This is a genomic window from Romboutsia sp., assembly GCF_051659545.1.
Classification (GTDB): domain Bacteria; phylum Bacillota; class Clostridia; order Peptostreptococcales; family Peptostreptococcaceae; genus JBOFOR01.
This window is the reverse complement of the sequence record NZ_JBOFOR010000025.1, coordinates 1-52,165: the sequence shown is the minus strand read 5'-3', so window position 1 is coordinate 52,165 and position 52,165 is coordinate 1. Positions and strand designations below refer to the sequence as shown.

The window sequence follows — 52,165 nt, the reverse complement described above, 5'->3', positions numbered from 1 at the left end:
TTCCATAAAATAATCATTTAAACCATCAAAAGCTATATCAAAATTAGTATGCATCGAGTAAAGAGCCATATCATTTTTAATTAATTTATGTATTAATTTCCCTTTAAAATCTCCTGTATTTATCTTATTCATCTTTTTAAATATGAATGGATGATGAGTTATTATTAAATTTATATTATTTTCTATAGCCTCATCTATTACTTTGTCATTAGCTTCTAAGGCAACTAATACTTTTTTTACATCCATGTCAAAGTCTCCAACTAATAAGCCCACATTATCCCAATCATAAGCTAAATCTAATGGGTACTTGCTTTCTATTTTCTTTATAAGACTTTTTAGTTTCATTTTTTCATCCCCTTTATCATTCTATTACTATTTTAATTTTTCAAGCTTATTTATTAGTCTTTTATTTTCTTTCCTTTTTTCTTCTATAGCTTCACCATTTTTACCTTCAAGTTTTTTAATAATAGAATTATACATAAATATTTTTTTATCTATAAATTCTCCTAATAAAGAATCCTTATTTTCAATTAACCTTGATCCTACCTCAAAATAAATTTCATCTTCTACAACTGTATTTTCTCCAGTGTATTTAGTCTCTATTATTTCATATATTCTAAAGTCTTCTTTAACTAATACTTCATTAAGTATTTCATACCCATTGTTTAATAAGTACTTTCTAAGTTCTTTTTGAGCTTGCATAGGCTGAAGAATTAGTTTATCTACAGAGTGAGCCACTTCAGTTTTGGCTTCTAATAATTCACTTATTAGTATTCCTCCCATACCCGCTATAATAACTTCATCAACTTCACCTTTTTCAAGTACTTCTATACCTGATCCTAATCTTAAATCAACTTTGTCTAAAAGTTTATTATGCCTCACTTCTTTCTTTGCATTTTCTAATGGTCCTTTATTTACATCTGCCAATATAGCAAAGGAAACCTTTCCTTTATTCAATAAATACACTGGTATGTATCCATGATCTGTACCTATATCTGCTACTTTTTTACCTTCACTTACTAATGATGCTATTTTTAGTAATCTATTTGTTAATTTCAATTTTTGCTCATCCTTTCTAAATATATATAATTGTCATTATGAGTAATTAATCTTTCAAATTTATAAGTAACGCTAATAAAAGCACTATATATATAAAAATTCGCCTTAAATAAGGCGAATTTTTTATATTTTAGTCTAAGTAATCTCTAAGTTTCTTAGATCTACTTGGATGTCTTAATTTTCTTAAAGCCTTAGCTTCTATTTGTCTTATTCTTTCTCTAGTTACATCAAATTCTTTTCCTACTTCTTCAAGAGTTCTAGCTCTACCATCTTCAAGACCAAATCTTAATTTTAATACTTTTTGTTCTCTTTCATTTAATGATCCTAATACCTCTTCTATTTGTTCTTTAAGTAATGAGTATGCTGCAGCTTCTGCTGGTGCTGGTGCATCTTCATCAGGTATAAAATCTCCTAAATGACTATCTTCTTCTTCACCTATTGGAGTTTCAAGAGATACTGGATCTTGAGCTATTTTCATTATTTCTCTAACTTTTTCTTCAGTCATTTCCATTTCTTTAGCTATTTCTTCAGGCTTAGGATCTCTTCCTAGTTCTTGAAGTAATTGTCTTGATACTCTGATTAACTTATTTATAGTTTCAACCATATGAACTGGTATTCTTATCGTTCTAGCTTGATCTGCTATAGCACGAGTTATAGCTTGTCTTATCCACCATGTAGCATAAGTACTAAACTTAAAACCTTTTACATAATCAAACTTTTCAACTGCTTTTATTAGCCCTAGGTTCCCTTCTTGTATTAAATCTAAGAAAAGCATACCTCTTCCTACATATCTCTTAGCAATACTTACAACTAATCTTAAGTTAGCTTCCACTAATCTTTGTTTAGCCATTTCATCGCCTTCAAGCATTCTTCTAGCTAACTCCACTTCTTCATGTGGCTTAAGTAATGGAATTTTTCCTATTTCCTTTAAATACATCCTTACGGGGTCATCTATGCTTATACCTTTTGGTAATGATAAATCTATTGCTTCTAATTCTAAAGGCATTTCCTCTTTTGTTGTTTCTTCGTCTACACCCTCATCTAAGTTATCTATATCTAACTCATCATCAATAGAAAAATCTATTTCTGCTTTTTCTGTTTTATTTTCTACTACTTCTATACCCAAGTTACCTAATGTTTCATAAAGATTTTCTACTTGATCTTTATCTAATTCAGTTTCTGAAAAAGCTTCCATTATTTCAGCAAGAGTAAGAGATCCTTGTTTTTTACCTTTTTCTATTAGGCTTTTTGCCGTTATCCTTTTTAATTCTTTTTTATTTTGCACATTCAGACCTCCTTTCCTTATAATCTTTGTAATTGTCTTCTTAGTTCAACTATTTTTAAAGCTATTTCCATAATCTTACCATCTACCTCTTTCGCGTCCTTAGTATTTTTGTTGGCTTCAATTTCTTTTTGTTGTTCTAACAATCTATTGATTTTTTCATTAAGAGTATTTTTCTTAACATTTTTTATTATTTCATCTATATTTTTGACATCACCTAAGTTCATGCTATCTAAAGATATACTTTCCAAATCTTTTATATATTCTTCGGATATATTTAAACTTTTCATTTTGTCAATAGTTATTTTGTCCAATTCTTTATTTTTGATTATGTAATTTAAAATTAATTTGCTATCATTTGATAAAAAATCTGATTCATCTATTTTTAATAGTATTATATCTCTCAATTTTTTATCTTCTAGGATTATTTTTATAAGATTTTCTTCTACAATTTTTTCTCCATTAATAATGGTTTTTGGTTTTTCTATTGACTTTCCTTCTTTTTTATTAAAATAATTATTATTTTCTTTTTTATTCAAGTATTTATTATAATTTTTTCCATATATTTCTCTTTTTATGGATTCTACGCTTATATCAATTTGGTTACTTAAATATTTAGTATAATAATCAATTTCTACGGGACTTTTTATTTCTTTAATAACTTTAATTGCTTCTTTTGCAAATTTCATTTTTTCTTCATCATTATTTATATTGAAGTTCTCCTTAATTATATCAATTTTATACTTTATATAATGTGAAGAACTGTCAATTGCTTTTTTATATTCTGATAAACCGTATTTTCTGATAAATTCATCTGGATCTTTAGATTTATTTAAGTTTAAAACTTTTACATTTATGTCTAATTTTGCTAGTATCTCTATAGCTCTTAAAGTTGCTTTAATTCCCGCTTCATCTGAATCATATGATATAATCGCCGTATCTGCATATCTTTTAATTAAGTTCCCCTGTTGATCTGTCAAGGCTGTTCCTAAGGTTGCTACGACATTTTTTATTCCATACTGATAAAGTGATATTAAATCCATGTAACCTTCAACTAGCACTATAGTTCTATCTTTTATTTCTTTTCTTGCAAAATTTAATCCATATAGGTTTTGTCTTTTATTAAATATTAAAGTATCTGGAGAGTTTAAATATTTTGGTAATGAATCATCTAGTACCCTTCCTCCAAATCCTATAACATTTCCTCTATAATCAAATATAGGGAATATTACCCTATTTCTAAATTTATCATAAATTTTATCAGTCTCTTTTTTATAACCAAATAATCCACACTCTATTAAGTCTTTCTTTATGTATCCCCTAGATAATAAATAATCTACAAGTGCATTCCAGGAATTTAAAGAATATCCTAATCCAAATTTCTTTATTATTTTATCATCTAGTCCTCTTTTTCTTAGATATTCATAGCCTGGATTTCTTTCTTTTACTAGATTTGAAAAATAAAATCTAGCAGCTTCTACATGTATGTCTTGATATTTTTTTGATTTTTCTATCTTTTCCTTAGTTTTTTCATCTACGTTAGTATTTATTTCTACCCCACATTTACTGGCTAATAACTTAACTGCATCTATAAAGTCTAAGTTTTCCATTTTCATTACAAAATTTATAACATCTCCACCTTCTCCACATCCAAAACATTTATAAATTTGTTTTGATGTGTTTATGTAAAAAGATGGCGTTTTTTCTCCGTGAAAAGGGCATAATGCCTTGTAGTTACCTCCTGATGGTTTTACACCTATGTACTGAGATATTGTACTAACTATATCACATCTAATTTTTACTTCTTCAATTATATCTTTTATATCATTCATATTATCACCTTCTGGTGTAATTTTTGTATTAACATATTTATTTTACATTATATTATAAATTTGTCAAACATTCATTATACATAATTCGACTTTTTTTCTTAATATCCTTCTTAAAATTCATTTTTTTTCTTTTTGTTTTTTATTTATATTATACATTTGAGTATTTACATATTTTTTAATATTTAATACCTTTTTTGTTTTTGTATTAATTTTAATTAATTATATCTTTATAATTTCAGTTTAAACTCATTTCTCTTATTAATTTAATCTTTCCTTTTTTATTATAATTACTCTTAATTTTTAATTTTTAATCTTTAATTTCTTTTTATTTTTTACAAATATAAAAAGCCTTCTATAAATTATGAAGACTCTTCAGAGATGATTACTTAAAGGTTTAATGCGAATTTTATTATATATATGAATATAATGCTATATACTGATAATTATAGCTATATTCCATAATTTATCAACATTTTTTTTATTTTCAAGCATAAAAAAACATAAAAAAGAGGCATTTTGCCTCTTTTTTAATCATTTTATAGAATTCATTAAATCTTCAAATTCATCAAAGTGTAGTGATTGCATTCCGTCAGACAGTGCATTTACTGGATCTGGATGAACCTCTACCATTATTCCATCCGCTCCTACTGCAAGCGAAGCTATAGACATTGGTTTCACTAAATATCTTACACCTGTAGCATGAGATGGATCTACTACAACAGGAAGTCCTGTTTCCTTTTGTATAATTGGTACCGCTGCTAAATCTAATGTATTTCTAGTATAATCATTGTAAGTTCTTATACCTCTTTCACACATTATAATTTTATCATTTCCTTCTACCGCTATATACTCTGCCGCACCTATCCATTCACTTATACTTGCACATAAACCTCTTTTTAACATTACAGGTTTATCTTGTTTCCCTACCTCTGTTAATAAAGTAAAGTTTTGCATATTTCTAGAACCTATTTGAATTACATCTGCTACTTCATATAGCTTATCTAATTCTCTTGCATCCATTAGCTCTGTTATAACAGAAAGTCCTGTTTCTTTTTTTACAGCTTTTAAAATTTCAAGACCTTCTTCTTTTAGTCCTTGAAATGTGTTTGGAGATGTTCTAGGTTTATATGCTCCACCTCTTAACATGTTTGCACCTTTACTTTTTACAAACTTTGCAGTTTGTAGTAATTGTTCATAACTTTCTATAGCACAAGGTCCTGCCATAATAATTTTATCTTGTTTTACTATTATTTTTTCATCATTATTAGCTAGTATCTCAAACTTTAAGTTTTTATTAAATAGGTTATTTTTCATCACCTATATACTCCTTTACTTGTCCTCTTTCTTCTAATGTTAGTGAATTTAAATATACATCTATAGTTTTACCCTTAATAACAAGATTTGTATTTAAGTCTATAAGAGGTATTAGTACAAATGCTCTTTCACTTATTCTAGGATGAGGGATTGATAGTTTTTCATCGTCTAATATTATATCATTAAAAAATAATATATCAACATCTATAGTTCTAGGGCCCCATCTTATGATTCTTTCTCTATTTAATCTTTGTTCTACTTTTTCACATATTTCTAGTAGACCATATTCATTTAACTCTGTTTCTACTTCTAAACACATATTTAAAAAGTCAGGTTGATCAGTATATCCCCAAGCTTTTGTTTCATATATTTTAGATTTTTTAGTTATATTTACATCTGTACTTTCTGATAATATACTACAAGCAGCGCTTAGATATTCTACTCTATCTCCCATATTAGTACCAAGGCCTAAGTAAGCTTTATTCATCTCTACTTCTCCTTATCTCAACTCCAAAATAGTCATAGATTCCATTAACTGGAGCTTCCGGTTTTTTTATTCTTATCATTATACCCTTTACTAAATCAAATATTGCAAATACTTCTATTGCAATATTTTCAGCTAGAGCTTCTAATAAATTAAATCTTCCATTTATCACAATATCTTTTACAACTTCATAAACATCTGCATAGCTAACAGATTTAGTCATATCATCACTTAATCCTGCTTCCTTTGTGTTTACATCTAATTCTATATCTAAAAAGAATTTTTGACCTAATACACTTTCTTCTTTTAAAAGTCCATGATAAGCATAAAATCCAAGATTTTGCATTAATATTTTATCCATACGTATACCTCTATCTTCTATATATTGCATCCGTCATTTTAGCTGCTCTTATATTTTCTTTTACGTCATGTACTCTTACTATATCTATTCCATCTCTAATTCCTAGAACTGTTGTAGCTATTGTTCCTTCTACTCTTTCCTTAGGTTCTACGTCTAGTACATGACCTATTACTGATTTTCTTGACGTGCCAAGAAGTATTGGATATCCTAGCTCTTTTAGTTCATGAAGTCTATTTAAAACTTCTATATTCTGTTCAAAAGTTTTTCCAAATCCAATTCCTGGGTCAACTACTATTTTATTTTTGTCTATGCCACACTTTATTCCTATGTCTATACTTTCTTGTAAAAATTCTTTCATAGATTCCATTATATCTTTATCATAATCAGTTCCATCTTGATTATGCATTATACATACATGAGCATCATATTTAGCTATTACTTTAGCCATATTTTCATCTTTTCTAAGTCCCCATACATCATTTATCATTTCAACACCTAAATCTAATGCTGCCTTTGCAACATCAGCTTTATAAGTATCAACTGATATAGGTACATTAATTTCTTCTTTTAATTTTTTTATCACAGGAATAATTCTCTTTAATTCTTCATTTGCATCTACATATTTATGACCTGGTCTTGTTGATTCTCCACCTAAGTCAATTATATCTGCACCTTCTTTTATCATTTCTTTTGCATGATTTACAGCTATATCTATATTACTAAAATCTCCTCCATCGGAAAAACTATCTGGAGTAAGATTTAATATCCCCATTATATAAGTTTTTTTCCCATAATCAAACATATTGCTATTCTCCTAGATTATTATTTCATAGTAATTAAACTCATTGCCTCAGCTCTTGCTGCTATATCTCTTTCAAATATACCTCTAACTGCTGATGTTGTAGTTTTTGAACCTGCCTTTTTAACGCCTCTCATAGTCATACACATATGTTCAGCTTCTACTACAACTATAACTCCATATGGTTGTAATTCTTCCATTATTATATCTGCAACACCTTTAGTTATTCTTTCTTGTAACTGTGGTCTTTTGGCAAATGTTTCTACAACTCTAGCTAGTTTTGATAAACCAGTTAATTTTCCATCTTTAGGTATATATGCTATATGCGCTTTTCCAAAGAAAGGAACTATATGGTGTTCACAACAAGAGTAGAAAGGTATATCTCTAACTAAAACTAGCTCTTCATGGCTTTCATCTTGAAAAATTACCTTTAAATGCTTTTTTGGATCTTCATGAAGCCCTGAAAATATTTCTTCATACATTCTTGCTACTCTATCTGGAGTATCTAATAATCCTTCTCTGTCAGGATTTTCTCCAATAGCCTCTAATATGTCTCTGACTGCTCTTTTTATTTTTTCTTTATCTACATTACTCATTTTATTACTCATTTTCCTAACCCCCTTGATTAGTGTTTTATTTTAAAAATATACTTGTACACATTTAGTAATTCTTCATGTTGATAATATCCATCAATTCTTTTTATTAGTTCAAACAGATATTTATCTTCATTTTCTAATGTTTTCAAAAGTTTTTTATCTTTTGGAATCCATTTATTATTTACTCTAAAATATACTATTATAATGTCTTTTAAGCATATATTCGTTAAAAATGTAAATTCAAACTGACTATATTTTACCTTATATTGTAAGCTTTCTATTTTAGAGAAAATTTCTAGTTTAAGGCCCTCTTTTTCTTCGCTTGAAAGTTTCTTTGGTCCTTCAATATATTTTTTTTTACATAAGTCTATTATATTTTGTGCTTTATTATTTTTGTCATATATAATTTTAGGATCTTTCATTTCTTTTAAAAAGAAATATTCTTTATTTTTTATAAAGCTATCTACACCATTAGTCGAGAAATAATTTATGTCAAAATCTATTTTATTGACAGTTTTTATAATTCTCTCTTGCTTTTCACCATAAGCTCTAAATACAAATATATCAATATCATTTATATCTAATTTATTATGAGTTAATTCTTTATTTTTCGAAGAACCTACTAAAAACACTTCAGTAACCTTATTATCTTTTATAATATTATTTATCTCTTTTGTGTAGATTTCAAAAATACTATTTGTCATAAGTTTCTCCACTAAATAGTTTTACTTATTTAAAGCCTCTACTATTTTCTCAAAAATTTGATTTTTATTATCATAATCTATTTCACCTATTTTTACAACCTTCATAACTTCCATTAGACTATTGCTTACAAAAGCAAAATCAAACCTTTCAATTTCATTTATATTAATTTCATCTTCTATCAATATTATGTTTAATTCTTCACAAACCTCCAAAATCCTCTTTTTTTTCGTACCATTTAATATAGGTAATTTACTACTTGGGGTAAATACTATATTCTCTTTTATAAAAAATATATTACTCATAGAACATTCTAATACTATACCCTCTGTATTTAAAAATAGCCCATCATTAAATCCCTTAGAATTTGCGTAATTTTTTGTGTATATATTTTCAAAGTAATTTGTTGTCTTGTGTCTATAAAGTATACTTTCACCTCTTCTAATAGGTGAAATATCTATTTTAAAGCCTTCTACATAGTCTTTGTCATTATATGGAATATATCTACTAGATATATTATACCCTTCATCAAATACGGTTACTCTTAAGGCTTTATTGTAGCATTCATTGATTTTTATGTATTCTAAAATCTCCTGCTCTAAAATTGACTTTTCTAAATTTATCTCCAACTCTAATGATTTTATAGAGTTAAATAATCTATCCATATGAAATTCTAAGTTAACAGGACAATCTTTTACTTTTATAGTTTCAAATAATCCTATTCCAAATTTGCTAAGAGTACTATTGAAAGATATATTATTCCTCATAGTAACCCCTTAGAGTCCTCATAATAGACTTTGCTTTATCTAAGGTTTCTTGGTATTCATCTTCTGGCTTAGAGTCCCATGTCATACCTCCACCAACTTGGAAGTATATATTTTCATTTTGTTTTACTATAGTTCTTATCGCTATATTTAAATCCATATCACCATTAAACCCTATATAACCTATAGAACCAGTATATACGTTTCTTTGTGTTGGCTCTAGTTCATCTATTATTTCCATAGATCTTATCTTAGGAGCACCTGTTATAGATCCACCTGGGAATGTAGCCTTAATTACATCTACACAATCCTTATCTTCTTGAAGTTTACCTTCTACCGCAGCTACTAGGTGGTTTACATTTGCATATGGCTCTATTACAAATAGTTCAGGTACCTTTACAGTTCCGATTTGGGATACTCTACCAATATCATTTCTTTCTAAGTCTACTATCATAAGTAGCTCTGCTCTATCTTTTTCACTATTTCTTAATTCTTCTTGAAGTTTTAAATCTTCTTCTTTATTTTTACCTCTAGGTCTAGTTCCTTTTATTGGTCTTGTTTCTACTCTTTTATCTATACATTTTATAAATCTTTCAGGTGAATTTGATAATATTTCACTATGCTCAAAGTTTAGCAATGCACCAAATGGAGCTGGGCTAAATCTTCTTAAGTCTCTATACAATTCATAAGTTGATAAATTAGTCTTACCACTAAATCTTTGAGTTAAATTCGCTTGATAGATATCTCCTTGTCTGATATAATCTTGAACCTTTCTTACAGCATCCTCAAAGCTTTTTTTAGTAAAGTTAGAGCTTAATTTCATAGGTTCAACATCTTTTTCTTCATAGCAAACAGAATCGATACCATTCTTTTCTGCTTGCTTTATTTTTTCTTCTATTTGAGCAATTACTTTTTCTTCTTCTTCAATATTTAAGTTTGGTGTAGTTATATATGTTTTTTCTTCTAAATGATCTATTACTATTGCATGGTTATATAAACCAAAGTATAAATCATATACATTTGTATCATCTTTAGCACACCTAGGTAATTCTTCTATGTAGTTGCCTAAATCATATGATAAATACCCTACAGCTCCACCTACAAATGGTAAGTGAGTATTATTTTCTACTTTATACTTATTTAATTCTTCTTTTAAATCATCTAGAGGGTTTTCTTTTGTATTTTTATATTTTAATACTTTGAAAGGATTACTTCCTATAAAAGAATATCTTCCTAATTTTTCAGGATTCATAGCACTATCTAATATAAAGCTATTATTTTCATCTTTAAATATTGTAAAAATTTCAAACGAATTTAGCTTAGTACTTATTTCTTTTATCATTAATTTTGTCCCCCTTGTCTAGCTTCATTTATAAAGTTTCTAAGTATCTCATGCCCTTGTTCTGATAATATTGCTTCTGGATGAAATTGAACCCCTTCAATATGATATTTTTTATGTCTTATTCCCATTATTTCATTCTCATTAGTTAAGGCTGTTATTTCTAATTCCTCTGGTAGATTTTGTGTATCAACCACTAAAGAATGATACCTAGTTACATTTAAAGGGTTATTTAAATCTTTAAATACACCTTTATTATCATGTTTTATACTATGTACTTTTCCATGTACTGGTCTTATCGCTTTTATTACACTCCCGCCAAATACGTGTCCTATAGTTTGGTGTCCTAGACATATACCAAGAATAGACTTTTTATTTTTAAAGTGCTCTACCACGTCTATGCATATACCAGCCTCTTTAGGTGAACATGGCCCTGGTGATAATACTATCATCTCTGGATTTAAATCTTCAATATCTTTTATTGTTATTTCATCATTTCTTTTTACAACTATTTCTTCTCCTAGTTCACCTATATATTGCACTAAATTATAAACAAATGAATCATAGTTGTCTATCATAAGAATCATTACTATTCCCCCTCCTTAGAATGTTTTATAAAATTTAGCTTTATTTTTAGTATCCATCTTAATTATATGTTTTTGTAGAAATATATGTCAACCTAGTCATTTTATATTATTTTTGAAATAGTATTTTATAGTACATTTATTTTTTTGTACAAAAAGTATATAAAAATATATTTTATTATTTAGAGGGTTTTATGAATAAATACTAAAAAATTCACTTCGCTTGAGCGACCTGTCGGCGAAACACTTCATATCGCCAACGGCTCTGCGCGTTGCTAAAAATCTTTTTTACTTTCACTAAGTATGTGACGTTGCTCAAATATAGCAACTTATACACAGTTTTTGAGATAATATAATATCCTTAAGCGTAAAGAAAGGAGCTATAAGCTCCTTTTTGCTACTTTATATCCAGAATTATAATACTTTCCTTTTTTACCTTTGTGCTCTCTAGATTCTAACAGCTCATTTATTTTACTTATATATACATCATCTTCACTTAATCTTATTAAGCTTGTTAGATAATATCCATGGGTGCTTTTGGGAATTTTTTTATTTAACACTAAATCTATAGCTGTTTTCGCTGCTTCGAAATGCTTCAGATGTGTATGACCTTCTTGAAAACTTTTTTTGGTGTTATACACTACATAACCTTCTTTTACTTGGAATATCATAAATTCTTTTTTTTCATATATTTTATTATACATTTAATCAATCCTTTTCAAGATAGTCTTATTATATAATATATTAATTTTTTCAAAAAATGTTTTTCATTTTTTCCATTTTTTTGTGTTTTTTTGAAAATTAAGTGTAAATATTTTCCCCCTCCCTTTTAAGATAAATATAGCATAATTTTTTTTAATATAAAAAGCTTTTATAAAGATAATTCCATATAAAAGCTTTTTATTCCTATTAATTTATTAATTCTGAAACAGTTACAAACTGAAATCCTTTTTCAATCATAGCAGGAATTAAAATATCTAACGCTTGAACTGTATTATTAGTAGCATAATCATGGAGTAATACAATATCTCCATTTTTCGCTTTATCTATAATTGTATTAGCTATTTTATGAGCCTGCGGATTTTGCCAATCTCTAGTGTCTATTGTAGTCCACAATACTATTTTATAGTTATATTTTTGTGCTATATTAACTAATTCTTCTTTTCTATAACTACCATAAGGTGGTCTAAATAAAGTTGTTTTTTTGCCAGTAAGTTTTAGTAATATTTCTTCACATTTTAGTATTTCTGATTCAATTTGACTGCTACTTAAATTACTTATATCAGGATGATTAAATGTATGATTTCCTATTTCATGGCCCTCTTTACTTGTTCTAATTAAAGGCTCTGGATACCAATTTGCATGTTTTCCAGCTATAAAAAATGTAGCTTTTACGTCGTATTTTTTAAGTACATCTAATACTTCATTAGTTTCCTTTGGATGAGGTCCATCATCAAAGGTAAGAGCTATAACCTTTTTATCTCTCGATCCATTTTTTATGAAAACTTCTTCATCTTCTAATGCAAATACTCCTTTTGATAATGTTACAATAATTATTAGAATCATTATAGTAAATATCCAACCTACATTTTTATTGAATTTCATCCTTATGACTTCCTTTCACTGTCTAAATATGGTTATATATAAAAGTTTTGAGTGTAGTATATATTGTAATGACCTCCAAATTCAACTCCTACTCCTATATACATATAATCTCCTAAAATATTTTTTCTATGTCCTTTTGAATTCATCCACGCTTCATGAGCATATATAGCACTAGTTTGACCGGCTGCAATATTTTCTCCTGCACCTCTATAAACTATATTTTCATCTTTCATTCTATCGAAAGGAGTTTTATTATTTTTATCTTTATGGTCAAAATAATTTTTCTGTTCCATATCTATACTATGTTTTTGTGCACTTATAGTAGCTTTGTCACTATATTGTAATCTTTTCAAACCCTTTTTCTCTCTAACACTATTAGTAAGGTCTATAACTTCTAATTCAAAGCTTCTTTTTAAATCTTCACTTTCTTTTGAATAGATTCCATCTAAATTAGCTTCTATATTTTCGTTGATTATTTGATAAGAGCATACTTTATTATCGTTATAAATATCATAAAATATTGTTATATATTTTTTATTAACTTTTATTACATCATATTGGCCATCAGAATTTATTATATACCTTGTATTGCCTTTTTTCTTAAACTCTAGTGGCTCATAATCGATTCTTATCTCCTCTCTGTTATGATTTAATAATATATTTTCCATTTCGCAAGAATTTATAGAATTACTATAAAGCGCTACTACAACGTCATCTTCAATCCCTACCATAGCAAAGTTTGATTTGTATTGATTGTAAACATACCATTTAAAGCCATATTCGCTTTCATCAATTCTAGAAGGTTTTCCAATTTGACTTAATAATTCTTCTTTGCTGATTCCTAATTTTATACTTTTGAAATTATTTATAGATGTGTTATTCGTTTTTGAGTCTTGATTTTCACTTGAGGCTTTAACTTCTTTTTGTAGTTCTTCATTTGATAGAATTAATTTAATTTTGGGATTGTAAAACCATATTAATACACCGCATAATAGTACCACTATTATTTTTTTCAATTTATCACACTCCAATATTTTTACTATTTGTGATATTGTATATTAGTAATATATTAATGTTTACACTGCTTGTATATATCAATTGTCCATATTTGTCTCGATAATATAGTGTAAAAAAGCTTCATCCATATAAATAGATAAAGCTAAAGATTTAATGAGAATATTTCATCTAAACTTTTATTAAATATAGATGGTTTATCAAATTTCCATGTTCCTTCATATAACAATTCATCATTCATATAGAAAGTTCCTTGTCCATGTTTTTTCCCTTTTAGAAATTCTCCTACATACTTTTTACCTTTTTCCCATATATAAATTCCATTTCCATGCACTAAGTCATTTTTCCATTCACCATCGTATATCATACATCCGCTTGAGTCATAGCAGACACCCTTGCCTTCCTTTTTATTATTGTTAAACTCTCCTATATATATAGTGCCTTCACTCCATGTGTATATTCCCATTCCATGCTTCTTCCCACTTTTCCAATTTCCTATATATTCATCACTGTTGTTATAAGTCATTTTCCCTACACCACTTATAATGTCTTCTTCAAACTTTCCTATATACACACTTCCATTTTTTAATGTTATAGCTCCATGTCCCCATTTCATATCTTCTTTAAATTCCCCTATATACTCTATACCTTCCGAAAATGTATATATTCCTCTTTCATTCATTCTACCATTTATAATTTTCCCTATATACAAGTCTCCATTAGAAAATTTATATATTTTATTGCTAGTTTTTCTTTCTTGAGAAGATTCTTCTTTTATTTCAACACCCTCTTCTAACAATTTAATTTCTTCTTCTGATGCTACTTTATTTTTCTTTAATGTAGCTTTTTGCATTCTATTAATTGATCTTATTTCTTTTTCTACATCACTTATAGCTCTTAAATATTCTTTATATATATCAACGTATTCCTTTGGTAAATTCATATTTAACTTCTCCTATTGAAAATGATTAGATTATTATTTAAATTTATTATATATTAGATTATACATGTTTTTCTATAGATAAATATAAATATATTTACGTGAAAATTCGCTTCGCTCATATCGCCAACGGCTCTGCCCGTTGTTAAAAATCTTTTTTACTTTCACTAAGTATGTTTACGTTGCTTAAATATAGCAATTTACCCACAATTTTCGAGGTAATATAATTTACTTAAGCGTAAAAAATAGAGTACCTCATCTTAGTTGAAATACTCCATTTTTGTCATACAACATTATCCGATTCACTTAAATAGTTCAAGCATACGTTCTTGTAAATTTAATTGATGGTCTGCCCTTATTCCTAAATAATTATGTAATTTAGGAAAGTCCGATACATTATAGTTTTACTCTAGAGCTTAAAGAGGGTATAAAATTATTCCCCCCTATTATTTATTTTATGGCGAATTTATAGATTTTATACATCAACTTGATATTATTCTATAAATATTTTTCTTTAAATCCTCTTCCTTTTACTTCTGTTACATCATTAACAGATATAAAAGATTTTTTATCATATTTTAATGATATTTCTTTTATTTTCGGTATTTCATTTGATGAAACTATACAATATATAATTTTCTTTCTTTCATGAGTATAAGCTCCTTCAGCATCTAAGAATGTAACACCTCTATGCAATTGTGTCATTATCTCTTTAGCAATTGAGTCACTTTCTCTAGATATAACCATCACAGATTTTTGATAATTCATAGCATCTTTTACAAATGTCATTGCTGATGCACTTAAAAACATACCTATAAGAGTATATAGTGCTAAATCCATACCAAATATTGCTCCACCTAGTGAAACTATTAAAATATTTATAGATAAAGTAGTGTCTTTCATTGGTATATTTTTTTTGAACTTTAATATAGCTGCTATTATATCTGTTCCACCTTGAGATGATTTAGTTCTAAATACTAGACCTGTTCCTATACCTGATAATAAACCTCCATATACACTTTGAAGTAAAAGATCATTTATTGGAACAAATTGACCAATTTCTTGAGTTACTCCTAGTAATATAGAAAATATTACCATGTTTATTAAACTTGATATACAAAATTCCTTTTCAAGATATATAAATCCTAGAATAAATACAGGTATATTTATTAAAAAAGTTAGTAAACCTATATTTACTTGAGTTAAATAATTTATGGTCGCGGATACACCCGTTACTCCTCCACTTAATAAATGTGCAGGTCTTAAAAAACCATTTATACCTAGACATGCAATTAACATTCCTGTTAATATAACGCTATATCTTAGAAAGATATTGTTTTCTAGGGCGTTGTTAACTTTACTCATTTTTTTCTCCCTTCAAACTTTTCTATACTTATTTTTATTAAGTATAATTTTTATATAATACATCATCTATTATATTACCTTTTAAGAATATGTCTAGTATATTTTTTAAATAACTGTAATTATAATAGGAATTATAATTACAGTTATTAGTCCAGATATTCCTATAGCTAACCCACTCATAGCACCTTCCACTTCTCCCATTTCTAATGCTTTAGAAGTACCTAAAGCATGAGCTGATGTTCCTAACGCAATTCCTTTTGCTATTGGATGTTTAATTTTACCTATTTTAAATATTAGCGGCGAAATCATAGCACCTAGTATTCCAGTTAAAATTATAGCTACTACAGTGACAGACTCTATGCCACTAATTGTGTTTGCCAAAGATATTCCCATAGGAGATGTTATTGATTTTGGTATCAGAGAGTTTACTATTTCAATACTAGAGTTAGTAAAACTTCCTATTATTTTAATAGATATAAATGAAGCTACTACTCCACAACTTATTCCTACAAATATTTCCATCATATGTTTTTTAAGTAAATCAAATTGTTTATAAAGAGGAACTGCTAATATTATTGTAACTGGTCCCATTAAAAAATTTATGGCATCTGCTCCTATTTTATAATCCTCATATGGTATTTGTGTGACTTTTAAAAATATTATTATTCCAACAATAGCCACTAGTAAAGGATTAAATATATCATTTTTAGTTTTTTTCTGTAAGTACAAACCAATATTAAAAAATACTATAGTTATAACAATTCCAAATATAGGAGTACCTAAAACATTATACATAATCAATTCACCCTTTCCTTTCTATTTATCATTTTTTGAACCACGACTCCAGTAATGTACATTACTATAGCAGTGCTTAAAATTACGCTTACTATAAGTACAACTATATTATCCATTATAATATTTAAGGATGTTATTAAAGATACTCCTGCTGGTATAAAAAATATAGCCATGTTCTGTAGAAAAAAATCACTTATTTCTTTTATTGCATCTAAGCGAATTATTTTAGATTGTAGAAGTATAAAGAGTAGTATCATTCCTATTATACTCCCTGGAATAACTACAATACTTTGTATAAATGAACTAATGTATTCACCTACAGCCCATATACCCAGCATAAGAGCTAGCTGATTTAATATTTTCATTTTGCCTCCTTAGAAGTGTTTATTTAATTTTATAAAATTAGCATATCTATATAAATTAATAGATAGACCATACAAAAAAAATAAAGAGAGATAATTTCTCTCCCCTATTCCATATATATATTACTACTTCGACAAATTATTTTCAATTATTTTTTATATAACTATTTTAATATGTATTAGTTATAAAATAATTATAAAATTAATTTTCCATACTTATCTATGTAATTGTTATTTTCACCTTGTATTACCTGTGCATACCCTTCTTCAAAGTCAGAAATAGAATCAAATACAGGAATAATTTCTACATCTCCTGACTTATTTAGAAATCCCCACATACCACCTTTAGGAATGCTAATTCCCCTAGTAAATGTATTAGTTCCTATGTTAAATCTAGCTAAACCATCTCTAAAATTACATGCATAGTCAAATATTGGATCAATAACAACATTTCCTAATTTATCAATATATCCCCATTTATCACCAATACAAACTGCTGCTAATCCTTCATAAAATGGTTTTGCTCTATAAAAAGACATGTCTATTTTTAATTCACCTCGCTCATCAATAAAACCCCACTTATCTCCAACTCTAACTGCTGCTAATCCTTCTGAAAAATCTGAAGCTACATCGTATTTAGGTGAAATAATAATTTCCCCACTTTTATCTATGTACCCATATTTATTTTTTATTTCTATCAAAGATTTATTTTCCAAAAACTGATTAGCATAAATATAAGTTGGTTGTATTATAATTTCTCCTTCTCTATTAATAAATCCCCATTTTTTATTAATTTTTATTCCAGCTAATCCTTCACTAAAATTAGATGCACAATCAAATTGTGGGCTTATAACTTGTTCTAGTTTAGTATCTATATATCCATAACTTCCGTCTATTTTTATCTTTGCTAACCCTTCATTAAATTCAGACGCACTATCTAAATGTAAGAATATTTGAGTATCTCCATTTTCATTAATATAACCAAAAACCCATCTTATATTTTTACCTATTTTTTTTATATATGTAACTACACAGTATCCGTCTCTAAATCTTTCTGAAACATATTTAAATTTTGGTTTAACTACTATTGCCTTATTTTTACCAATAAATCCATACTTACCATCTCTAAGTATTGGAAGAAATAGCTTTTTCTCTAGCATACTTATCCTCCTAAAAATAATAAATCTAAACCGTCTAATTATTACATTTTATTAATTAAACAAGTAAACTATAACTATTATTTTTATATAAATTAAGCATACACAGGAAGTATAGTTTCTTTAAATTCAAAAAGGCACTGTTAATACAGTACCTTTGTTCTTATTTTTCATTTAATATTTCTTTTACTTTGCTATTATTGTACATGCTATTTGGAACTTCACTTCTAAGACCATAGAATGTATCTTTAGCGCTTTTTAACTCTCCATTGCTATAATATAGCATACCTAATTGATAAAATGCATCATCATAGTATTTATCTTCAGGCGTATAAGTATTTATATATTTTTTATAATATATTTTTGCTTGTTCTTTATTATTTGATTTTTCACTTAATAAAGCTATTTGATAAATAGATTCAGAAATATATTGCTTTGTATTTCCATTCTTAACTATTTGTTTAAGATACTTTATAGATGATTCATAATTTCCACTATTTTTTAATTTCATAGCATATTGATATATAGTACCATCATCTGAAGATAAAATCTCTTTAGTTTTAGCTTCGTCTAGCTTTTGACTAGTTTGATTTAATTCTTGATTTGTTTTTTCTAATTCCTTACTAGTTTCATCTAAAGCACCACTTGCTTCATTTAATTTATCTTCTTTTTCAGTTAATTTTTTACCTGTTTTATTTAATTCTTCACTTTTTTGTGCAAGTTCACTATTTAAATTTTCCATTTTATTTTTACTGTTTAAGTAATATGCTCCCATACCAAATATTAAACATCCTATTACTGCATATGGTAATATGTGTAATTTTTTAGTATTTTTAACTTGTTTATTTTTATCTTCACGTTCTTCTTCAAGTTTATTATTCGTTTCAAATAAAGGGTTATCTTTGTCTATATCTTTAAGATATTCTAAGTAAGCTTCTCTCTTTTTAACATTGTTTAGTTTATCGTATAGTAGTGATAGTATAACGTAAGGTTCAATTAATTCTGGATTTTCTTCTATAATATTATTTAATATGTGTATAGATTCTTGATTTAATTCTTCATTAATAAATCTAATTGAGTGATTATATCTACTTAAGAAAACATTAAAATCTTCTGAGGAAAGCATGTCCACATATTTTCTAGATAATTCATGGCTACCATAACACATACCTGTATAAAAACTTTCAAAAGCCTTAGAAAAATCACACTTTAAAAGTTTTAATAGTCCTTTTAAATTTAAAATATCCACATCCTTAGGATTTATTTCTAAAGCCTTCTCTATTATTTCTAAAGCTGTAGTAATATAGTTTTTATTTGCTAAATCCAGAGCATTATTGTATCTTTTATACGATTCTAATTTAAGTTCTTTAGATGTATTTTTAGATTTAGTATTTAATGAATTTTGTAAATTTAAAATTGTTTCTTCTTTATAGTTTGTAGTAACATAACTTTGTTTTAATGCCCTTAATGTTTCATTAGTTTCTTCTTCATCTATATTAAAAAAAGTTAAATCCGCTTCATCATCTTTTATTAAACTTATATCTAGACTTTTTTTTTGCATATTTTGTATATCGTTTTTGATATTTTTACCTAAAATAATAATCGCCTCCCATTTTAAATATATATTTAAGATACCATATTTGATATTTTAAGTCAAAAGTATACATTCTTTTACATGTATATTTATTTATTTTTATATCAAAAAAGCCCCTGATTTTAATCAAAGACTTCTTCAATCTACTTTAAATATTTTTCACTACTACTTAATATCATATTTTTTTATTTTTCTATAAAGCGTTGCTATTCCTATATTAAGAGCTTCTGCTGCTTTTTTCATTCCTTCAGTATTACTTCCATATTTTTTTATGCCATTTTCTATAGCTTCTTTTTCTAACTCTTCCATTGTTTTAATTTCTTCTTTGTATAATTCATCTAGTTTAAAAGATATTAAATCAGACATACTTCTTATAAAAGCTATTAATTCTTTATCTTTTGAAAGTAGTTTATGCTTTTGCTCTTCATCAAAAGCTGCTATACCTAATACACCCAGCACTTGATTTCCTAGCTTGACAGGAGTACAAATATCCGCTAGTTCTTTGCAATTTTCTCTATTTGCACATCTATTGCAATTATCTTCTAATTCTTTATTAATTACATAAGATTTATCTTCTTTTAAAACTGCATAATATATTGCTTGTTCTGAAATTGTTTCACCTATTTTTTCTCTGAATATTCCAGTTCCTGCTATCCTAGTTAAATCTTTACTTACTAAAGTGACATCCACTTCTAATACACTAGACATATTATCACAAATTCCTTGAATGTAATTTGTTATATCATTTAAGTTCAAAGTAAAACCTCCTTAATCCATTAATGATATTTAAACAATCTATTCCAACCTACATTTATAACTTAGTTTTTACATTAATTTCAAAATTGTATTTCTGTAGTTGTTTCTCCTGCTGGTGGTTGTGGTGATGGTTCTTGAACCGGTGGTTGAACTGGTGGTAGCTCTGGTGATGGTTCTTCTGTAGGTGGTACAACTTCTTCCTTTGTTCCAACAGCTATTACACCTTGCTTTTTAGGATAATAAGAGATTGCTACCTTCTCAGTTTTAATAGTCTTACCATCAGCATCCTTATAAACTCTATATGTTGAAACTGTGTATCCATTTCTAGCTTTTTCTAATTCTTTTTCTTCTCCTTTTGGTAATGTTGGATCCTCTACCTTTTTTATAGGAGCCTGAGCTACACCATCAACATTAGTCGATATCCTTATATTTTTTTTGTCTTTTGAGCTTCCATATATTTGACATGTGACAGTATTTCCTGAAACATAATTTCTCACATATACTGGATAATTAAGATTATTTTTAAATACAAAGTCTATTCCTCCATCTGTTACAGTTGCATCTCTTCCTTTTTGTGCATAATTAGATGGTATAGAGTGATTTTTTATATTTACTAATTCAAGACCTGAGTAAAGGACTGCATTGTATAAGGTAGTTGAAACTTGACAAACACCTCCGCCAACACCTTCTTGAACTACTCCTTGTACTATTACTGGTGCATTTTTATATCCATTAGCTACACTTCTTACTCCAGTGTGGTCATTATAAGAAAATGTATCCCCTGGCATTAGTAATACATCACTAGTTCTACTTGTAGCTAATCTTATATTAGTAGATCTACCTTTTACAGATGAATCAAATTTTGTTGTATGTGTTCCTAATAGAGTATCTACTTCTTTAAGATATTCTTTTTTTACATTTGGTTCAATTTTAGTTACAACTAATTGCGACTTTGAATTTCCTTTTTGTATTTCTCTTATATTATTTTTTAAACTTTCATCTACATTTACTTTTAATCCAGCCGTTTCATCTTCTACCGTTATATCAGATCCATTTATGCTTATCTGAGCATCTTTTACATTTACATCTATATCTTTAGCAATTTTTTCTATTTGTTGTTTTAATTTTTCTTCATTATAATTTAATATTATTTTAAAATGATCTTTTTCTCCAAAATGGGATTTTATAGTTTTATTTAAATTATCAATAAATGATTCCGTCCTATTTAGGTTATACGCATTATTTACTGTCTCATTTATATCATATGATAAATCTATATCTTTAGATTCTATATTCCATACTTTATCTAAATATGATAATTTAATATTATCTAATTTATATTTTTCTTCTAATTTAGAAGTAGCTTGAGATTTTGTTAGTCTCCCTACATTAATATTATTTACATAGGTATTTTTAGCTATTTTTTCTCCCCCTATTTCTACAACCACAACCCCTATGAATAAAACTACAAATGATATTATTACGGCTAGACCTATATATATACTCTTCTTACCCATTTTACATTCTCCTTAGGTTAATATTATTATATTATTATAGTTATATACATATTTGTATATATCCTTCAATATAATAGTTAAATTTTGTCATTTTATAATGTTTTAAAATATTTTTCATAATCATTCTACCTTATAAGAGATAAAATGTAAAAAAATATTTTTACATTATTAAAGCGTGTTAAAAACACGCCTTAATAATTTATTATTGAGTCTTTAGATATTAGATATACTTTTTGAGTATAGATATTTATAATATAGATTTGCTTTTCTTTAAAAAATCCTTTGTTTACTAATTTATAGTAGTATAAATCAGCTTCTTTTCCTAGTATTTTGTCTACATCAACCTTATTGCTTACATATTTATATATTCTTTCTTTTTCTATACTTGTTATAGATTTATACTTTACTTTATTTTCTTGTAGTTTATTGCTTAATATAAATTGAGCTTTATCTTCATTTATAGCAAATTCTATTGTTCCATCAGATTTAACTCTAAAATATCCATCTGAATAATTTGTATTATAATTCTTATTTGAATCTTTATAAGAGTATAATAACCTATCCTTGGCATCTATCAATATTTCGTCTATTAATTTATCATATTCATAAACTTCAACGTAATAATATTTTTTTTCATTTACCATTTGTTGAAATAAATTTATTGATAAATTTTCTTTTTTCTTTCCACTTTTTTTAGCTATTAAGTTTAAAATATCCTCTGATGTTAAAGTGTACATCGATAATTTTTTTTCATATTCTTTTTCCAAATTTAACACATTTTCATCTTCTATATAATAAGTCTTTATATATTCTATATACTGTAATGATTCTTCATAATTTCCTTTTTTATTGGATTCATCTGCTTGAGTTATATAATAATCATACATAAGCTCTATGCACTCTTTTTTATTTTTTCCAGCTAATTCATAATATTTCTTATCTTCTTCTAAAACCTTATCATATAATTCTATGGCTTCATAATAATTATTATTTTTTTGTTCCTTTAAACCTTTTTCATAAACTTGTCTTGATTGATATATTTCCTGCATTTCATATTTATAGATGTCTAAGCTATCTCTAATTCCATTTAATATAGATGCTGTACTTATATAAGATATCGCTTCGTCATACTTTATATTTTCATTTTTGTACATTTCATTTATTCTATCTGCTTGATCTACTATTTTTTTCAAATCTATTTTTATGTTACCTAATGCATTTACAGTATTTATTAGACCTATATAGTATTCTTTTGTTACTTGGCCTGTTATATATTTATCTCCACTATCTAAAAGTAATTTATTTATTTTGTTCGAAAGAGATTTGTTCAATCTTTTCATTTTTTCATCAGAAAATTTCTTTTCACATGATTCATAATAATCTAATGCTATTGAATATTGTCTCTGCTCTATATTTTTTAATAATATGTTTGATTCATTTCCAACACTTAATTCATCACTACTTACAAAAAATACTATCATTAATAATATAAATCCTAGCATTGATATTGAAATTGTGATTATAGATTTTCTATAACTATCTATAAAATCTACCAATTTATCAAACAATTCCCTAAAATTCATTATCTTTTCCTCTCTTAGTTTTAATAATTTATGTTTAATTCAAACTTTTTATTATTATATCATATATATACATTATTAACCATATTTTCCATTAGTAGTCGCTTTTCCTTTTGTTTTAAACTTTTTATACTATAAATATTATACTAATGTCGTCATGGCTAATGTTTTTGCTTAATTTATTTAAATAATCTTCATATTTATTGCATAACCACATTCTTGAAAAAATACTCTTTTTGTATTTACTAATAGTTTTATCTAAACTTTTAAATAATTCTGCCTCCTCAATAAAACTATTTTCATATCCATCTGTAAATAAAATAATATTACTATTTTCACCCAATTTATTAATATCACTTACTGTATATTTCATATTTTCATATGCATTTGCTCTACCTAGTGAGTGTACTACTTTTTCAGTTTTTGAGTTTATAATTTTTTTGTATCCCTCTTCTTCTTTTATAACTATATTCCCATCTCCTAGCTTTATACTTATTATAAAGCTATCAGTTATACAACATGATAATAATGTAGTTGAATACTTTATATATTCAGTTTTGAATACCACTGGATTATTTTCCTTATAGTGTTCATTTACTAAACTCATCCATTTTTCATATATTAGCTTTTGTATAGTTTTATCTGATAGCAATTTTTCCCATTCTTTTTGGGTTCTATCTATATATTTTTCTATAATATCTATACTTGCCATACACGCAAATCTAGCACCTTCATCACTGTACTCAAAAAAATCTGTACTATGTCCATCCGCCACAGCACAGATAAGTTTGTTATTTACATTTTTATAATCTACATAATCTTGAGATTTACTATTTCTAATTACGTTTTTGTAGCCTATTATACTCCTCATAAAAATATCTCTCATATCCTACACCTGCCTTATATTTATAAATACTCCTATTATTATTTTTTATTATAGATATTCATAAATTATAACTTTTCTTGTAAAAACAAAAAAACACAGTTTACACTGTGTTTTAATTTTATCAATAATTTCATATTTATTAAGATATTTTTCTTTTTATATGTCTACTACGTTGTTGAGTTTTTCTTGTAACATTACTCGTTATTTCAACTTTTCGTACCTTCTTCTTAGAGAATATTCTTTTCGCATCAATTAATATTAAACTTATAGTTGAACCTAAACTTAGTACGCCAAATAACATAAAATAGTAACCAATCCCAATGAATACTCCCATCACTGCATTTATTATTATCAATGCAAATGTTAAACAAAAACATACAGCAGTTGACATAATAAATATTCTTAGCGCTTTCTTCAACTTAATTCACCCCATATAGTAACAAATCTTTACATTAGATCTTTATTAAACTATATCAAATTTAGCGTAAAATAGCAATTATTATTGTTACTTTTTGTTAGGATTATTCTTAAAATGTTGATAGACTTATCAGTAACACTCATTGATATTTATTAATAGAATACAATAGGTTAAATTTTATTAAATTAAGGGGTGATTTATATGCCATGTCTACCTAGTTTAGGATCAAAAATTCCCGACTTTAAGGCTAACACGACATTGGGACCTATTCAACTATCTGATTACAGTGGCAAATGGGTCGTATTATTTTCTCATCCTGGTGACTTTACGCCAGTATGTACAACTGAATTTTTATGTTTTACTAAATACTATCCAGAATTTCAAAAAAGAAACACTGAGCTAATCGGTCTTAGCATCGATAGTAATAGTTCTCATTTAGCTTGGATTTATAATATATTTCAACTTACAGGAATAGAAATACCATTTCCAGTAATTGAAGATAGAGATATGAGTATAGCTAAATTATACGGTATGATTTCTGAGCCAATGAGCAACACTTCAACAATTCGATCTGTATTTATTATAGACGATAAGCAAATTTTAAGAACTATCCTTTATTATCCTTTAACTACAGGAAGAAATATACCTGAAATTTTAAGGATTATAAAAGCACTACAAACTAGTGATGAGGACCATGTAGTAACACCTGCAAACTGGTTCCCAGGAATGCCTGTTATACTTCCTTATCCTAAAACTTACAAAGAGCTAAAAAGTAGAATTAAAACTTGTGATAAAAATTGTTCTTGCTTAGATTGGTACCTATGTTTTGTTCCTGATACCAAAAAGGCTAAAGACAATTATGACTACTTAAATTATATAGATAGTAAAAAAATCAGCAATAAAACTAAAGCCTGTAGCAATAATAATATATCTCGTCCTCAAATAACAGATATTAAAAATCAACCTGTTGATATTTCATATTGCCCTAATGTTACGCCAATAGTTATGGAATACGTATTGGGTAATCCTAAGAATCTAGACCCTCAACTATTAGATGCTATTATATATGCATTTGTTGAAATTAATCCTGATGGTACTTTATTAGTCCCTAGCCCTAAATATCTAAAACAGATGGTAAATTTAAAAGCTGAAAAACCAGACTTAAAAGTAATAGCTGCAATCGGCGGCTGGGGTGCAGATGGTTTCTCTGATGCTGCTTTAACTCCTGCTTCAAGGTATAACTTTGCACGTCAAGTTAATAAATTAATAAATCAATACAAACTAGACGGTGTAGATATTGACTGGGAGTACCCTGGTACTAGTGCTGCTGGAATTAAATACAGACCAGAAGATAAAGAAAATTTTACGCTTTTACTTACTGCAATTAGAGATGTTATCGGCGATGATAAATGGCTAAGTGTTGCAGCCGTAGGTGATGAATTCTCTATTAATAGAAGCTTTGAAATAGACAAGATTGCACCATTAATAAATTACTTCAACTTAATGAGCTATGATTTTACTGCTGGTGAGACGGGTAAAACTGGTGAAAAACATCAAGCTAATCTTTATGAATCTGATTTAGCTCTTCCTGGGTATAGCGTTAATAAATGGATTAAGAATCTAGAAGAAGCTGGAATGCCACCTGAAAAAATCTTATTGGGAGTACCTTTCTATGGACGATTAGGTGCAAAAATCACTAGATCTTATGACGAGCTTAGAAAAGAATATATCAACAAAGATGGATATAAGTTTAATTTTGATAAAGATGCACAAGCTGTATATCTTACAAAAGATGGTCAGTTTGTTATGTCCTATGATGACCCTCTTACAATTTTTATAAAATCTCAATATGTGCTTAAAAACTGCCTTGGCGGTATATTCTCCTGGACATCAACTTATGATCAAGCCAACATATTAGCTAATGCTATGTATAAGGGAATAAATGATCCTATTAAATTTAAAGAAGAATTACAAGGTGTCTATGGTGTATTTTAATGTAAAAAGTCTTGCAAATTTATGCAAGACTTTTTACATTAACACAGCTGCTTTTGCTAACTTATCAGCTTCTTCATTGTATTTATTTCCTGAGTGCGCTTTTACTTTTACAAATTCAACGTTCAAATCAGATTTTATTGAATCATAAAACTTTTTATATTCTATAGTACCTTCTTTACTAGCTTTCCAAGCACCTGTACACCATTTTTCAATACCTTCATAATCAAAATATAAAACTAAACTATCTATATTATTTTCTAGACAATACTTCATAGCTATTTTAGCTGCTTCTATTTCTCCTGCTACATTTCTCATGGAAACAAGTGATTCATCTTCACCTTTTATACTATAAGTTTTTTCCACTTCATTATTTTTAAGTATTACAACTCCCGAACCAAATGTTTTAATACAGTGTTCGTAACTTCCATCTACATAAGCTTCCACTCTATTTTCATAATTTTTTAAAGTTACACTTTTATTACCATCTATATATGCTTTAGCTTCTTCTAATACTTCAAAGCTCTTATATTCTGCTCCTGAAAATCCATTCACTTGTAGCTTACACTCATTCCATGTATTATATATTCCTACTTTTTTACCTTTTCTAACTGCATAAAACTTCTTTTTACTCAAGTTTATCACTCCTATATAAAAATTAATATTAATTCTATTCAAATACTATAATTATTCTAACCTATGTACATTTAATTTAAAAGTTTTATTTAATTATTGTAATTTTAGACATTTTTCGTCTTTTTTAGATTTTACTATTTATTATATATTAAATACATGTTATAATTTGTATTATAAATTAAATATCGGATATAACTAATGGTAGAGGTCGCATTGTTAATTAGTAGTTTTGTGGAGTTAAGCACGAAGAAGCAAAATAAAAGGTAACTATGCCGAAATATATAAGTGATGCTTTAAGCTTGTATGTTGGGGTCATATAAAATATGTATGACACTGTCACATTTAAATGTGGAGTACTATCTTTAGATTAAGTATTATTTCAATTATATTGGAAACTTAAGTCTAGGATAATCTTCTTATCCTAGACTTTTTTTAATTTCTAGTTTCTCCTTGACGTTATATTCGGCATAAATTGAGGGAGGATATTATGACAAAAAAAATAAAAAAGCAAGCCACACTATTTGATGCAATATTATGTATTGGATTCTTAGTGTCAGTTTTAGTGACGTGTTTAGTATTTTTAAAAGAATATGAAATATCTGCACATATTCCACTTATTGTTGGAGGTATTTTTACTGCGTTTATTGCAATGACAAAATTAGGATTTACGTGGAAAGAATTAGAAGAAGGTATATTGACTACTATAAATACCACTATGCAAGCAATACTTATATTATTAGTAGTTGGTATGTTAATAGGAACTTGGATACTTGGAGGTATAGTTCCATCGATGATATATTGGGGACTTAACATTTTATCTCCTGGTATTTTCTTAGTTGCTACAACTTTAATATGTGCTATTGTATCTATTTCTACGGGTTCTTCTTGGACTACTGCTGGTACTATCGGTATAGCTTTACTTGGAATTGGTAGTGCTCTTGGTATACCTACTCAGATAATAGCTGGTGCAATAATTTCTGGAGCTTATTTTGGTGATAAAATGTCTCCATTATCTGATACGACAAACTTAGCTCCTGCAATGGCTGGCTCAAATCTTTTTGATCATATAAGACATATGTTATATACTACTGTACCTGCATTAACTATATCATTAGTTTTATACGGAATTATAGGTATTAAATATGCAGGTTCTGCAATAGATACCACACAAATTAGCGAAATCCAAAATGCTTTAATGCTTAACTACAATACCTTATCTCCATTATTACTTTTAGTTCCTGTAGCTGTTATAGCAATGGTAATTTTCAAAATACCAGCAATACCAGGATTAGTAGTTGGAGTTATACTTGGATCAATTGTAGCTATAGGTTTCCAAGGTGCATCTATTGCTGATGTGTTTGTAGTTGCAAAAGGAGGATATGTATCTTCAACGGGAATGAATTTTGTTGATGAATTGCTTACTCGTGGTGGCCTTGATAGTATGTTAGGTACTGTATCTTTAATGCTTTGTGCTTTAACTACTGGCGGAATCCTTGAAAAGACAGGTATGCTTGAAGCATTAGCTAAATCTATATTAAAAATAGCTAAAGGTACTTTTGGACTAGTAGCTGCTACAATATTTACTGCAATAGGTACTAATTTAGCTGTAGCAGATCAATATTTAGCTATAGTAATCCCTGGAAGTATGTATAAAGATGCCTTTAAAAAACAAGGATTAGCACCTAAAAACTTATCTCGTGCTTTAGAAGATAGTGCTACTATAACATCACCATTAATTCCTTGGAATACGTGCGGTGCTTATATGTCAGCAACCCTTGGAATTGGATGTTTTGCATTCTTACCATTTGCATTCTTTAACTTACTTTGTCCATTAATATCATTATTTTATGGAGCAACAGGAATAACCATGGAAAAAATTTCACAAAATGACAATGATGATATAGACTTAGTATCTTAATATAAATAACAAAAGAAACAATAATTTTTCAGATTTTATTGTTTCTTTTTTTTATGCAATTTTTATTATATTTTCCAATTAAAATTTAGTTTGTAAATAAATATGTATATTTTCTTTTATATTTTAAATACTAATATAGAATACTTTTACATAAAAAGGAGGTATATTAATAATGAAAAAAACTATGTTATTTGCATGTCTTTTCATATCTGTATTAGCAGTTGGTTGTGCTATGAATGAAAAAATGCCTAAGACTCCAAGTATTATACAACAAGCTAGCAAAAACACTGATAAACTATTAAATGCTGGTTTTATGGACGTGGAAAATGCATTTGGAACACCTTATTCTTCTGTATATTATATTAATGCCAATAATCTAAGAGGCAAAAATATTAACAATTTGACTATGGAGGACTTACGCAATAATATTACAGTATTATCAACTTATGAAAATGATCAAAACAAAGATTCCTATCTTCATGTTTATTATGAAAATGGAAAAGTTAAAGAAACTTTAGTTGGAGATTATAACTTGTATAACTCAGATAAGTTTCCTTCAAAAGCTAATTTATCTGGTGCTACTTACAAAATAGAGTTCTTTAAAAATAAAGGAGTTTTATGTTATGACGACTTTAGCTTAAAGTATGCTAAAGACAACTTTCTAGGAAAAACTATTAATGATTTTAACACAAGTTATCATGTTAAATCAGCTAATTTTGTAGCTTCTACTGCAAATGGAAATAATAAAATTTATTTCTATCCAGTTGTTCCTCATAACGTACATCCATCAAAAGAACATAAATATCCTAACTATGGCTCTAATAATGATGCAAAATTAGGAACAGTAAATCCTACAAACAATAATATTAGCAACACAAGTAAGGCTAATAGCAAAGATTTAGCTAACTATGCAAAATCTGCAATATTAATTCACACTAAAGACGATAAAATAAAATCTATAGATATAGCAGATAGTAAATTTGTATATAGTATAATAGATAAATCTCTAAAAAATAAATAAATAAAAAGTCTTAATGATGAAAATCATTAAGACTTTTTATTTATTTATACTATAACCCAACAGGAATTCTTTTTTAAAGATCGTTTTTGAATTTTTCTTTGTCTATTAAGTAGTTTTGATTGAAGTACTTTATTTTTAAAACATCTTTTTCATTTTCATTATATATAGCTTTAGCTTTTATACATCTACTTTTCATTTCTTCATTAATATAGTTTTCTATTTTTTTCATACTTAAATTTTCTTTATATTTTAAAGTTTTAATTATATCATTTAACGCTTGATTAATTGCATATTTCCTAGATTTATATAAATGTCCTTTTATATAATTTTCCACTTGTGATGATTTTATGTTTAATATTTTACAATTGTGCAAATCACCTTCTAATCTTTTTAAGTTATTAAGGTTATTCCCCATATTGAAAATTACAAAACACCCATAATCATATTTACTTCTTAAAAGTCTCCCCATAGCTTGTTTAACTTTTATGGCCATTTGAGGATAATTAATTTTATAGTATGGAATATTATATTTCGCCATTATTGTAGAATACAAAGGATCTTTTGGATTTAAGTTGGGTATTTTATCTAAAGTCACGCATATCAAACCATCTCCTGGTACATCAACTCCTTCAAAACACCCTTTAGATCCCAATACCACAGTCTTTTTATCTATATTTTTTAGATGATTAATTCCTTTTTTATTCATATAAATTTCTATATTTTCATTATGTAGTTCTCCTTTAAGTATTTCATACGTTTTTTCTTGTCTTTGTTTGCTATTGAATAGACCTAATACATGTCCCTGTGTTACTGTAGATATATTTTGTATAATCGAACCCATTTCTCTAGAAAAGTTTATGTTTTTGTAACTACATATATTATTTATACTTATTATGCTTACTCTATTTTTATAATCATAAATAGGTTCAATAATTTTTTCTACATTATCAACTCTATTTATTCCCAAAGTATTTTTAAAATAATTCATATTATTCTCAATACTTAAGGTAGCAGATAAAAATATACCACTACTTATTTGATTTAATATATTTTCTTCAAATAATTGAGCTATTTTTAAAGGTACTACTTTGATTTCAAAATTTTTATAGTTTTTGTCTATTTCCACAATTCTTGCAAAATCATCTTTTTCATCGTATTCTAAAAATAGTTTCAAAGTAGTTTTTATATCCTCTAAATCTTTTATTCTAGATTTACCATACTTATATATCTCGGCCTCTTTATCAATACTATCATCATCAATATTTCTATCTATTAAAATTAATATCGAAGTTATATTACGTATTATACTTTCGCAACTATTTCTTATTTTATCGCTGTAGCTATTATATGTTATAGTTTTATATTTGTCTTTGAGTCTTATTGTTCCTGCTATTTCCTCTTGTTGTAAGTTTACTTCCCAACTTAATCCATATTGACTAATGCCATTATACTCACTATTTACTCCAAAGTATAAAATTGAGTTCATTTCCTCTACTATTAAGTTTATATTTCTACTTATTTTGTCCTTAATACTTCTATCAAAATGAACATGATTATAAAATTTATCAAACATTTTAATTTTTCTATTTTTTTTACTTAAACTATTATATGAAAATATACTATTATTAATATTTTCATATGGATACATTTCTTGAAAAAAATAATTTAAAGCTTTATAATTTACTATACTAGAAAAAAAATCATAACCTTTTTCTACTAGATTATGTGCTTCATCTACTATTATATGCTCTAATGGCTTTTCTTCTTTATATGGCCATTTTGCTAGTAATGAATGATTTATTACAGTTATTTCTTCTTCTTTTAACTCTTCTATTCTTTTCTTATATAAACAATTCTTCATACATTTTTTGGGTCTACATAAGTTTGGGTCGCAACTTACATACCTTAAATGGTTTATTATTTCTTGAAAATGTTGTAAAATCCAATAATTTATTTCTTCTATATCTCCATATCTACCTTCTTCTATTAATTTTTCTAATATTAATAGAGATAAAACTTCATTTTTAGTTGGTTTATCAGATGTATATTCATTTTTATAAGATTCTAACTTTTCTAAACATATATAGTTATTTTTACCTTTTATGTATCCATAACTTACTTTATTATTTAGACCTAATGAATTTATTACATTAGGTATATCCTTGTTGATAAGTTGAATTTGAAGTTCCTTAGTATCAGTAGATATAATTATCCTTTTCTTGTTTAATTTAGCCTCTAAAATTGCTGGTAGTAAATATCCTACACTTTTACCGATTCCTGTAGGTGCTTCTATGCATGCAATTTTATCAACTTTACCACTATTTTCAAAAGTCTTTCTTATAATCTCTACAAGCTCATATTGACCAGATCTATATTCATAAATAAATCCTTCTTTACTTTCCCAAATTTCATTATCTTTTAATAGTTCTTCATATTTTTTATCATTTATATATATTTTTCTTAAAATCTCTTTTTGCTTTATTTCATAAATATCTTCATGTAAATTATTTTCTTCTTCATATATTACGTCCACTAAATTTTCTACGCTATAATTACCGCCTTCTATTAATTCACTCCATTCCCATTTTTTTAAATTAAATTTATTCAGGTATGAGTTTATTTTAAATGGTAAGGGTTCTAAATTAGATATTTCTTTTTTATTTAATCTTAAAAGTAAAGCATTTACAACTTTTATAGTATCCATAGCATCAAGTAAGCCTCTATGTTGCTCCTTGCCTAAATTATTAGTTAAATTATTTTTTAAGTATTCTAAATTATACTCTTTATGGTAAGGCTCTAAAATTACAGCTAATTCCATAGAATCTATAATTGTATTTTTTATTTCAGGCATATAATATTCAAAAAACTTTTTCTCAAATTCAGCATTATGACAAATAACTATATTGTCTTCTAAAAATTCTTTCAACATTTTTCTTACTGTATTTAAATCTGGTGCTTTTTTTAAATCATCTTCTATCAATCCATTACATAGAGAAAATATTTCCAAAGGTATTTCTTTTCTATTTTTTACTAAACTATTAAAAAGTTCACATCTTCCATCTTTTATTTTTACCGCACCAACTTCTATTATTTCTGAATTTAAAGGATTTAATCCACTAGTTTCTATATCTAAAAATATAATATTATCTAAAATACTAATAATATCATTAGATAAATTATTGTCTTCATTTCTCATTTTAGTTTCCTTTCAATACAAACTATAAAAAATTAACTTACACTTTATATGACTCTAAATCATTATATGATAAGTTTCTCCAAAAAGTAAAAGTATAATTTAAAAGTTTTATCTGAATAATTTTAATTTAATTATAGAAACTATATTATAAACAGTATTATCATTTTAATTTTCAACTTTTAGAGGTGATATCATGAATAATAAAAACACCAGAACTTACTTTGTAATAGGATTTTTTCTTCTTGTATTTGGATTGTTAATTAGCACTAATTTTTACATGCTAAATAAATCTAAAACTCAAATAGCAAACCCAAATTTGAGTACTCAAACATACAATTGGTATTTTAACCCTAGAAATGATGGTAAGCAACCATCTCCAATAAAAGAGGCTACTTTTTTTAGAAAATATAACTCTTATTATGTTGGAAGCCCAGATGAGAAAGTTATATACTTAACTTTCGATGCCGGTTATGAAAATGGAACAGCACAAAGTATATTAGATACTTTAAAAAAGCACAATGCTAGAGCTAACTTTTTTGTAGTTGAAAGCTACATAAGAAACAACCCAGAAATAGTTAAAAGAATGGTAAAAGAAGGTCACTTAGTTTGTAACCATTCTAAAAATCATCTTTCTATGCCTGATATTAGTAATTTCGAAAAATTTAAATACGAAATAACTAGTGTAGAAGATGCCTATAAAGATTTAATTGGAAAAGATATGCCTAAGTACTTTAGGCCTCCCATGGGTAAATTTAGCGAGCAATCTTTAAAATACACGCAAGATTTAGGTTACTCGTCTGTATTTTGGAGTTTTGCTTATGTTGATTGGTATAATGATAAACAACCAACTCACGAATATGCAAAAGAAAAAATCTACACTCGTACTCATCCTGGGGCTATAATTTTACTTCATCCAAATTCTAAAACCAATACAGAGATATTAGATGATGTAATTACTCATTGGCAAGAAGATGGATACTCTTTAAAAACACTTAATCACTTAACAAAAAAATTAAATTAATATAAAATAGTTGTGTAAAAAATAGATATAGAGTACCTAAAATAATACTCTATATCTATTTTTCTATGCTTCTACTAATATACTTCTTCCTCTAAAATCTGCCACCCAGTATGGTTTATATATACTCCTAACTTCAGTTGTCTTTATTTCCTGTATATTAATTTTATCAAAAATATCAATTTTTGCTTTATCCCTAAAAAAATATAATATTTCATCTTTTACAACAGTTATTATTTCCTCATCATTTACTTTCGCTTTTTTTATACAACTTTTAGCTACATACCTTTTAAATGTCTGAGGTATATTATCTATTGATTCAGAATGTCCATTATATGTATTAACTAACATAGTTATTACATACTTCTTTGTTTCACGCCTAAATATTTTATTGCTCTTTTTTTTGCTTATTATTTCATATCTTAAAACCTTAAATTCAATATATTCTAAATGCATCTCTCCTATAACACTGTTAAATTGCGCTACCTTACTTACTAATGGAAGTTTACTTAAAATATATCTCTTGGCTTCTTTTTGGCTTCTTTTTGAAGCTATTACTTCTACCTTCATACTTCACCTCTTTAGATGATTTTTCCTTTAGTAAATTATATTAAAGTAACCTATAATTTCATGTATGTACACGCAAAAAATACATAATATAAACATTATATTTTTATATTTAGATAAATCTATAACTATAAAACAGGTAAAAAGGAATGATTTATATGTTAAAAAAAATATCTTTATTTTTTATAATATTAAGCTTTATATGTTGTTTTAATTTTACTCTTTTTAAGAACTATTCTTCATCTAATGATAAAACAATAGACTGTATTTCTAATGATGAAACAGGTCCCATTATTAAAATTTTTTCCCCTTTAAAGTGCCAACAATATATAGTTGCAAAACCTTCAATTAAAGTTAATTTTTCTGATAAAAGTGGTATAGATAAGTCTTCTATAAATTTATATGTTAACTATAAAAACGTTACAGATAAATGTTTAATTACTAATGACTTTATTTCCTATACTCCATTAGAAAAATTTAAAAGAGGTAATCAAATAATTAGGTTAGAAGTTGGTGACCTTTCACCTGACAAGAATAAGAGCATTATAGAATGGTATTTTACTGTTGGTACTCCTATTTACAATCATTATCACGGTCTTTTACATTCGCATACAAGTGCAAGCGACGGAAAAGGTACTTACAATGATGCTTACTATTTAGCTAGAGATGAAGCTAATTTGGATTTTTTCGCCATAAGTGAACACTCAAATATGTTAGACAATTTTTTATTATGTAATATAAATGATGGTAGTAAGAGTAGTGAGTGGAATGAACTTATAAAATGTAGAGATAAATTTACTTTAGATAACAAATTTATTGCTCTTAGTGGATTTGAAATGACTTACCCTTATTCTTTACAAAACCCCATTGGCCATATAAATATTTTTAATTCTAATGGATTTGTAGCTGTAGAGCAGGAAGATATAGATTTAAAAAACTTTTATATGCTTATGTATGAGCAAAATGATTTAATTGGTCAATTTAATCACCCTTGTGATAAGTTTGGTAAATTTAATCAATTTGAATACTCTTATTATGGAGATATGGTAATGTCATTACTTGAAGTTGGAAATGGGTATAACAAAGATATGAGTAAAAACATAAAAGCTTATGATATGTATCAATTAGCTTTAGATAAAGGTTGGCATGTTGCTCCTACTTGCAACCAAGATAATCACAGAGTTAACTTTGGTATAGCTAATGAATTTAGAACCGTAATTTTATCCACTAATTTAACAAGGGATGCCATCTACGATGCTTTGAAAAACATGAGAGTATACGCAACAGAGGATAAAAATATAAAAATAGACTATACTGTAAATGATTTACCTATGGGATCTATAATTGATGAAACTTCTAAACTTAATTTTTCTGTAACTATAGTTGATAATGATGATAATGACAAAATAGAAGAGGTGCAAGTTATAAGCAATAACAATAAAATAATCTATAAAAAGAAGTTTAATTCTAACCTTGCCAAATTAGAATTCACTTTAAAACCTACAAAAAATACATTTTATTATGTGAAAATAATTCAAAACAACAATAAGTATTCTGTTACCGCCCCTATATGGATCAATGGTAAGTAATTTATTAAACTTTATTATATATTTTCTTTTCCAATTTTATTTTATTATATATTTTTTGAAATTTGTAAAACTATATATAAATATATTTTTAGGAGGTTAACATGGAAAATAAGTCTTACAAAATTGCTGATATATCAAAAAAAGATGAAGAAGCTATAAAAAAAGCTGAGAATATGTTAAAAAATGAAACTAACAAAAATTTTGTTATAATAGCATGGGAAAAAAATAATTAATATAAAAACAAAACTGCCTTGTAATTTTTTACATAGGCAGTTTTGTTTTTATTTAATATTTAAATATCCATATCCATTATCTAGCACTACACCTTTATTTTCAAACTCTATGCTTTTCTTAAACAAAGGACCATCTATTACGAAAGTGTGGTATTCACCATTTTCACCACAAGCATCTGAACCAGTATTTTTTATATCTTCTACAACTTTTTTAGTTAACTTTTTACCTAAAAATTCCTCACCCATATTTTGTAGATTAACTGTTTTTATTATAGTAGTAAATCCGCTATCTATAAATTCATAAACTAAATTTTCTCTATCTTCTTGCCATAAAGGAAATTCTGGTTTTAAATCAACATTACTACATCTATCTTTGTCCCACTGTTTATGAAGTTCTATATCTATATCTCCAAATGCACATATACTTGCACCCATTTCCTTAGCTTTTTTTAGCATTTCTTCAAACTTTTCTTCATATTCTTCTACATCACATTCCGCTTTTAAAAGTGGAATTTCTAAACTCTCACTAACTTTGTTTAATAGCTTCTCACTTAGTCCATGTGTCCATGATTTGTCTTCACTTTTTTTAGTTGTAGTTACTAGAGCTACAGGTTCATATCCCCTTTTAATCATTCTATATAAAGCTAATATACTATCTTTGCCACCACTAAATGACATTACAAATTTTTCATTAGTCAACTTACTTTACCTCCTATGTTTTGTTTTTATATGTATTCTCTAATTTAGTATAAAAAAAGTTCCTATAACTAAAAGAATAGCACCTATGTAATTGTATAAATACATCGTTTCTTGTCCTAAAATTGCTGCATCTATAAAAAAACCTATTAATATTTGAGATATTACTATTAAAGTCAAAGTATTCGATACTCCTAAATTAGGTATTGCCCTTACTGTAAAATAAATTACAAACCCTCCTAAAACACCACCTAAAAGTAATTTAGGATTTAGTTGATTTAAGTTTATAAGAGTTTTTAAATCTCCTGTTACCAAAATACTTATTAAAAAAAATACGGCTCCTGCTACTAAGCTTATAAATGTAGCTATTAATGCTGTAGTACTTTTCCCTAGTTCTCCATTTATAAATGCTTCTAGTGCCGTAGAACTTCCAGCTAATATTGCACATAGTATAGCCCCTAGATTTGACACTCTTATTCCTCCTTTAAAACATATATTAATAAATTTTATGATACAACCTATCTATTAATAACCTTTGTATGAGGAGTTTATAATTTTATATTTAACAAATTTGGATATGCTACTTTCTTTAATATAGAATGTAGCATATAATCATGCAGTCTTCAATATTTTTCCACATTCAACAATTATATAAATTTTATAAGTCATAAAAGAACTATTTTATATATTTTTTTGTAAATTTATAGGGTAAATTTATATTTTAAGCCTATTTATCCTTTCTTTGTTTTCTGTTATAATTAAATTATTTAAAAAATTTAAATTAAAGAGGTGTAATTATGTTTAGAATATTTGACATCAACTTTGATACTATTTATAAAAAAGAAAATAGTTCTAAATTTACAGTTTTAGGAGCATTATTAATTATATTAGGAGTTATTTCTTTTTTATATAAGGGTCTAGGAATAAAGTTAGTTTCTTGGACTTTATGTCTAACAATGTTATTTTTAGCTTATTTAAACTTTAAAAATATAAATGAGTTAAATAGATACGCTCCTAAGAGTGAAGTAGTGCCTTACAAACGTATACAATTTATACTTTTAACTATTGCTATACTGTTATTTTTATTCCCTCAAAAAATTCAAGGTCTTATTTCTTTTGCTTTTGGTATATATTTCATATATACTCAATTAGCTAAGTTTTTTAAAGGAAGAAATAATCCTTACTATAGTTTTGGATTTGGTAATATCTTTGTATTAGTAATAGGATTTACTTTAGTATTTTCTCCTTTGTTTTTATCTAATTTTATAGCTTCTATGCTATCAATTTTAATAATACTAATAGGAGGATACTTATTCTCTACAGGTAAAAAATTAAAAAACTAATGTGATATTTACTTAGTTTAAGCACTACAAAAGAGGACTTTTAGTCCTCTTTTATCTATATATACTAGTATCTATATGTTTTTCATAAACTTTATTTCCTTCTTTATCATATCCATATAAGTAAGTATTTGCATAATTACCTCTTGCATAACTTACAGGTTTATATTCTATTCCGTTCATAGCCTTTTCATTTGACCAAAATTCTACTGTTAAAACGCCACCACCACTTTTAGTATTTATTACTATCGGATATTCATAAGTATTTTTAAACTTATAGTCTATACTACCACTTGCTAAAGTAGCATCTAATCCTCTTGGAACATAATGTACTGGCTTTGAGTGGTTCCTTCTTTGAGTAGGAAGTATGCCTGCTTTTAAAGTCGTATTATATAGTGTTGAAGAAACCTGACAAACTCCTCCACCTACACCTTGTTTTAATTCTCCATCACTTATAACTGGAGCGTATGTATATCCATTGGATAATACAACAGGTCCAACATGTTTTTCATATGAAAATTCCTCTCCTGGCATTAAAAATACATTGTCTATTTTATTAGCTGCATTTTCTACATTTCTACTTCTTCCACATCCAGATTCATAAGTTGTAGTATATGTAGATATTTTCGAATCTATCTTTTTAAGATCTTCCATAGCTACTTTAGGTACTTCTTTTTTGTATTTTAAGCTTATATTTATATTACTATTTAAATTTTTTATACCTTGTAATTTACTATCAATATCTTTAACGATAAAATTATTTTGTAATTCAAATCCGTTTTCACCTTTTATACAACTTATATTACTTCCGTTTATAATAACTTGAGACTCTTTTACCTTTATGTTTGTTTCTTTAGCTATTTTTTCTTCTAAATCATTTAATTTTTCTTTATTTATATTAATATTAAATTCAAACGATTTTTTCGAATTATTAACTATTGCAATAAATTTTCCAAACATATTCTTATCTTTTTTATGATTTATTATTTCATTAGATATATCTTTAATATTACATCCCAAAGTAATATCTTTTATCTTTACAGTATAGTATTTTTTGTTTGCTTCTATATTTATAGTCTTATTCTTTATAGTATTTTCTAGTTGATATAGTTTTTTATCTAATTGTTCTTTAGTCAATTTAGACAAGTCTTCATTGTAAATACTCACTCCAGGATATACTACACTTTCATATTTTAAAACTACTCTATTCATTCCAATAAGAGCTAAAACTGCTACGCAAGCTAGTATACCTAACGTAATCCATATTTTTTTATTATTATTATTAATATTTTTTTCTTCTAAAGTTTTACTAGATTCATCAAGTTCATCTTTTTTTACTTCTTCATTCTCAGTTTCAATCTCTTCCTTTTTTTCTTTAAAATTTTCTATAATTCCTTTACTATCTTCTTTTAATTTTTCATTTTCTCCTTCCTGAGTTGCTTTTAATTTTTCTTCATCCATAATTTGTATCCCCCCTTAATGAATTTCATTAATAAATTCTATTGTTCTTACAAAATATATATTCAATAAAGGACGTAACAGTGTTGTAACTATTATCTTGTTATATCTGTAATTTGTATATGTAATCTATTTATGGTAATATAAATTACATATCTATATAAATACTATTAGAAAAAGGTGATATAATTGACTAAATTTAAATATGCTTTTGATAATAAAAGATATCATACATGGAATTATTATCTTAGAAATATCTTTGGAGAAAAGGTCTTCAAAGTATCTATAAATGCAGGGTTTACTTGCCCTAACATCGATGGAACTGTAAGTTCTGGTGGGTGCACTTATTGTAGTAAAGAAGGCTCTGGTGATTTTGCGGGAAACCCTAAAGATAATCTAATAAAACAATTTAATGATATAAAAGAAATGATGCACAAAAAATGGTCAAATGCAAAGTATATTGGGTATTTCCAAGCTTATACTAACACTTATGCTCCTCTTGATGTGCTAAAAGAAAAATATGAAACTATACTAGAGCTTGATGATGTAATTGGTCTTTCTATATCAACAAGACCTGATTGTTTAGCTGATGATGTAGTAGAGTATTTAGGTGAGCTTAATGAAAGAACCAATTTATGGGTTGAACTTGGGCTTCAAACTATTCACGACAGTACCTCTAAATTAATAAATAGAGGTCATGATTACAATGAATTTTTAAAAGGTCTAGAGAAGTTAAAAGCTAAGAATATAAAAGTTATTGTTCATATAATAAATGGACTTCCAGGTGAAGACTATAATATGATGATGGAAACAGCTAAAGCTGTAGCTGATATGGGTGTGGATGGAATTAAAATACACTTACTTCACGTAATAAAAGATACCCCTATGGAAAAAATGCTACAAAAAGGAAACTTAAATTTAATGTCTCAAGAAGAATATATAAATTTAGTTTGCGACCAACTTGAAATACTACCTGACACTATGATAGTTCATAGACTTACTGGAGATGGAAAAAGAGATGAGCTTGTAGGTCCTTTATGGAGTTTGAAAAAATGGGAAGTATTAAACGATATAGATGCTACTTTAAACACTCGTAACTCTTATCAAGGAATAAAATACAACTTCGAAAATAAATAAGTATTAAAAAAAGCTACTTAAATTTTTAAGTAGCTTTTTTAATGCTTACTTTCCAAAATGTCTTTCTAATAATCCTAAGAAAGCTTTTCCATGTCTAGCTTCATCTTTACACATTTCATGTACTGTATCATGTATAGCATCAAGACCTAATTCTTTAGCCTTTTTAGCTATTTTTAATTTTCCTTCAGTTGCTCCATATTCAGCTTCTACTCTAGCTTTTAAATTAGCTTTAGTATCTGCTACTACTACTTCTCCTAATAATTCCGCAAATTTAGCTGCATGTTCAGCTTCTTCAAAAGCTATTCTTCTATATGCTTCTGCTACTTCTGGAAATCCTTCTCTATCTGCTTGACGGCTCATAGCTAAGTACATTCCTACTTCTGTACATTCTCCTACAAAGTTAGCTCTAAGACCTTCTAATACGTCTTCATCACATCCTTGAGCTACACCTATTCTATGCTCATCAGCCCAAACCATTTCACCCTTCATTTCTTCGAACTTTTCAGCTCCTACTTTACATACTGGGCAAACTTGTGGTGGGTTAGATCCCTCGTGTATATATCCACATACTGTACAAACAAATTTTTTCATAATATAGTCCTCCTCTTCCTTTTTAAAATATTAAATAATAAAATTTATTATATCTTTATCATAATATATAAATACCCTCTATTTTAATATTTTAAACAGATTTTTTCATTTTTTTAGTTTTTTTAATGTGATTTTTCATCGTTTTTATATTAATAAAGTAAGTTAAAATAAAAAACACTGAACATATAAGAACTATTGTAGCTCCAGTAGCACACCCTAACTGATAAGATACGAATAGCCCTAATAATCCAGAGCATACAGCAATACATATAGAGTATATATGATATTGTCTAACATTGCTAGAAATATTTCGAGCTGCTGCTGCTGGTAATATAATCATAGAACTAATAACCAAAATGCCCACCCATTGAATAGAAATAGTTACTATAAATGCTACTAATAATGTAAATGTATAATCATACAATTTAACGTTTATACCTCTGCTTCTTGCAAAAGTTGGGTTTATACTTACAATTAAAAATTTATTAAAACATTTAACCCATACTAAAATTACTACTACAAAGGAAATAACAAGCATTATTAAATCTTGAGAAGTTATGCTAAGTAGATCTCCAATAAGATATACTGAATATTTGTTAAAGCCTCCATTAAAAGATAATATTACTATTCCAAGTGCAACTGCAGTAGATGAAAAAACACCTATAATAGTATCTACAGATGCTGTTTTTGCATTTTTTACATTTAAAATAGCGATTGATAATAGTAACGAAAATCCCAACATAGAAATAAGAGCATTGTCTATTCCAAACATAACACCTATAGCTATTCCTGTCAAAGCAGAATGACCTAAGGCATCTGAAAAAAATGCCATTTTGTTATTTACAACCATAGTACCAAGTATACCAAACATAGGGGTAACTAATAGTATGCATAGTAGTGCATTCTTCATAAAATCATACTGAGCCCATTGAAAAGGAAATAAAAATTCAACAATATTATACCAAAGTGACATTTTCTTCAACTCCTTTTCTTCTTTTATCAATAAAGGTATTCCATTCTAATCCAAAGACATCTATGACTTTTTCATCTTCAAATACTTCTTTAGGAGTACCTATACATTCAATCGTTTTATTATTTAAAAACACAGCGCAATCTGCATACTTAGCTACCAAATTAAAGTCATGTGACACTAAAATTATAGATAAATCATAATTTCTCCTAAGATCTGATACTATGTTATAAAACATCTTTAAACCATTTTGATCAATACCTGATATAGGTTCATCTAATAATAATATATCTGGTGTAGGTTCTAAAGCTAATGCCAATAAAACTCTTTGTAATTCTCCTCCAGATAATACTCCTAATTTCTTATTTATTAACCCTTCTCCATTTACTTTAATTAAACTTTGAATACACTTATCCTTAACTTCCTCTGAATGATGTAAATATGAGGGTCTATTGCTGTGAATAGCACAAAAAAAGTCTAACACACTTATTGGAGAACTATAATCAAAATCCAACTTTTGAGGTACATATCCAATGATAGGTTTTCTTGAAAGCTTTTTATCTCCGTCTGTAAAGTAAAGATTGCCAGAATAAGAATCCTCTCCTATAATTACCTTTAGTAAAGTGCTTTTACCTGCTCCATTTTGACCTATAATAGCCATTAGTTCTCCGCAGTTGACGTTTAAATTTATATCTTTTAGAATTTCTTCTTCACCCTTTTTTACACTCAGATTATTTATTTCTGTACAACATAGTCCACAACTGCATCGATTACAATTACAATTAATGTTTTTTTTATTATACTTTATCATTTTAACGCCTCTTTTAAAGTTTCTAAATTTTTATCCATAACTTTCTCATATGAATCTAATTTCATATCGCCCGTAACTATCGGATCTAAAGTATAAACTTTACTGCCTGTTTCATTTGATATTACTTGTGCTGCTTCAATTGAGTATTGTGGTTCTACAAATAAAGCTTTAACTTTTAATTTTTTTACTATTTCAATACTTTGTTGAAGTTCTTTTGCACTTGGCTGTGAGCCTGGTTCTCTTTCAATAACTCCTACTATATTAAGATTAAATTCCTCCGCAAAATAAGGAAAAGCTTCATGAAAAGTTACTATATCTCTATTTTCTAAACCTTCTAACTCTTTGTGCATTTTTTCTTTTTCATTTTGTAGTTTATCTATGTACTCTTTTGCATTTTCTGTGTATTTTTCTTTATTTTTTGGATCATACTCTATAAGTTTTTCTTCAATATTTTTTACTTCTTTTATTGCATTTGAAATACTTAACCATACATGTGGATTTAGTTCATCATTTTCTCCTTTTATTAGTTTTATACCTTTACTAGCTTCTATTACTTTTAAATTTTTATTTTGTTTAATAACTTTATCCATAAATGATTCCATATTGGCTCCATTAATTATAAATATATCACTATCTTCTAGGTTCTTCATTTCTCCAGTAGTTATACTATAATCATGAAGGCAACCAGTTGTAGGCTTTGTTAGGTTTACTAATTCTACACCTTCTATATTTTTAGTTATATTAGATGTGAAAATGTAAATAGGATAAAAAGATGTTATTATTTTAATATTTTTTTTATCTGAAGATTCAGAGCTAGATTTGGTTGATGTGCATCCTGTTATAGACAGTGAACATAATAAAAACACTAATAATAATTTAATACTATTTTTTCTCATTTTTTTCTCCTTATAAATTAATAGTCAATAAATTATATTAATCTTATGTTTTTTTAATTCCTCAATGATTAATAAGAGCGTAAAAAAAATACAAAGCCATTAAGTTAATGACTTTGTATTATAAAATTTACTTTACTATTTTATCGTAAAAATTAACCATCATACCCTCTTTTATATCATGTGCTTCTTTAGCGTAACCTAATTGTTTCATAATAGTAAGGGCAAACATTATTGATGTAGCTGGGCCTCTACTAGTGATTATATTACCATCAACTACAGTTATGTCTTCTATGTAAGTAACCCCATCTCTATTTTTTACAAACCCTGGATAAGATGTACATTTTTTATTTTTTAGTACTCCAAACCCTTCTAAAATTTCTGGTGCTGCACAAATAGCTGCAACTATCTTACCATTTTCATTTAATTGTTTAACAAAATCTCCGACTCTTTCATCTCTTAGGTTAGTAGCACCTGGTAATCCTCCTGGTAATACTATTGCATCGTATTCTAAAGGGTCAATGTCATCTATATTACAATCTGATTTTACAGAAATATTATGTACTCCTTTTACATATTCCTTATCTATTGAGCACATATCACATACTATATTAGCTCTTCTTAATACATCTACTACTGTGACAGCTTCTATTTCTTCAAACCCTTGTGCTAACATTACCAATACTTTTTTCATGATTTACCTCCATTACTTATGTAAATATTAATTTACCCATATAAATTATATTAACATTATTTTCTTATTGTAACTATGACAATTTCTTGCTACCATTAAGTTGTATGTTAATCAAATTTATGAGGTGTAAAAATATGTTTGTCAATACTCATGTTTTAATTGCTCAGTCAATTGTTGATAATATAGATAGCAATAAATCTATGTTTATTAACGAAAAAAATTTCATCTTCGGCAACATAAAGCCCGATATATGCTCCAAATATTTATTTAAAAAACATTATCTTGATGAAACCTTTGATATGATTATATCAAAAATAAATTATTTGTGTAGTCTTACAATTAATAATTTATCAAAATATTTTTCAATTGGTAGGTTAAGTCAAGAATTAGGTGTTATATGTCACTTTTTGTGTGATTTTTTTTGTGTTCCTCACAGCTACCGTTGGGAGTTTAAACACAGTATGAAAAAACATATTTCTTATGAAACCGAACTTGCACAAATTGCTAGAGAAATAAATTTAAATAAATTTAAAGGTGATATTATAGAGCACCAAACTATTGAGGAATTTTTCAATTCCCTTTACTGTGAATATGTAAATAAATTAAATCACAAAAACGATTTATTATTTTCTACATATATTTGCAATAGCGTTATAAACTATATTTTAGATTGTATACTAAAAAATACTGTAGAGTCATATACTTTAATCAAATGCGTGTAGGTGTTGAATTTATTCAACACCATTTATTTTTTCTATAATTTTTATAGCTTCTTTTACACTAGCACATACATAGTTGGCACTTTTCTTTACACTTTCTCTTGCATTTTCCATTGCAAAACTATATTTAATTCCCTCTAACATATTTATATCATTAGGAGAATCACCTATTGTAGCTATTTCATCTAAAGAACAGTTTAGAATATCACAAACTCTTTCTATTGATTTCCTTTTTGATACTCCTTTAGGCACAATATTTAGTGTATGTTCTGACGAAAAATATATATCTAATAATTCACTAAATTCACTTTCTAAATAAAGCTCTATTCTCGATAATTCTTCTATATCACTAGATATTATCCCTATATTTCCTACTGCACTTTCAAAACTATCTCTATTTATAAAATCAGGGTCTATTATATAGTCTTCACTGTAATAATTAAATAATTTATCTTTTTCTAATAATAATACTTTGCCACTATATTTAAAATATATCTTTGCACTATCTGATTCAAATCTAGCTATAACTTTCTTTACAATTTCATCATCTATAGTTCCTTTAAAAATCAATTCATGATTACTATCATGTATATATGAGCCATTTTCACATATATAATATCCATTTAGCTTAATTTTATCTCTTGTCATTACATCTGCTTGTTTAAATATTCTTCCTGTAGCTATATGAAATCTAATTCCTTTTTCTTCGATTTCCTTAACAGCATCTGCATCTTCATTTTCTATACCTCCATGGTACAGTGTTCCATCTAAGTCACAAAATATATGTTTTATCATATTTCCTCCTGTCTATAACTCTAGTAATTGTACTCTTAAGTCATTAAGTAAATTTTTTGTAGCTCTTAATCTAATCCCTTGTCTATCTCCATTAAATGCATACTTTTTTACAGTAGTTTTTCCATTTATATAAATTCCTACATAAACTAGACCTACAGGTTTTTCCTTTGTTCCTCCCTCAGGTCCTGCAACTCCTGTTGTTGATAAACCTATATTAGTATCAAAGTTTCTAGCAATTCCCTCTGCCATTTCTCTTGCTGTTTCTTCGCTTACAGCACCGTACTTTTCTAGGGTTTCTTCTTTTACACCTAATCTCATTATTTTAGCTTCATTTGAGTAAGTTACACACCCTTCCATGAATACTGAAGATATTCCAGGATAATTTATTAGAGTTGCACTAACCAAGCCTCCTGTACAAGATTCTGCTGTTGCTATAGTCATATTTTTTTCTACAAGCATTTTAGAAACTACTTCTTCTATTGATGTATCTCCTTCTGCATAAATATATTGTCCAACTCTATCTTTTATATTTTTTACAACTGGTTCTATTAATTCTTGTCCTTCTTTTTCAGTTTTTGCTTTTGCCATTACTCTAAGCCTTACTTCCATATCACCTACATAAGGTGCTATAGTTGGGTTAGTTTGATTTTGTATTAAATCTATTATTTTATCTTCTAAAGTAGATTCTCCTATTCCAAATGCTCGTAATGTTTTTGATACTAACACACTATCAGTAAGCTTTTGTAAATAGGGCTTTACTTCATTTTCAAACATAGACTTCATTTCTTTTGGTGGTCCAGGTAATACTATAATTATTTTTTCATTTTTTTCTAATACAACACCAGGTGCAGTTCCATTTTTATTTTGTAGTATTATTGAATCTTTAGGAAAATATGCTTGTTTCTTATTATTTTCAGTTATTTCTATTCCTAATTTATTGAAAAAGAATTCTATTTTATCCCAAGAAGGTTTATGAAGTTCTAATTCTTTATCAAAATATTTACATGCAACTTCTTTTGTAATATCATCATTTGTTGGACCCAGTCCTCCTGTTGTTATTACTATATCACTTCTTTTTAAACTTTCTTTGAAACTTTGAAGTAACCTATTTTCATTATCTCCAACACTACTTTGGTAGTACACATCTATTCCAAGAGATGCTAATTCTTTAGCTAGATATTGTGAGTTTGTATTTACTATATCTCCTAATAATATTTCTGTCCCTACTGTTATTATCTCTGCTTTCATAGTTATCACTCCTTTACTTATAATTTTAAACTATTATAATAATTTAATGTAATATTTTTCTAGTTTATATATTCTTTTACTAGACCACATTATAACTAAACTTGTATATTAGTGGTACTTTAATCTTATACCTAATAAACATATACTTTAAGTATAAATTAAAAATTTAATTAATATAATAATAAATTAGGAGTGAAACTATGAAAATTGCTGTTATAATGGGTGGTATATCATCTGAGAGAGAAGTTTCTTTAAATTCTGGAAAAGAAGTTTATAATAATTTAAATAGAGATAAATATGAAGTTGTAAAAGTTGTACTAGATACAAAAAATGATGTGTTTACAAAAATAACACCTGATATAGATTTTGCCTTCCTTGCTCTTCATGGTAAATTCGGTGAAGACGGATGTATTCAATCAATATTAGAAGCTATGGACATACCTTATTCAGGATGTGGGCCTCTTACAAGTGGTCTATGTATGGATAAAAATATGACTAAAAAAATTTTAAGAGATTCAAACTTACCTACAGCTCCATGGTTAGTTGTAAAATCTGTAGAGGAAATATATTATAATAAAATTGAAGAAATTGGATATCCAGTTTTTATTAAACCAAACTGTGGTGGTTCTAGTGTAGCAACATTCTTTGTACACTCAAAAGAAGAAGTCTTAAATGCCGTACAAGAAGGACTTTTAGTAGATGAGTTTGTTATGATAGAAAAATATATACCTGGAGGAGAATACACTTCTTTTGTTCTTAATGGAGAAGTCTTCCCTACTATATCTATAAAAACTAACTCAGAATTCTTTGACTATAATTCTAAATACGCTCAAAATGGTGCAGTTGAAGAAGTTGTATATTTAGAAGAAAGTCTACAAAATGAAATTAATGAAATTTCTAAAACTTGTTGGACTGCTTTTAATTGCAAAGGATATGTAAGAATTGATATTATAATAAGTAATGGAGAACCTTATGTACTTGAACTTAATACTCTTCCTGGCATGACTCAAACTAGCTTAACACCAAAAAGTGCAAAAGCTAAAGGATTAGGTTTTAGCGAATTATTAGATAGAATCATAGAGTGCTCTTTAAATAAATAACAATTGAGGTGATAGATTGCTATTTTCAAATTTTGAATTAAATGAAACTGAGCCAATTTATATACAAATAAAAAATCAAATTAGCGATATGATAAATAAAGGATTAATACCAAATGAAAGTAAGCTCCCTTCCACAAGGGAGCTTAGTGACATATTTAAAGTAAGCCGAAATTCTGTGATTTTGGCTTATGAAGAATTAAAAGCTGAAGGCTATATATATTCAATTTCAGGAAAAGGTACCTTTGCTAGTTCTAAGGAAGTATCTTCTAATGGTGGTTGGAATATAGACTGGAATAACCTTGAAAATTTTTATTGTAAAACAGCTAATGAAATGGACATAATAAAAAATGAAATTGAGTGGAGAGATGATTTAATATCTTTCAAAAGTATTTCTCCTAATGGTGAATTATTTAATATTGAAGAGTTAAAGAAATCTTTTTTAAACAGAATATCTCTAGAAGGTCACAAAATACTAAATTATGGCTATGCTAAGGGGTATAAACCACTTATCGACTATTTACTTAATTATATGAATAGTAAAGGTGTAGATACTTCTAATAAGGATATTTTAATTACAAATGGATTTACAGAAGGTTTGGATTTAGTCATATCATCTTTTACTAATAAAGGTGACCATATAATCTGTGAAAATCCAACTCACAATACAGCTATAAAAATTTTTAGAGCTTGTGGTCTAAATATAGTCGGTGTAGATATAGATAAGGATGGACTTAACTTTGATATGTTAGATGAAAAATTAAATCAACATTCCAAGAGCCCTGATTCTAAAATAAAACTAGCTTATATTACTCCTTCTTATCATAATCCTACTGGAATTGTAATGAGTCCAGAAAAAAGATACCAGTTTTATAATCTAATGAAAAAACATAATATTGCAATAATAGAGGATGGTTTTAATGAGGAACTTCTTTATTCTAGTTCTCATATTTTTCCCATTTGTTCTTTAGATAATTTTAGTAATGGTGTAATTTACATAGGTAGCTTTTCAAAAATATTGTTCCCTGGCATGAGAATAGGTTGGATCTTAGCTGACAAAGCTTTAATTAACAAATTAGAAAGTGTTAAAAGATGTAAAAATATTCATGTATCTTTTTTAGATCAAGGAATTCTATTTGATTACTTGCAAAATGGTGGTTTTGATAAGTATGTAAAAAAAATACGTAAGTTCTATGGAGATAAGTTTAACTTTGCTTATGAATGTATACATAAATATATTGATAGTGATTATATTTTAGGTGATGGTGGTTTACATATTTTCTTAAAATTAAAAAATATTGATTCTAGAGAATTGTTAACTAAATGCTATGGAGATGGTGTTATTTTTATGCCTGGTGATATATTTTATTTAGATGATAAGGGATACGATACTGTAAGGTTAGGTTTTTCTAGGTTATCTTATGAAGAAATAGAAAAAGGCATAAGAATAATAGGTAAAAATATAGATGAATTAAGTTAAAGTGGTTTATCTCATTTACTCGACAAATTGAAGTTTGTTGTTTTATATATAACCCGTAAGGGATATGGATTTATAAGTTTTCCTTCCAGCAGGCAAGCTGCAAGGGCGGTGCAACTTACAAATCCACACCCCTTACTTATGATAGCTATAAAAACTGTTTATTTAATAAACTAAGCGATAAATTGAAATTTATTGAGTAGATTAACTTTAATTAAAACGATACATTCCCCACCAATCAGGTAAAAGTTTTTCTAATGTCGTTATTTCTCGTTTTTCGTAATCAACCATAATTTCATCTCACTTTCAAATTCCTATTTATCAAATAAATTTAATAAATAATTAAAAATATTATTTTTCTTTATCTAACAACTCAAGTGCATGAGATACTATAAAGTGAAGTTACAAAGTAAATATAATTAATCTAGTACTTTTGATAAATTTTTAAGTGCGTCATTTTCAACTCTATATACTGTCCAATCATCCATAGGAATTGCTCCCATTTTTTTATAGAATCTTATAGCTGATTCATTCCAGTCAAGACACCACCAATCTAATCGTCCACAGTCACGGTCTATAGCAATGCGTGCTAATGCCGAAAATAACATTTTCCCAAGTCCTAGTCCACGCATTTGTGGCTGTACATATAAATCTTCAAGATATAAATTAGCTTTACCTAAGAAAGTAGAGAAATTATGGAAAAACAAAGCATACCCAACAGGTTTTCCATTATATTCTCCTATTATTACTTCTGCTTGTTTTTTTATAAATAAAGAATTATGTAAAATTTCTTCTGTTGCAACTACTTCGCTTAATAAATTTTCATACTCTGCTAATTCCTTTATAAATCCAAGAATTAATTCTGTGTCTCCTTCATTTGCAAATCTTATTTGAAAATTTGGTATTTTTGTTTTTAAATACTGATTCATATAATTATCCCCCTTTTATTTTTAAATCCTATCAT

At 27.1% G+C, this 52,165-nt stretch carries 52 protein-coding genes and 1 riboswitch; of the genes, 11 read left to right on the top strand and 41 right to left on the bottom strand.

The genetic code is table 11. From position 1 onward, the window contains the following. The 27 genes from ACRC03_RS01550 to ACRC03_RS01420 all read right to left on the bottom strand — a co-directional run. Positions 1–345 (bottom strand): Nif3-like dinuclear metal center hexameric protein (locus ACRC03_RS01550; RefSeq protein WP_438650790.1); only part of this gene is annotated, 345 nt, incomplete at its 3' end. A gap of 27 nt (positions 346–372) precedes the next feature. Next, entirely contained in the window at positions 373–1,059 is a 687-nt protein-coding gene (locus tag ACRC03_RS01545; RefSeq protein ID WP_438650789.1) for a tRNA (adenine(22)-N(1))-methyltransferase, read from the bottom strand. Between the two features lie 130 nt (positions 1,060–1,189). Next, complete coding sequence (gene rpoD / locus ACRC03_RS01540) at positions 1,190–2,350, bottom strand: RNA polymerase sigma factor RpoD (protein WP_438650792.1); 1,161 nt, start codon at positions 2,348–2,350, stop codon at positions 1,190–1,192. 11 nt (positions 2,351–2,361) lie between these two features. After that, positions 2,362–4,173: a DNA primase gene (gene dnaG / locus ACRC03_RS01535; RefSeq protein WP_438650788.1), complete on the bottom strand. Its 1,812-nt coding sequence runs from the start codon at positions 4,171–4,173 to the stop codon at positions 2,362–2,364. 531 nt (positions 4,174–4,704) lie between these two features. After that, the gene (gene aroF / locus ACRC03_RS01530) at positions 4,705–5,487 is read right to left on the bottom strand and encodes a 3-deoxy-7-phosphoheptulonate synthase (RefSeq protein ID WP_438650787.1); all 783 of its coding nucleotides are present in this window, start codon (positions 5,485–5,487) and stop codon (positions 4,705–4,707) included. Beyond that, positions 5,477–5,974 carry a 2-amino-4-hydroxy-6-hydroxymethyldihydropteridine diphosphokinase gene (folK, locus tag ACRC03_RS01525; protein ID WP_438650786.1) on the bottom strand — a complete coding sequence of 166 codons (498 nt, stop codon included), beginning with the start codon at positions 5,972–5,974 and terminating at the stop codon, positions 5,477–5,479. Before folK ends, aroF begins: the two co-directional genes overlap by 11 nt. Continuing rightward, positions 5,967–6,332: a dihydroneopterin aldolase gene (folB, locus tag ACRC03_RS01520; RefSeq protein ID WP_438650785.1), complete on the bottom strand. Its 366-nt coding sequence runs from the start codon at positions 6,330–6,332 to the stop codon at positions 5,967–5,969. Before folB ends, folK begins: the two co-directional genes overlap by 8 nt. 10 nt (positions 6,333–6,342) lie before the next feature. After that, positions 6,343–7,134 (bottom strand): dihydropteroate synthase, encoded by a 792-nt coding sequence (gene folP / locus ACRC03_RS01515; protein ID WP_438650784.1) that lies wholly within the window; start codon positions 7,132–7,134, stop codon positions 6,343–6,345. A gap of 20 nt (positions 7,135–7,154) precedes the next feature. Then, positions 7,155–7,739, bottom strand: coding sequence for a GTP cyclohydrolase I FolE (gene folE / locus ACRC03_RS01510; RefSeq protein ID WP_438650783.1), 585 nt, complete (start codon positions 7,737–7,739; stop codon positions 7,155–7,157). 17 nt (positions 7,740–7,756) lie between these two features. Further along, positions 7,757–8,431 (bottom strand): hypothetical protein, encoded by a 675-nt coding sequence (locus ACRC03_RS01505; protein WP_438650782.1) that lies wholly within the window; start codon positions 8,429–8,431, stop codon positions 7,757–7,759. A 21-nt stretch (positions 8,432–8,452) separates the two neighbouring features. Beyond that, positions 8,453–9,196 carry an aminotransferase class IV gene (locus ACRC03_RS01500; RefSeq protein ID WP_438650781.1) on the bottom strand — a complete coding sequence of 248 codons (744 nt, stop codon included), beginning with the start codon at positions 9,194–9,196 and terminating at the stop codon, positions 8,453–8,455. Continuing rightward, complete coding sequence (pabB, locus tag ACRC03_RS01495; RefSeq protein ID WP_438650780.1) at positions 9,186–10,535, bottom strand: aminodeoxychorismate synthase component I; 1,350 nt, start codon at positions 10,533–10,535, stop codon at positions 9,186–9,188. The genes ACRC03_RS01500 and pabB overlap by 11 nt, the downstream gene beginning before the upstream one ends. Continuing rightward, positions 10,535–11,119 carry an anthranilate synthase component II gene (locus tag ACRC03_RS01490; RefSeq protein WP_438650779.1) on the bottom strand — a complete coding sequence of 195 codons (585 nt, stop codon included), beginning with the start codon at positions 11,117–11,119 and terminating at the stop codon, positions 10,535–10,537. Before ACRC03_RS01490 ends, pabB begins: the two co-directional genes overlap by 1 nt. 377 nt (positions 11,120–11,496) lie before the next feature. Further along, positions 11,497–11,820, bottom strand: a complete 324-nt coding sequence (locus tag ACRC03_RS01485) for a hypothetical protein (RefSeq protein ID WP_438650778.1) — start codon at positions 11,818–11,820, stop codon at positions 11,497–11,499. Between the two features lie 205 nt (positions 11,821–12,025). After that, positions 12,026–12,721 (bottom strand): polysaccharide deacetylase family protein, encoded by a 696-nt coding sequence (locus ACRC03_RS01480; protein WP_438650777.1) that lies wholly within the window; start codon positions 12,719–12,721, stop codon positions 12,026–12,028. 32 nt (positions 12,722–12,753) lie between these two features. Next, entirely contained in the window at positions 12,754–13,737 is a 984-nt protein-coding gene (locus ACRC03_RS01475) for a CAP-associated domain-containing protein (protein ID WP_438650776.1), read from the bottom strand. A 143-nt stretch (positions 13,738–13,880) separates the two neighbouring features. Further along, the gene (locus ACRC03_RS01470) at positions 13,881–14,678 is read right to left on the bottom strand and encodes an MORN repeat-containing protein (RefSeq protein WP_438650775.1); all 798 of its coding nucleotides are present in this window, start codon (positions 14,676–14,678) and stop codon (positions 13,881–13,883) included. 495 nt (positions 14,679–15,173) lie between these two features. After that, complete coding sequence (locus ACRC03_RS01465) at positions 15,174–16,040, bottom strand: YitT family protein (RefSeq protein ID WP_438650774.1); 867 nt, start codon at positions 16,038–16,040, stop codon at positions 15,174–15,176. Positions 16,041–16,145: 105 nt separating this feature from the next. Next, positions 16,146–16,835 carry an LrgB family protein gene (locus ACRC03_RS01460; protein ID WP_438650773.1) on the bottom strand — a complete coding sequence of 230 codons (690 nt, stop codon included), beginning with the start codon at positions 16,833–16,835 and terminating at the stop codon, positions 16,146–16,148. Between the two features lie 2 nt (positions 16,836–16,837). Continuing rightward, a complete protein-coding gene (locus ACRC03_RS01455; RefSeq protein WP_438650772.1) occupies positions 16,838–17,200 on the bottom strand; it encodes a CidA/LrgA family protein in 363 nt (120 codons plus the stop codon). A 191-nt stretch (positions 17,201–17,391) separates the two neighbouring features. Continuing rightward, positions 17,392–18,357 (bottom strand): WG repeat-containing protein, encoded by a 966-nt coding sequence (locus tag ACRC03_RS01450; RefSeq protein ID WP_438650771.1) that lies wholly within the window; start codon positions 18,355–18,357, stop codon positions 17,392–17,394. A 160-nt stretch (positions 18,358–18,517) separates the two neighbouring features. Next, positions 18,518–19,915, bottom strand: a complete 1,398-nt coding sequence (locus ACRC03_RS01445) for a tetratricopeptide repeat protein (RefSeq protein ID WP_438650770.1) — start codon at positions 19,913–19,915, stop codon at positions 18,518–18,520. A 198-nt stretch (positions 19,916–20,113) separates the two neighbouring features. Then, a complete protein-coding gene (locus ACRC03_RS01440; RefSeq protein ID WP_438650769.1) occupies positions 20,114–20,704 on the bottom strand; it encodes a helix-turn-helix domain-containing protein in 591 nt (196 codons plus the stop codon). Between the two features lie 80 nt (positions 20,705–20,784). Further along, positions 20,785–22,221 carry a VanW family protein gene (locus ACRC03_RS01435; RefSeq protein WP_438650768.1) on the bottom strand — a complete coding sequence of 479 codons (1,437 nt, stop codon included), beginning with the start codon at positions 22,219–22,221 and terminating at the stop codon, positions 20,785–20,787. A gap of 191 nt (positions 22,222–22,412) precedes the next feature. Continuing rightward, complete coding sequence (locus tag ACRC03_RS01430; RefSeq protein WP_438650767.1) at positions 22,413–23,804, bottom strand: UbiD family decarboxylase; 1,392 nt, start codon at positions 23,802–23,804, stop codon at positions 22,413–22,415. Positions 23,805–23,928: 124 nt separating this feature from the next. After that, on the bottom strand, positions 23,929–24,672 hold the full coding sequence (locus ACRC03_RS01425; RefSeq protein WP_438650766.1) for a protein phosphatase 2C domain-containing protein: 744 nt from the start codon (positions 24,670–24,672) through the stop codon (positions 23,929–23,931). 154 nt (positions 24,673–24,826) lie between these two features. Then, complete coding sequence (locus ACRC03_RS01420) at positions 24,827–25,105, bottom strand: hypothetical protein (RefSeq protein WP_438650765.1); 279 nt, start codon at positions 25,103–25,105, stop codon at positions 24,827–24,829. 201 nt (positions 25,106–25,306) lie between these two features. Between ACRC03_RS01420 and ACRC03_RS01415 the strand changes: the two genes are divergently transcribed. Continuing rightward, entirely contained in the window at positions 25,307–27,100 is a 1,794-nt protein-coding gene (locus tag ACRC03_RS01415) for a peroxiredoxin (protein ID WP_438650764.1), read from the top strand. Between the two features lie 33 nt (positions 27,101–27,133). On the opposite strand, the gene ACRC03_RS01410 is transcribed toward ACRC03_RS01415, so the two are convergent. After that, positions 27,134–27,742: a ribonuclease H1 domain-containing protein gene (locus ACRC03_RS01410; RefSeq protein ID WP_438650791.1), complete on the bottom strand. Its 609-nt coding sequence runs from the start codon at positions 27,740–27,742 to the stop codon at positions 27,134–27,136. A gap of 185 nt (positions 27,743–27,927) precedes the next feature. After that, positions 27,928–28,100, top strand: a riboswitch (Lysine riboswitch). Between the two features lie 120 nt (positions 28,101–28,220). On the opposite strand from ACRC03_RS01410, the gene nhaC reads away from it, so the two are divergent. Next, positions 28,221–29,651, top strand: coding sequence for a Na+/H+ antiporter NhaC (gene nhaC / locus ACRC03_RS01405; protein WP_438650763.1), 1,431 nt, complete (start codon positions 28,221–28,223; stop codon positions 29,649–29,651). Positions 29,652–29,823: 172 nt separating this feature from the next. After that, positions 29,824–30,672 (top strand): hypothetical protein, encoded by an 849-nt coding sequence (locus ACRC03_RS01400; RefSeq protein WP_438650762.1) that lies wholly within the window; start codon positions 29,824–29,826, stop codon positions 30,670–30,672. A gap of 73 nt (positions 30,673–30,745) precedes the next feature. On the opposite strand, the gene ACRC03_RS01395 is transcribed toward ACRC03_RS01400, so the two are convergent. Continuing rightward, entirely contained in the window at positions 30,746–33,868 is a 3,123-nt protein-coding gene (locus ACRC03_RS01395) for a helicase C-terminal domain-containing protein (RefSeq protein ID WP_438650761.1), read from the bottom strand. Between the two features lie 193 nt (positions 33,869–34,061). Between ACRC03_RS01395 and pdaA the strand changes: the two genes are divergently transcribed. Next, entirely contained in the window at positions 34,062–34,889 is an 828-nt protein-coding gene (gene pdaA / locus ACRC03_RS01390) for a delta-lactam-biosynthetic de-N-acetylase (protein ID WP_438650760.1), read from the top strand. 63 nt (positions 34,890–34,952) lie between these two features. Here pdaA and ACRC03_RS01385 read toward each other — a convergent pair whose 3' ends face one another. Then, entirely contained in the window at positions 34,953–35,456 is a 504-nt protein-coding gene (locus ACRC03_RS01385) for a hypothetical protein (protein WP_438650759.1), read from the bottom strand. A gap of 155 nt (positions 35,457–35,611) precedes the next feature. Between ACRC03_RS01385 and ACRC03_RS01380 the strand changes: the two genes are divergently transcribed. Together ACRC03_RS01380 and ACRC03_RS01375 are read left to right on the top strand one after the other, a co-directional pair. Beyond that, on the top strand, positions 35,612–37,042 hold the full coding sequence (locus tag ACRC03_RS01380) for a CehA/McbA family metallohydrolase (RefSeq protein ID WP_438650758.1): 1,431 nt from the start codon (positions 35,612–35,614) through the stop codon (positions 37,040–37,042). Positions 37,043–37,143: 101 nt separating this feature from the next. Next, on the top strand, positions 37,144–37,275 hold the full coding sequence (locus tag ACRC03_RS01375) for a hypothetical protein (protein WP_438650757.1): 132 nt from the start codon (positions 37,144–37,146) through the stop codon (positions 37,273–37,275). Positions 37,276–37,323: 48 nt separating this feature from the next. Here the strand turns inward: ACRC03_RS01375 and ACRC03_RS01370 are convergent, their stop codons facing one another. Together ACRC03_RS01370 and ACRC03_RS01365 are read right to left on the bottom strand one after the other, a co-directional pair. Next, positions 37,324–37,974 (bottom strand): diphthine--ammonia ligase, encoded by a 651-nt coding sequence (locus tag ACRC03_RS01370; protein WP_438650756.1) that lies wholly within the window; start codon positions 37,972–37,974, stop codon positions 37,324–37,326. A 39-nt stretch (positions 37,975–38,013) separates the two neighbouring features. Then, positions 38,014–38,442 (bottom strand): DMT family transporter, encoded by a 429-nt coding sequence (locus ACRC03_RS01365; protein WP_438650755.1) that lies wholly within the window; start codon positions 38,440–38,442, stop codon positions 38,014–38,016. 326 nt (positions 38,443–38,768) lie between these two features. Here ACRC03_RS01365 and ACRC03_RS01360 point away from each other — a divergent pair, with 326 nt between their 5' ends. After that, positions 38,769–39,314: a DUF308 domain-containing protein gene (locus tag ACRC03_RS01360; protein WP_438650754.1), complete on the top strand. Its 546-nt coding sequence runs from the start codon at positions 38,769–38,771 to the stop codon at positions 39,312–39,314. 51 nt (positions 39,315–39,365) lie between these two features. On the opposite strand, the gene ACRC03_RS01355 is transcribed toward ACRC03_RS01360, so the two are convergent. Beyond that, on the bottom strand, positions 39,366–40,772 hold the full coding sequence (locus ACRC03_RS01355) for a VanW family protein (RefSeq protein WP_438650753.1): 1,407 nt from the start codon (positions 40,770–40,772) through the stop codon (positions 39,366–39,368). A 186-nt stretch (positions 40,773–40,958) separates the two neighbouring features. Here ACRC03_RS01355 and ACRC03_RS01350 point away from each other — a divergent pair, with 186 nt between their 5' ends. Further along, positions 40,959–41,906 (top strand): TIGR01212 family radical SAM protein, encoded by a 948-nt coding sequence (locus ACRC03_RS01350; RefSeq protein WP_438650752.1) that lies wholly within the window; start codon positions 40,959–40,961, stop codon positions 41,904–41,906. A gap of 45 nt (positions 41,907–41,951) precedes the next feature. Here ACRC03_RS01350 and ACRC03_RS01345 read toward each other — a convergent pair whose 3' ends face one another. From ACRC03_RS01345 to ACRC03_RS01325, 5 genes are all read right to left on the bottom strand, one after another. Beyond that, positions 41,952–42,497 (bottom strand): NADH peroxidase, encoded by a 546-nt coding sequence (locus ACRC03_RS01345; RefSeq protein WP_438650751.1) that lies wholly within the window; start codon positions 42,495–42,497, stop codon positions 41,952–41,954. 91 nt (positions 42,498–42,588) lie between these two features. Further along, positions 42,589–43,470: a metal ABC transporter permease gene (locus ACRC03_RS01340; protein ID WP_438650750.1), complete on the bottom strand. Its 882-nt coding sequence runs from the start codon at positions 43,468–43,470 to the stop codon at positions 42,589–42,591. Further along, positions 43,454–44,278, bottom strand: a complete 825-nt coding sequence (locus tag ACRC03_RS01335) for a metal ABC transporter ATP-binding protein (protein WP_438650749.1) — start codon at positions 44,276–44,278, stop codon at positions 43,454–43,456. Before ACRC03_RS01335 ends, ACRC03_RS01340 begins: the two co-directional genes overlap by 17 nt. Further along, positions 44,275–45,174, bottom strand: coding sequence for a metal ABC transporter substrate-binding protein (locus ACRC03_RS01330; RefSeq protein WP_438650748.1), 900 nt, complete (start codon positions 45,172–45,174; stop codon positions 44,275–44,277). The genes ACRC03_RS01335 and ACRC03_RS01330 overlap by 4 nt, the downstream gene beginning before the upstream one ends. A 127-nt stretch (positions 45,175–45,301) precedes the next feature. Further along, on the bottom strand, positions 45,302–45,865 hold the full coding sequence (locus ACRC03_RS01325) for a DJ-1 family glyoxalase III (RefSeq protein ID WP_438650747.1): 564 nt from the start codon (positions 45,863–45,865) through the stop codon (positions 45,302–45,304). A 134-nt stretch (positions 45,866–45,999) separates the two neighbouring features. Between ACRC03_RS01325 and ACRC03_RS01320 the strand changes: the two genes are divergently transcribed. Beyond that, positions 46,000–46,587, top strand: coding sequence for a zinc dependent phospholipase C family protein (locus ACRC03_RS01320; protein WP_438650746.1), 588 nt, complete (start codon positions 46,000–46,002; stop codon positions 46,585–46,587). 9 nt (positions 46,588–46,596) lie between these two features. Here ACRC03_RS01320 and ACRC03_RS01315 read toward each other — a convergent pair whose 3' ends face one another. Both ACRC03_RS01315 and ACRC03_RS01310 read right to left on the bottom strand, forming a co-directional pair. Next, positions 46,597–47,379 carry an HAD family hydrolase gene (locus ACRC03_RS01315; protein WP_438650745.1) on the bottom strand — a complete coding sequence of 261 codons (783 nt, stop codon included), beginning with the start codon at positions 47,377–47,379 and terminating at the stop codon, positions 46,597–46,599. Positions 47,380–47,391: 12 nt separating this feature from the next. Beyond that, on the bottom strand, positions 47,392–48,627 hold the full coding sequence (locus ACRC03_RS01310; protein ID WP_438650744.1) for a competence/damage-inducible protein A: 1,236 nt from the start codon (positions 48,625–48,627) through the stop codon (positions 47,392–47,394). 200 nt (positions 48,628–48,827) lie between these two features. On the opposite strand from ACRC03_RS01310, the gene ACRC03_RS01305 reads away from it, so the two are divergent. Both ACRC03_RS01305 and ACRC03_RS01300 read left to right on the top strand, forming a co-directional pair. Continuing rightward, on the top strand, positions 48,828–49,727 hold the full coding sequence (locus ACRC03_RS01305) for a D-alanine--D-alanine ligase (protein ID WP_438650743.1): 900 nt from the start codon (positions 48,828–48,830) through the stop codon (positions 49,725–49,727). Positions 49,728–49,743: 16 nt separating this feature from the next. After that, complete coding sequence (locus tag ACRC03_RS01300) at positions 49,744–51,204, top strand: PLP-dependent aminotransferase family protein (RefSeq protein WP_438650742.1); 1,461 nt, start codon at positions 49,744–49,746, stop codon at positions 51,202–51,204. 416 nt (positions 51,205–51,620) lie between these two features. Here the strand turns inward: ACRC03_RS01300 and ACRC03_RS01295 are convergent, their stop codons facing one another. After that, positions 51,621–52,130, bottom strand: coding sequence for a GNAT family N-acetyltransferase (locus ACRC03_RS01295; RefSeq protein WP_438650741.1), 510 nt, complete (start codon positions 52,128–52,130; stop codon positions 51,621–51,623). Positions 52,131–52,165 lie beyond the last annotated feature (35 nt).

What these genes read in the sequence shown, in the direction of transcription:
- dnaG (WP_438650788.1), bottom strand. Translation starts at nt 4,173, where the DNA reads ATGAATGATATAAAAGATATAATTGAAGAAGTAAAAATTAGATGTGAT.
- aroF (WP_438650787.1), bottom strand. Translation starts at nt 5,487, where the DNA reads ATGAAAAATAACCTATTTAATAAAAACTTAAAGTTTGAGATACTAGCT.
- folK (WP_438650786.1), bottom strand. Translation starts at nt 5,974, where the DNA reads ATGAATAAAGCTTACTTAGGCCTTGGTACTAATATGGGAGATAGAGTA.
- folB (WP_438650785.1), bottom strand. Translation starts at nt 6,332, where the DNA reads ATGGATAAAATATTAATGCAAAATCTTGGATTTTATGCTTATCATGGA.
- folP (WP_438650784.1), bottom strand. Translation starts at nt 7,134, where the DNA reads ATGTTTGATTATGGGAAAAAAACTTATATAATGGGGATATTAAATCTT.
- folE (WP_438650783.1), bottom strand. Translation starts at nt 7,739, where the DNA reads ATGAGTAATAAAATGAGTAATGTAGATAAAGAAAAAATAAAAAGAGCA.
- ACRC03_RS01505 (WP_438650782.1), bottom strand. Translation starts at nt 8,431, where the DNA reads ATGACAAATAGTATTTTTGAAATCTACACAAAAGAGATAAATAATATT.
- ACRC03_RS01500 (WP_438650781.1), bottom strand. Translation starts at nt 9,196, where the DNA reads ATGAGGAATAATATATCTTTCAATAGTACTCTTAGCAAATTTGGAATA.
- pabB (WP_438650780.1), bottom strand. Translation starts at nt 10,535, where the DNA reads ATGATAAAAGAAATAAGTACTAAGCTAAATTCGTTTGAAATTTTTACA.
- ACRC03_RS01490 (WP_438650779.1), bottom strand. Translation starts at nt 11,119, where the DNA reads ATGATTCTTATGATAGACAACTATGATTCATTTGTTTATAATTTAGTG.
- ACRC03_RS01485 (WP_438650778.1), bottom strand. Translation starts at nt 11,820, where the DNA reads ATGTATAATAAAATATATGAAAAAAAAGAATTTATGATATTCCAAGTA.
- ACRC03_RS01480 (WP_438650777.1), bottom strand. Translation starts at nt 12,721, where the DNA reads ATGAAATTCAATAAAAATGTAGGTTGGATATTTACTATAATGATTCTA.
- ACRC03_RS01470 (WP_438650775.1), bottom strand. Translation starts at nt 14,678, where the DNA reads ATGAATTTACCAAAGGAATACGTTGATATATATAAAGAATATTTAAGA.
- ACRC03_RS01465 (WP_438650774.1), bottom strand. Translation starts at nt 16,040, where the DNA reads ATGAGTAAAGTTAACAACGCCCTAGAAAACAATATCTTTCTAAGATAT.
- ACRC03_RS01460 (WP_438650773.1), bottom strand. Translation starts at nt 16,835, where the DNA reads ATGTATAATGTTTTAGGTACTCCTATATTTGGAATTGTTATAACTATA.
- ACRC03_RS01455 (WP_438650772.1), bottom strand. Translation starts at nt 17,200, where the DNA reads ATGAAAATATTAAATCAGCTAGCTCTTATGCTGGGTATATGGGCTGTA.
- ACRC03_RS01450 (WP_438650771.1), bottom strand. Translation starts at nt 18,357, where the DNA reads ATGCTAGAGAAAAAGCTATTTCTTCCAATACTTAGAGATGGTAAGTAT.
- ACRC03_RS01445 (WP_438650770.1), bottom strand. Translation starts at nt 19,915, where the DNA reads ATGCAAAAAAAAAGTCTAGATATAAGTTTAATAAAAGATGATGAAGCG.
- ACRC03_RS01435 (WP_438650768.1), bottom strand. Translation starts at nt 22,221, where the DNA reads ATGGGTAAGAAGAGTATATATATAGGTCTAGCCGTAATAATATCATTT.
- ACRC03_RS01430 (WP_438650767.1), bottom strand. Translation starts at nt 23,804, where the DNA reads ATGAATTTTAGGGAATTGTTTGATAAATTGGTAGATTTTATAGATAGT.
- ACRC03_RS01425 (WP_438650766.1), bottom strand. Translation starts at nt 24,672, where the DNA reads ATGAGGAGTATAATAGGCTACAAAAACGTAATTAGAAATAGTAAATCT.
- ACRC03_RS01415 (WP_438650764.1), top strand. Translation starts at nt 25,307, where the DNA reads ATGCCATGTCTACCTAGTTTAGGATCAAAAATTCCCGACTTTAAGGCT.
- nhaC (WP_438650763.1), top strand. Translation starts at nt 28,221, where the DNA reads ATGACAAAAAAAATAAAAAAGCAAGCCACACTATTTGATGCAATATTA.
- ACRC03_RS01400 (WP_438650762.1), top strand. Translation starts at nt 29,824, where the DNA reads ATGAAAAAAACTATGTTATTTGCATGTCTTTTCATATCTGTATTAGCA.
- ACRC03_RS01395 (WP_438650761.1), bottom strand. Translation starts at nt 33,868, where the DNA reads ATGAGAAATGAAGACAATAATTTATCTAATGATATTATTAGTATTTTA.
- pdaA (WP_438650760.1), top strand. Translation starts at nt 34,062, where the DNA reads ATGAATAATAAAAACACCAGAACTTACTTTGTAATAGGATTTTTTCTT.
- ACRC03_RS01385 (WP_438650759.1), bottom strand. Translation starts at nt 35,456, where the DNA reads ATGAAGGTAGAAGTAATAGCTTCAAAAAGAAGCCAAAAAGAAGCCAAG.
- ACRC03_RS01380 (WP_438650758.1), top strand. Translation starts at nt 35,612, where the DNA reads ATGTTAAAAAAAATATCTTTATTTTTTATAATATTAAGCTTTATATGT.
- ACRC03_RS01375 (WP_438650757.1), top strand. Translation starts at nt 37,144, where the DNA reads ATGGAAAATAAGTCTTACAAAATTGCTGATATATCAAAAAAAGATGAA.
- ACRC03_RS01360 (WP_438650754.1), top strand. Translation starts at nt 38,769, where the DNA reads ATGTTTAGAATATTTGACATCAACTTTGATACTATTTATAAAAAAGAA.
- ACRC03_RS01355 (WP_438650753.1), bottom strand. Translation starts at nt 40,772, where the DNA reads ATGGATGAAGAAAAATTAAAAGCAACTCAGGAAGGAGAAAATGAAAAA.
- ACRC03_RS01345 (WP_438650751.1), bottom strand. Translation starts at nt 42,497, where the DNA reads ATGAAAAAATTTGTTTGTACAGTATGTGGATATATACACGAGGGATCT.
- ACRC03_RS01340 (WP_438650750.1), bottom strand. Translation starts at nt 43,470, where the DNA reads ATGTCACTTTGGTATAATATTGTTGAATTTTTATTTCCTTTTCAATGG.
- ACRC03_RS01335 (WP_438650749.1), bottom strand. Translation starts at nt 44,278, where the DNA reads ATGATAAAGTATAATAAAAAAAACATTAATTGTAATTGTAATCGATGC.
- ACRC03_RS01330 (WP_438650748.1), bottom strand. Translation starts at nt 45,174, where the DNA reads ATGAGAAAAAATAGTATTAAATTATTATTAGTGTTTTTATTATGTTCA.
- ACRC03_RS01325 (WP_438650747.1), bottom strand. Translation starts at nt 45,865, where the DNA reads ATGAAAAAAGTATTGGTAATGTTAGCACAAGGGTTTGAAGAAATAGAA.
- ACRC03_RS01320 (WP_438650746.1), top strand. Translation starts at nt 46,000, where the DNA reads ATGTTTGTCAATACTCATGTTTTAATTGCTCAGTCAATTGTTGATAAT.
- ACRC03_RS01315 (WP_438650745.1), bottom strand. Translation starts at nt 47,379, where the DNA reads ATGATAAAACATATATTTTGTGACTTAGATGGAACACTGTACCATGGA.
- ACRC03_RS01310 (WP_438650744.1), bottom strand. Translation starts at nt 48,627, where the DNA reads ATGAAAGCAGAGATAATAACAGTAGGGACAGAAATATTATTAGGAGAT.
- ACRC03_RS01305 (WP_438650743.1), top strand. Translation starts at nt 48,828, where the DNA reads ATGAAAATTGCTGTTATAATGGGTGGTATATCATCTGAGAGAGAAGTT.
- ACRC03_RS01295 (WP_438650741.1), bottom strand. Translation starts at nt 52,130, where the DNA reads ATGAATCAGTATTTAAAAACAAAAATACCAAATTTTCAAATAAGATTT.